The sequence below is a fragment of the Pseudomonas sp. ABFPK genome, assembly GCF_001586765.1.
GTDB lineage: Bacteria > Pseudomonadota > Gammaproteobacteria > Pseudomonadales > Pseudomonadaceae > Aquipseudomonas > Aquipseudomonas asiatica.
In genome coordinates, this window is record NZ_LQXW01000056.1 from 57672 (window position 1) to 115342 (window position 57671).

Genomic DNA, 57671 nt, shown 5'->3' on the forward strand with positions numbered 1-57671 from the left:
CAGGGAAAAATTGACGTACAGCTGGCTGATGTCGGCCAGGCTGGCGATGGTCTCACCGGCACTCAGGTACTGGCCCTGATGCACCCGGCGAATGCCGAGCTTGCCGGCAAACGGCGCGCGAATTGCCTTCTGCGCGATCAGCGCCTCGACATGCTGCAGCTCACCGCTGGCCACGTCCACGGCGGTGGCCGCATTGTCGAGCAGTTCCTGTGACACGGCGTTCACCGCGCGCAGCTTGCGGCTGCGCTGCAGCACCACTTCGGCATTGCGCAGCCTGGCGCGCAACTGCACGCGCTGGGCCTGCTCCGGGGCATCGTTCAGCTGTACCAGCAACTGCCCTGCACTCACCAATTGCCCCGACTCGAAAGCGATGCGGGTGATGCGCCCCGCAGTCTCGGCCGCCACCTGTACCTGGTTGACCGCCTCCAGCTCCCCCGAAGCAAAGTTCTGCCGTGCCAGTTGCACTTGCTCGGCCGTGGCCAGCGCCACCTTGGTCGCCGGCCATGCCGCCGCAGCCGGCGGCGCCGAGCCACTGCCGACCAATGCATAGGCAGCGGCCAGCACACCTGCAACAGCGCCAGCCCAGGCCAGTAACGTCCTTTTGTTCATGCAGTGCTCCGATCATCAGGGAAAGCGGTTGCGGGGAAGATCGGGCAGGACTATAAGAGCTCGAGTTAACTTGAGGTCAACAGGCATGGCAGCGGACAACACACGGATGCTAACGGTAGGGGAAGTGGCCAAACGCAGCGGCGTGGCGGTTTCTGCGCTGCACTTCTACGAGACCAAGGGGCTGATCGCCAGCGTCCGTACGGCGGGTAACCAGCGCCGCTATCCTTCACTGGTTCTGCGCACGCTGGCTATCATCAAGGTGGCGCAGCGCACGGGTATTCCGCTTGACGAGATCAAGCAGGCCTTCAGCCGCTATGCGCCCAACAGCAAGCTCACGGCAGCGCAATGGGGCGAGATGTCGACCGCCTGGCGCGAAGACCTGAACGCCCGCATCCGCACCCTGGAAGCGTTGCGCGACAGCCTGGACAACTGCATTGGTTGCGGCTGCCTGTCGCTGGAAGATTGCCCACTGCGCAACCCCGAGGATGTGCTGGGCAAGGAAGGTACCGGGCCGCGGATTCTGGAGAAGAAGGCCCGATAGCCCGTCACCGGGTTTATCCACGCATCGCGTACCCTGTAGGAGCGGCCTTGTGTCGCGAAAGGGCTGCAGAGCAGCCCCAGCAATTTATGCATTTCGGCTGAGGTCCTGGGGCTGCTCCGCAGCCCGTTCGCGACACAAGGCCGCTCCTACAAGGGACCGCCTGCCCCATAAAGTTCAGTCGCCTTTGCCCAACACATACCGGTCGAAATGCTCGATGTGCTCGTCCAGGTTGTCCTCGAGCATCATCCGGTATTGCTCGCAGAAATACTTCAACAGCTCCTCCCGCGCGGCAGCCAGTTCCGCACTGGTCTTGAAACTGCGGGCGCTCATCCAGGCATTGAAGCGCGAGGCGCCGAAGGTCAGTGAGGCGCTGACCTTGCCCAGGTCTTCGATTTTCTCGATCTGCTGGTTCGCCAGTTCGATATGCGCATCCGCGCGGTCATAAAAAGCCTGATCGGTAGCTTGTGTCATTGCGGTTTACCTTGCTGCAGCATTCAAGTTGAGTACCCGCGAAAAATTGTACCCCGTACGCGTGAACCTGTATTGAGCCGCACAGTCTTAGCCGAGCCCTTAATTCGGCCTTGCCGCCGCCATTCACCAGAGCCATTCACCCCATGCGCCACGCAGTCCGTCGCTCCCCCTTTGTCTCGCTCTGCCTCATTCCTTTTTTCCACCTGTTCGCCAACCCCGCCCATGCCAGCGGGGAAAGGCAACTGGTGGCAGCCATCAACGACTATCGCACCCAGCCACAGCGCTGCGAGCGGCGCATTATCCGGGGCTCGACGCCGCTGGTGCTGAAGCCGAAACTGGCGTTGCCGGTCGGCTACGGCGGGGCATTGCGGGAAGGATTGAAGGCTGCGGGTTATCAGGCCGTGAAGGTGCGGGCCATCCGCCTGGTCGGCGCGCAAGATGCCGAGGAGGCCTTCGACATGCTGCGCAGCGACTACTGCACGGCGCTGCTCGATAGCCAATATGCCGATATCGGTGTGAGTCGCTCACGCAACGAGTGGCGGGTGCTGCTGGCTCGGCCCCTGCTCGATGCCCAGCTTGGCGATGGGCGATCGGCAAGCAGAGCGTTGCTGGCACAGGTGAACGCTGCACGGGCGAAACCACGCCTGTGTGGTCGCAAGCGCTTTGCCGCTGCACGCCCGCTGGCCTGGAACACCGCCCTGGGAACGGCGGCGCAGCGCCACAGCCGGGCGATGGCCAACGACAATTTCTTTGCGCACCGCGACCTCGACGGTGATCTACCTGCGGATCGGGCATGGGATGCCGGCTACCGTGGGCGGCAGATCGGCGAGAACATTGCCGCCGGCCAAGGGTCACCGAGCAAGGCGATGGCAGGCTGGCTGGCCAGCCCCGGGCATTGCGCCAACCTGATGAACCCGATGTTTACCCAGGTGGGTGCGGCCTTTGCCGAGAACTCGCGTAGCGATAACGGCGTGTACTGGACGATGCTGTTCGGCGCGCCCTGACTGACTCAGGCTGCAGACCCCGAACGAGCCGCCGTTCAGACTTGCAGGCCACCCCGCGGCCAGCCGCAGACGCCGGGGCTGGCCTGATGGATGCCCTACAGCACTTCGAACAGCCCTGCCGCGCCCATCCCGCCGCCAACACACATGGTCACCACCACGTACTTCACCCCGCGCCGCCTGCCCTCCAGAAGCGCATGCCCGACCATCCGTGCACCGCTCATGCCGTAGGGGTGGCCGATGGCAATGGCACCGCCATTGACGTTCAGCTTCGCAGGGTCTATCTGCAAACGCTGGGCACAATACAGTACCTGGCAGGCGAACGCTTCGTTCAGCTCCCACAGACCGATGTCGTCCACGTTCAGGCCATGCTGGTGCAGCAACCTGGGCACCGCCAGCACCGGGCCGATACCCATTTCCTCAGGAGCCAGACCGGCCACGGCGATACCGCGATACAGCCCCAGCGGCGCCTTGCCCGACCTTGCGGCCAGTGCGCCTTCCATCAGCACGCAGGCACTGGCGCCATCAGACAGCTGGCTGGCATTGCCGGCCGTCACGCAGCCGCCTTCGACAACTGGCTTCAGCCCTTGCAGGTCTGCCAGGGTGGTCGCCGGCCGGTTACCTTCGTCCTGGCTGAGGCAGACTTCCTCATGGCTCACTGCACCGGACAGCTTGTCGACCACCTTCCTGCGTGCCGAGACGGGCACGATTTCATCGGCAAACAACCCCGCCGCCTGCGCCGCTGCAGTGCGTTGCTGCGACTGCAAGGCGTAGGCGTCCTGCGCTTCCCGGCTGATGCCATAGCGGCGGGCGACAAACTCGGCGGTTTGCAGCATCGGCATGTAGGCGTGTTCGCTCACTCGCAGAACGGCAGGGTCATAGGCCTCGCTGGCCAGCTGGTTGTGCACCTGCTGGACCAGGCTGATCTGCTCCTGGCCGGCGCCGATGGTCACCTGCATACCATCGACAATGATCTGCTTGGCCGCTGTAGCGATGGCCATCAGGCCCGACGCACACTGGCGGTCGAGGGTCTGCCCGCTGACCGATTGCGGCAAGCCGGCAGCCAGCGCCGACAGTCGGCCAGGGTTGATCGCGGCGGTACCACTCTGCATGGCGGTACCCAGCACCAGATCCTCCACCTGCGCCGGCTCGATACCAGCCCGCTCGACGGCTGCCCGAATGGCGACGGCAGTCATGCTGGGGGTTTTCAGGTCGTTGAAGGCGCCACGCATGGCTTTGCCGATGGGTGTGCGGGCAGTGGCTACGATCACGGCGTCTTTCATGGTCGAAATTCCTCGGGGAGTAAAGGCTGCAGTTCGCTCAACACCTGCCGCAAGCGGGCAGGCACCGGGACCGGGCGTCGGCCCTGCCGGTCGACGAATACATGGACGAAGCGTCCGGTGGCGCAAGCCAGGGATTGGCCCTGGATGAATACGGCCAACTGGTACTGCACCGAGGTGTTGCCCAGCCGGCTTACCGCCAAGCCCACCTCGATGCCCTGCGGAAACGCTACAGGCGACTGGTAGTCGCAGGCCGAACTGACCACCAGCGCAATCACCGCGCCATGGTGGATATCCAGTCCGCCCTGCTCGATCAGCAGGCGGTTCACGGCGCTGTCGAAAAAGCCGTAATAGACCACGTTGTTCACGTGCCCGTAGGCGTCATTGTCATGCCAGCGGGTGGCGATTGGCGTGTAGTGCCGGTAGTAGTCACGTTGCCGATGCACACTCATCAGTAGGCAGCCTCGTAGATGGCCAGTGCATCGGCCTGGGTGACTTCACGCGGGTTGTTGACCAGCAGGCGCTGCTGTTGCATGGCATCTTCTGCCAGTTGCGGCAGGCGATGGCGCGGAACATCGGCATCACGCAGCCGCCCAGGCAAACCGCAGCGGGCGCCCAGCGCGGCCAGTTCCTCGACGAACTGATCAGCCTGCCGGTACAGGTCGCCAGGCTGCAACCGTGCGCCCAACAGGGGCACCGCCAGCTGGGCATAGTCCGTCACCGTCACGGGCAGGTTGAAACGCAGCACATGCGGCAACACCAATGCATTGGACAGGCCATGGGGAATGTGGAAGTGCCCACCCAACGGATAAGCCAGCGCGTGCACCGCCGCCACCGGGGCATTGGCAAACGCCTGGCCGGCCAGGCAGGCGCCCAGCAGCATGGCCTGACGCGCATCCAGATTGCCGCCATTGTGCACGGCCTGATCCAGGTTTTCCGCCAGCAGCCGCAGCGCCTCGCGCGCCAGCAGGCTGGACAGCGGGTTGCGCTTGAGGCGGCTGGTATAGGCTTCGATGGCATGCACCATGGCATCGATACCGGTTGCGGCGGTTACTGCCGGGGGCAGGCCGAGCGTGCAGACGGCATCGAGTACCGCCAGGTCCGGCAGCAGCAGCGGCGAGACGATGCCCATCTTGCTGGTGGCGCCGGTGGTGACGATGGCGATCGGCGTCACCTCCGAACCGGTGCCGGCCGTGGTCGGCACCTGGATCAACGGCAGGCGTCGGCCCTTGGCCTTGTCCATGCCATAGAGTTCGGCAAGCGGCTGGTTGCAGTCGCGGTGGGCCAGCAGCGCGACCAGCTTGGCAACATCCATCGAACTGCCGCCGCCAAAGCCCACCACCAGGTCGGCACCGATATGCCGGGCCCGCTGGGTGGCTGCCAGTACACAAGCTTCGCTGGGGTCGGCGGTAACCTCGCTGAAGATCGCCACGCCGACCTTGGCCGTCGTGAATCCCGGTAGCAGATCATCGAGCATGCCCAGGCGGGCGATACCGGGGTCACTGACGATCAGCACGCGCCGTGCGCCGCGCTCGCGGCACAGAGTGGCAAGGCGCTGCACCGCGCCCGCTTCGCAGAGGATCTGCCCGGTAGTGGCAAAGCTGAAAGGCTGCATCTGGCTCTCCTTGTCGTCGTTGGCCCTGCGTCAGAAGGCGAAGTCACTCGCTGGCAGTGCCATGAGGCAATCTGCACCGCCCAGCAGGGCTTCGCGGTGCGCGGTGGCGCGGGGCAGGACGCGTCGCCAGTAGAACTGCGCCGCGTGCAGCTTGGCCCGGTAGAAATCCGTTTCGGCACTGCCGCCAGCCAGCGCCGTCTCGGCGCGCACGGCTGCCTGCAGCCAAAACGCTGCGAGCAGCACATAGGCCGAGTAGGCCAGGAAGTCCACCGAGACCGCGCCCATTTCCTGAGGGTCACGCTGGCAAGCCTCGACTACATGGCCTGCCAGCGCACGCCATTCCTCCAGGCGCTGCCCGACCGCTGTCGCCATGGCATGCAGACCACCACCGACACCAGCCGCCTCGACATGCAGGGCCAGTTCATCGACCAGCAAGTTCAGCTCGGCCCCGCCGTCGCCCAGCAGCTTGCGGCGCACCAGGTCGAGAGCCTGGATGCCGTTGGTGCCTTCATAGAGCTGGGTGATGCGGCTGTCGCGCATCAACTGCTCCATGCCCCACTCGCGGATATAACCGTGTCCGCCATATAGCTGCACGCCAAGGCTGGCGACCTCCTGCCCGACATCGGTGAAAAACGCCTTGACGATCGGGATCAGCAGTGCAGCCCGCCGGGTTGCGCCCATGCGTGCCTGATCGCTAGCCGCTGCGTGCTCCAGGTCGAGCTGCCGGGCGGTATAGATGGCCAGCATTCGGCAGCCCTCGGTGAGGGTTTTCTGGGTCAGCAGCATGCGTCGCACATCCGGGTGGACGATGATCGGATCGGCCGGCCTGTCCGCCGCCGCCGGGCCGGTCAGCGCGCGCGATTGCAAGCGCTCGCGTGCATAGGCCAGCCCCCCCTGGAAGGCCGCTTCGGCAATGCCCAGCCCTTGCAGGCCGACTTGGAAACGGGCGTCGTTCATCATGGTAAACATGCACGCCAGGCCTTGGTTGGCCTCGCCTACCAGCCATCCCTGGGCACCGTCGAAATTCATCACGCAAGTCGAGGCGCCCTTGATGCCCATCTTGTGCTCCAGCGCGCCACAGCCCAACGCGTTGCGTTCGCCGCCCGGCAGCAGCTTGGGCACCAGGAACAGGCTGATGCCCCGCACCCCGGCCGGCGCATCGGGCAGGCGTGCAAGTACCAGATGAACGATATTGTCGGTCAGGTCCTGTTCGCCGCCACTGATGAAGATCTTGCTGCCTGTGATGCGATAGGAACCGTCGACCTGCGGCTGGGCACGGGTGCGCAGCAAGGCCAGGTCGGTGCCGGCCTGCGGCTCGGTGAGGCACATGGTGCCGGCCCACTCGCCACTGACCATGCGCGCCAGATAGGACTGCTGCAGCGCCGGGCTGCCATGACGATGCAAAGCCAGCACGGCACCTTCGGTGAGGCCGGAGTAGATGCGGAACGACAACGACGCGGCCATCAGCATTTCGTGGAAACTGGCCGAGGCCATTTGCGGCAGGCCCTGCCCGCCGTAAGCCTGCGGCCCGGTCATGCTGGCCCAGCCATGGGCCACGTATTGCCGGTAGGCGTCGCGGAAACCATCGGGCGTGATGACCTCCCCATCAGCCAGCTGGCAGCCCTGCTCGTCACTGTTGCGGTTGAGCGGAGCGACTACCTCGCCGGTAAAGCGCGCGGCCTCTTCCAGTATGCCGTCGAGTGTGTCGCGGTCCAGTTCGATACCCAGCTGCTGACAATGGGCGGCAACGTCGAACAGCTCGTGCAGCACGAAGCGCATGTCGCGCAAGGGAGCCTGGTAGTTCATGCCTGAACCTCCGCCTGCTGCTCGAAACGCTTGCCGTTGGCCACCAGCGTGCAGAGCAGAGCGGCCGGGCGCCAGTGCTCGCCCAGTACGCTTTGCAGGTATTCCAGCCGAGCCAGGACGAATGCTGCACCCTGGTCATCGGCCCAGCGCATCGGGCCACCTGTGGCCGCAGGGAAGCCATAGCCGTGGAGCCACACCCGGTCGATGTCGGCGCTGCTGGCAGCGATGCCTTCCTGCAGAATCTTCGCGCCCTCGTTGACCAGCGCCAGTAGGCAGCGCTCGACGATTTCCTCGGCGCTGATGCCCCGGCGTCGGTAACCCAGGTCGTTGGAAATCTTGAGCACCAGGGCGTCGACCTCGGGGTCATGCTCGGCCTGGCGGCTGCCAGGTGCATAACGGTAATAGCCCTTCCCTGTCTTCTGACCCAGCCGGCCCAGATCACACAGCGCATTATCCACTTGCACCAGTGGATCGTGCATGCCCTGCCTGGCCAGCTGGCGGGCACGCCATTCCAGGTCGATACCGACCACGTCGTACATGCGGAACGGGCCCATGGCAAAACCGAACTGTTGCAGCACCGCATCCACCTGGTGCGGCAGCGCGCCTTCGAGCAGCAACTTGCGCGCTTCGGCCACATAACTGCGCAGCATGCGGTTGCCGATGAAACCGGGGCAGTTGCCGGCCACTACCGCCACCTTGCCCAGGCGCTCGCCCAGCGCCAGGGCGGTATGGAGCACCGCCTGGTCGGTGTGCGCGCCGCGCACTATCTCGAGCAGCTTCATGACATGCGCGGGGCTGAAGAAATGCAGGCCCAGTACGTGCGACGGTCGCCGGGTCACCGCCGCGATCGCGTCGATGTCCAGCGCCGAGGTATTGCTGGCCAGGATCGCCTCCGGTTTGAGGTGCTGGTCCAGGGCCCGGAAGATTTCCTGTTTCAGTTCAAGGCTTTCATACACTGCCTCGATCACCAGATCGGCCTGGGCCAGCGCGGCGTAGCCATCCACCGCCTGCACTCGCGCCAGGCAGGCTTCGGCCTCGGCCTGGGTGACACGCTGCTTCTCCACCTGCTGGGTCAAGGCCTGGCTGACCATGCTCAGGCCAGCGTCCAGGGCTGATGCGTTGCTGTCGAGCCACAGCACCGACAGCCCGGCACTGGCGAGGCTGATGACAATGCCGCGGCCCATGGTACCTGCGCCTATCACGGCCACCTGGTTGATCGGAAAGGGGGTATTCACGCGCAACGCTCCTGCTTGTTGTAGGTATGAGGACAGGCATCACCCTAAGCAGGCCGCAGGTATTTTTGAAATTTCAATTTCGTATGCCATATATTCTGCCCATGAATATTTCCAACTTCGATCTGAACCTGCTGCGGGTCTTCGACATGTTGCTGCGCGAGCAGAACGTCTCACGGGCGGCTGAACGCCTGGCCCTGACCCAGCCCACTGTCAGCAACGCCCTGGCGCGGTTGCGCGACCAGCTGGGCGACCCGCTGCTGGTTCGTGTGGGCCGGCGCATGCGCCCTACGCCACGGGCGTTGGCGCTGGAAGGGCCGATTCGAGCGGCGCTGCAACAAATCGAGCAGACCCTGGCCACTGGCGATGCCTTCGAGCCACAGCGCAGCCACCGTCAGTTGCGCATCGCCCTCACCGACTTCGTCGAACAGTTGTGCATGCCACCGCTGCTGGCACGCCTGCAGGTACTGGCCCCGCACTTGCGCATCGATGTGGTGCACCTGGCTCCCAACCTGCCGGCCGAAGCGCTGGACCGCGGCGACCTCGACCTGGTACTGGGGCGCTTCGATGAGGTGCCGGCACGTTTCAGCCGCCGCCCCTGGAGGCGTGAAACCCTGCAAGTCGCGCTGCGCCAGAAGCATCCGCAACTGGCGCCGGACCAGGCACTGGATCTTCAGGCGTTTCTTGGTTTGCGGCACATCTGGGTACACGGTGGCCAGACCCGCGGCATGGTCGACCAATGGCTGGCCGAACAAGGCCTGACCCGGAAAATTGCCTACACCACCCCCAACTACCTTCAAGCAGCGCATCTGGCCGCCGCCACCGAGATGTGCGTGGTGCTGCCGCGGCAACTTGCGCAGCAGTTCGCCAAGTTGCTGCCCTTGGCGGTGCATGAACTGCCCTTCGCCCTGGAGCCGTTCGAGCTGGAACTGGTGCACCTGACCCATCGTCGGCACGACCCCGCCCTGGCCTGGCTGGTGGAGCAGATCATGGAGCTTCCGCCTGCCTGAGGCCATCAGCAAATGCGATGGCAACCATGCCGCTCTGGTATTGGCTGGTGCCCGAACCCGTCCCCTACAGTGGTCCGCCACCATAACAACAAGGACACACCATGCGCTTCCCACTGTCGATGCTGACGCTCGCCCTGCTGGCGCCCCTCCCGAGCCTGGCCACTACGGCGGCAAAGGATGCCACCCCGGCCACCCAGGCCAGCAACCAGCAATGGTTGCAACGCCTGCCTTTCGATGACCACGGGGATTTCGAAGCGGCCCGGCGCGGGCTGCTTGAACGCTTCGACGGGCCGGTCGCGACCGCCGATGGCAAGACTGTGTGGGACCTGGGTCAGTATCGTTTTCTCGACCCGACGCAGGCCCCGGCCACGGTAAACCCGAGCCTGTGGCGCATCGCCCAGCTGAACACCATCGCCGGCCTGTTCAAGGTCACCGAAGGCATCTACCAGATCCGCGGCCTGGACTTGGCCAACATGACCATCGTTGAAGGCCAGGACGGGCTGATCGTGCTCGATCCGCTGCTGGCCGTCGAAACCGCAAAGGCCGGCCTTGAACTGTATTTTCGGCACCGCCCGCGCAAGCCGGTGACCACGCTGATCTACACCCACCCGCACATCGACCATTTCGGCGGCGCGCGCGGGGTGATCGACGAGGCGGACGTAAAGGCCGGCAAGGTCCAGGTCATTGCACCCGAAGGCTTCTTCGAGCATGCCATCGGCGAAAACGTGCTGGCCGGCCCGGCCATGAAACGCCGCGCCCAGTACATGTACGGTGCCCCGCTGCCCCGCGGGCCACGCGGCCAAGTGGATGCCGGCCTGGGCAAAGGGGTGCCGGCCAACGCCACCGTCAGCCTGATAGCGCCGACGCTGGAAATCAGCCAGCCGCTGCAACGCATGACCCTCAGCGGCGTGGAGGTAGAGTTCCAGTTGACCCCTGGCACCGAAGCGCCAGCGGAGATGAACATCTACTTCCCTGGGCTCAAGGCTCTGTGCATGGCCGAGAATGCCACCCACGTGCAGCACAATGTTCTGACCCTGCGCGGTGCGCTGGTACGCGACCCGAAAGTCTGGGCGCACTACCTGGACCAATCGCTGTTGCGTTACGGCGACCAGGCCGAGGTAGTGTTCGCCCAGCATCACTGGCCGACCTGGGGCGGGCCGGCAATCCGCGAGTACCTGGCCGACCAGCGCGACATGTATGTCTTCATCGATAGCCAGACCTTGCGCCTGATCAACCAGGGCCAGACACCAATGGAAATCGCCCAGAGCCTGGCCAGCCTTCCGCCGCGCCTGGCAAGCAAGTGGTACAGCCGCGACTACTATGGCTCGCTAAGCCATAACGTACGTGCGGTCTACCAACGCTACATGGGCTTTTACGATGGCAACCCGGCCAACCTCGACCCACTGCCGCCGCAAGCTGCCGGCAAGCGCTACGTGGCGGCAATGGGTGGCGCCGATCAGGTGCTGGCCCAGGCACGCCAAGCCTTTGCCGAAGGTGACTACCGCTGGGTCGCGCAGCTGGTGAACCATCTGGTGTTCGCCGAACCGGGCAATACCGCAGCGCGCGAACTGCAGGCCGATGCGCTGGAACAGCTGGGTTACCAGAGCGAGAACGCTACCTGGCGCAACGCCTACCTCAGCGGCGCCCAGGAGCTGCGCGGTGGAATAGCCGCCGCCACCGGCAGTGGCGGCAATGCCGACGACATGGTGCGGGCACTGACCCCAAGCCTGTTCTTCGATTACCTTGGGGTACGGGTGGATGCCTTCAAGGCGGCGGAGAGCGACCTGAGCATCAACTGGCGCTTCACCGACCTGGGTGAAGACTACGCCCTGACCCTGCGCAACGGCGTGCTCACCCATCGCGACCTGACTCGTCACGCCCAGGCCGATGTGCAGGTGAGCATGAGCAAACAGACATTGGACCGTATTGCCCTGAAGCAGACCGGGTTCCTCAAGGAGGCCACGCTGGGCGAGATCTCCATCGAAGGTGAACGGGTGAAATTCCTGCGTTTCATGGGCGGCCTAGAGAACGCCGATTCCCGTTTCAACATCGTGACCCCCTGAGCGCCGGCATCTTCGCCGGCAAGCCCGCTCTCACAGGTACCGCAATGGCGTCTGGATTCACATCGTATCTGTGGGAGGGGTTTCAGCCCCCGTTCGCCAACCGGTACAACCCTGCCAGCGCCATCAGGCACACCGCGCTACCCAGTGCCATTACCGGCAGAATCGCAGGCTGACCGCGCTCGGCCCGCAACATCGCCAGCCCCTCGCTGTAGCGCCGCCCCTGGCGGGTCAACAGCGTCAGCGTTGCGAAGCCGACTACTGCCGCCAGCGCCAGGTCGCCCTGTCGCAAAGCCAACCCCGCGACCGCCACCAGCGCCAACCAGGTACGCCGCCAAGCCAGTTCGGTGCGTTCGGCCTGCAAGCCCGGATCAGGCATGCCAGCGCGGCCACAACACGACAGCGGCCATCAACGCCGCGATCAGGCAACCCAGGGCCAACAGCGGCACCAGCGCCGGCAGCGGCAATGGCCGGAGCTGACGCAAGGCACGCTCCACTCGCAGCCAGCGCAGGCAGGCGCCAGCGCTCAGCAACATGCTCAGCAACATCAGGCTGCCGACAAGCCAGAGCCGAAGCGGCGCCTGCAGGGCCTGGCCGGCAAAGGTCTCGATGGCAATGCCACCTCCCAGCAACGCCAGCGCGGTACGGATCCAGGCCAGGAACGTGCGCTCGTTGGCCAAGGTGAAGCGAGGGTCGGGCGCCTCGCCCTGCCCCAGCAGACGCCGAGCCCAGTCCGGCCGTGGTTCAAAGGCGTCCATCAGCGCACGCCAAAGCTGCGCAGGGCGCCAGGAGAAAAATACGAAAGGCTGGTGCGAACATTGAAGTCGAACGGGCGACGTTGCTGGTTGATCAGCCCCGACGCATGGTAGCGGCCACTCTTGAGGTCATAGGTGACCTCCATTGCGTTGACCGCCACCTCGCCGCCTGGGTGGTAGAAGCTGTGGGCCTGTGATGTACGCCACAGATGGCCGCCAGCATCGTAGCTGTCGGTTTCGAGAATGGCCCAGGTGTCTTCGTCCACATAGAAGCGTCGCTTGGCGTAGATGTGCTGTGCGCCGGGCTTCAGCGTCGCCTCCACCACCCACACCCGGTGCAGCTCGTAGCGTGTGGGCGCCGGATTGACATGACCAGGCCTGATCAGCTCGGCATAGCGCAGCTCGGGCGATGCCAGGCGGTAGCTGTTGTACGGCACGTGCAGGGCCTGCTTGCCCAGCAGCTTCCACTGGTAACGGTCGGGGGCGCCATTGAACATGTCGCGGCTGTCGGCAGTACGCAGGCCTGCGGTGCCTGGCCCCGTGGTGTCGTAGGCGATGTTCGGCGCGCGCCGCACACGCCGCTGACTGGCACTGTAGACCCAGGACAAGCGGGGCTCGGCTACCTGGTCAAGGGTTTCGTGAACCACCATGGCATCACCGGCAAGCCGTGATGGTGCCGTCATGCGGTAGGTGAAGTAATACAACACATTGCTTGCACCCAGCCCACCCAGGCCTTCCGGGCGGGCTACATCCTGGCGCGCGCTCATCAGCACGAAGCGGCCGTTCTTGAACGGTGTGACGCTGTCGGACATCTGAATGTAACTGGCATTGCGGTGCCGGGTCAGATGGTTCCAGATCACTTCCAGCCCGTTGTCCGGCCGGGGAAACGCAATCACTCCATTGAACCCGCGCAGGCCGTTGCCCTGGTCATCCAGCTGCGCCTGCGCTGCATTGCGGGCGGCCGAGGCGGCGACGCCGGCAGGCACCGCGACACTGCGATGGGTGGGGTAGACCGGCAGTTCGAAGGTGTGCGGGAAGCGCTTGAGCAAGGCTACCTGGCCGTCGGAAAGCTGGCCCTGGTAACGCCGATAGTTGGCCGCCGTGATCCGGTACAGCGGCTGCTCGGCGGCATACGGATCCAGCGGCGTGCCGTTGTCACCCAGGCGCTGCTGGGCGACGCTCAACCCGCCTTGCCAGGCCGGGATACGGCCGTCCGGGCTGGCCGCGCGTTCGGCGCCCACAGGGGTCAGGTTGTCTGGCAGGCCTGTCGCAGCCAGCGCGCCGCTGGCCCAGAACAGGCCGATCATCACCATTCGCATATTCATCATCATGCCCTCAGAAGGTGACGCCCAGGCTCAGCGAGACAAAGTCCCGGTCACCACGGGTGCCATAGTCGCCATCGATAAAGTCGGTGTACGACAGGCTCAGGCTGTAGGTACTGGCAAGCGTCGCATCCAGCCCGACGCTCATGGCCTTGGAGCCTTCGCTGAAAGCCGAGCCTTCCACCGGGCCTGTACCGTGCACATCGTGTGACCAGGACAGGTTCGGCCGCAGGTCGAAGCCGGCGATCACGTTGGGGTAGGTCAAGGTCGCGCGTAACCGGTAGCCCCAGGAGAACGGGGTCATGAAGCCTTGGTCGTTACAGTGCTCTGGCGTCTTGGAAATCGCCCGGCAGACGCTGTTGTCCGCCAGCTCGCCACTGTTGAAGGTACCCGAGCGGCCGTAACGCGGGCCTCCGCCGCCCTCCAGCCCGCCGACGTAGGTGGCCCCGGCCTCGCCCACCAGTAGCATCTGGTTGGCCCCCAGCACCTGACTGAAGGCATGTACGGCGGTCACCTGAAGCTGGGTCACCTCCTTGCGCCGGTAGCCGTCGAACAGGGTGCTGGCGCTTTCTGGCCGCAGCCCGTCGCCCAGCAAAGGCGAACGCCCCTCGACGTTGAGCAGCGACTGGATGATGTCGGTACCGTTGAGTTGCATGGGCATATTCGGCCGGTAACTCAGCTCACCCTGCAGGGCCGTACCGCTGCGCAGGGTGGTGGCGAACGACAACCCGTACATGCGGATGTCCTCGGGGTACTGCACACGGTACTGGGAGGTACCCAGGCGCAATGCACCGACCAGCGACTGACCGGCAGCGGAGCCGAGGAACCCGGCGCAACCGGCCGGGCCGATACCCAGGTTGGCGCACAACTGGGGGGCGAAGCGGCTGTTGTCGAAATAAGGGCTGCTGACCGTCCCCAGATAAGGCGTGCGGCTGTGATAGTTGGCTGCGTAGGCACCGAACTCGGTATCCAGCGCCGCCACGTACCAGCGCAACGACACACCCCACTGCCCGCCGTCGCGGGCATCCTGGTCACTGCCCCGGGGTATGCGCACGCCTTCGCTGGTCAGGTTCACGCCAAACGGTGCAAGGCCGGCCACGGCAGCCGGGTTGCCAAGCAACCTGGCTCCCACGTCCAGGCCATCGCAACCATCGGGCAGGAAGTCGTTGTTGGAGAAGAACGTGCCACAGTTGTCGAGCTGGGTCTGGTCCCAGTCCAACTGGTAGAAGCCATCGACCGACAACGCCTCGGTCAGGTTCTGCGTGAAGTAGAACAGGTTCACCGGCACCAGCGCGTCCTTCACCTCGGAACCTGGGCGGCGCAGCGCCGCCAGGTTGAAGGGATTGATGACGTTCAGCCCGCCCTGGATGAAGGTGCTCTCGCCCCAGTTCACTACCTGCTTGCCCAGCCTTGCCGAGCCTGGCTGGCCATCGATGTCGTAGAGGTAGTAGCCAAAGGCGTCGAGCAGCTGGGTACCTGCGGTCTTGGCCGAGCGCTTGCGGTTGTTGTCCTCGACCTGCTTGAAGCGCTGGTCATGGTCGCGCAGCGCCGTGTCGTACCAGTAGGTGCCACGCAGGAACACACCCAGGTTGGCATGTTTGAGCTCCAGATCATGGGTACCTTTGAACACTGCCGAAAATACATCACCCGAGGCAAAGTTCAGGCGGCCGTCATCACTGTTTGCACTATTGTGCAAAGCCGGGTCCGGGTTGGCAGTGGAAATGCTGGTGCCAAACGAAAACGCTGAATCAAACTGTCCTTCAAACTCTCCCAGATTAAATTGAACAGCCAGGACAGGCACAGAAAAAAGTGCAGACGACGCAAGCAGCGACAATGGTCCCGAAAGACCAGAAGCACGAAATGCCATCACTCTTAACCTCTTATTGTGTTTATTCGAGAGTGAGTTGCGAGTTAGCGCCGAAACACGGCGCAAAGGCTTGTGTAAAAGGGGCTGGGTAAATAAGTGAAAGTTTCTGTTATCCTCGATCCGGTGTTCCCCGATACTAAGTAGGCCACTAGAGCTGAACAAATAACGTCTCTCGATAGTTGCCATACCACTTCGGCATAGCCTGAGAATTGCCATGACTTTGAAACAGCTGCGTTACCTGATTGCCATTGTCGAAGCCGGCAGCTTCTCCAACGCCGCGCGCCACGCGTTCATTGCCCAGCCAGCATTGAGCCGTCAGATAGGACTGCTGGAAAGCGAGCTGGAAATGCAGTTGCTGGCGCGCCAGCATGACGGCATCGAGCTGACCGATGCAGGGCGCCAGCTGTACGAAGTGGCACGCTCGGTGATACAGAAGCTTGATTCGGTCAAGGACGAACTCAAATCCAGCCGCGGCAACCCCAAGGGCCACGTGGCCATCTCGATTCCGGCCACGGCTTCGGCGCTGTTGTTGCCAGCCATCATCACCCAGGCGCAGGCGCGCTTTCCTGGTATCAAGCTCACCGTATGGGACGGCCTTAGCCGCGAAGGCGGCCAGGCGATCGAGCTGGGCAAGGTGGATTTCGGTGTGGTGCCCAATGCGGAGGAGCTGGCGCACATTGTCGCCGAGCCCGTGTTCTCCGAAGACCTGTACTGGGTCGGCCTGCCTGCGCATGGTCCGGACGACTCACCGATCACCCTGGCCGAGGCCGCGTCGAGCCGGCTGGTAATGCCGCCGCGCAGCCTGCACCTGCGCAGGCGCATCGAGCAGGCGGCCATGGAAACCGGCGTAGCCCTGGATTCAAGCTATGAACAGCAGTCTGCGCCCGGCATAGCCAGCCTGGTACGCGCCGGCCTGGCGGCGACCATCAGCAACTGGCCGCCATTGCTGGACCTGGCCGCCCCGGCCAGCGCGCGGCTGATCGTGGAGCCGCGCATCACTCGTACGATTGCCCTGGCCCATTCGCAACACAAGCCATTGTCGTTCGCCGCCGCCTGCATGCGCGACCTGGTGCGCGGGCTGCTCGTGGATGCGGTGCGCAGCGAGCGCTGGAAAGGCACCCTGATAGAGCGTGCCCCCCTCCCCCAGCAGAGCCTCTGAACGCAGCGCAGGTCAGGCCCGGGCCAGCGCAGCCGTGCCCACCTGAAGCAGCCGTTGGCGGGTTTTCTGAGGGTCCATCCATACCAACCCTGTCAACCCGGCAATGACCAGCACCGCCCCGCATACCAGGAAGCCCTGGCCATACCCTGCCGGGTGGTCGGCTCCGGCGCCCTGCACCAGAAACCCCGTGACTACGGGTGCCGCCAGCCCGGCCAGCGAAGCGATACCATTGCCGATAGCCAGGATGCCGCCACGCTGCCCGCTGGGCGTGAACTCCGCCAGCATGGCTGGCCCCACCGAGTACATGACCAGCGCCAGCCCGCCACTGAAAGTCAGGCTGATGATTCGCTCGACATTCCCCAGGCCCGGCAGGAACAATGCCGCCGACAACAACCCGCTGGCAATCAGGCACAGGGACACGAAGGCTCCGCGCGACCAGCGTGTCGCCACCCCGGCGCGCATCATGCGCTGCGACAGCCAGGCCATGAACAGGCTCAGCGGCGTGGTCACCACCACGAAAAGCACGAACACCCGACCGGTCATGATCGGGTCGATGCCCAACCCGGTTTCCAGATAACTCGGCACCCACGTCAAGGTCAGGGCCAGCGACCAATTGGCGGCGAAGTGGCACAGGTAATTGCCCAGCACGGTGCGGTCGCCGAGCAGACGGCGGTAGGCGATGTGCGCCTGTTCTTCCCTGGGCTGGCCGGGGCGGCTGCGGTCAAGAGTACCCTCGCGCCCCAATGCCCACCACAGCACGCACCACGCCGCACCGATCAAGGCCAGCACGATGAAGTTCATGCGCCAGCCATAGTGCACGCTGATCCATGGAATCATTGCGCCTGCCACCAGCAGCCCAAGTGCACTACCGGTATGCAACAGCGCCACCGGCAGGTTGCGCCGGTCGTTGGGGAACCACTTGTACAAGGCATGGGTTGCCACCGGTGACGCCGGCCCTTCGCCGATGCCCAGCAGCACCCGGCAAGCGACAATAGCCCACAGGGAGGTGACGAACAGCATGGGCAACTGGATCAGCGCCCAGAACGCGCCCATGCCCAACAGCAGGGTGCGGGTCGGCCGGCGGTTGGCCATGAAGCCACCGACCACTGCAGAGATGGCGAAGAACCAGTGCAGCGCGCCGCCCACCAGGCCGAACTCGGCCGGGGACAAACCCAGTTCCCTGGACATGGGTACCGCTACAAGGCCGATGACCACCTTGTCCAGGAAGTTCACCAGCATAAGCAGTGCCAGCAGTACCGCTATCATCCAGGCCGTGCCTGCACGCGCGCGGGAGTCAGTATGAGTCATGTCGATCTCTCTTATTGTTCTTGTGGGAGAGCCCGGCCACTCGAGGCCGGGCGTGCAGTTTTACTGCTCGGGCATGAGCACGCCCTTGGCAATGGTGTTGCGCTGGATTTCGCTGGTCCCGGTAAGAATGCGCATCATACGGGTCGCACGGAAGATCCACTCCACCGGGTTGCCCCGCAACAGCCCGGCACCCCCATGAATCTGCACCGCGCGGTCGGCGATACGGAAGGCCGTTTCCGATACGAACAGCTTGCACATCGGCGCCTGGGTGCGGATATCGCCACCGGCGTCATTCACCGCGGCAGTGGCATAGACCATGCTGCGTGCCGCATGCAGTTCGGTGGCCATGTCGGCGATCATGTGATTGATCGACTGGAACATCGCGATCGGCTGGCCAAACTGCTTGCGAGTGCGGGCGTAGTCGACCGTCAGGTTCAGCGCCAGGCCCGCCATGCCCAGCATGGTTGGGCAATGCAGCAGACGATTGAGAGTGATGCGCCCCATTGCCAGCTTGAAGCCCTGCCCCTCCTCGCCAATGCGGTTGGCCACCGGCACTCGTACCTCATCGAGAAGGATGTCGCCATGGGCGCCGCCACCGGACATGACCGAGTAATCGCTTTCCACCCGCACGCCCGGCGCATCCAGCTCGACAAAGAATGCCGAGATCCCCTGGGCGCCACGCCCGGGGCCGGTGACCGCGAGCAGTATTGCGATATCGGCATAAGGCGCCCCGGAAATGTAGCGCTTGGCCCCGCTCAGCACGTAATGCTCGCCGTCGCGCCGAGCGGTAGTCCTGATCGCCGTGGCATCGGACCCGGCTTCACTTTCGGTCAGCGCGAAGCACACGGCCTTTTCGGCTCGGCACACCGGCTGCAGGAAAGCCTCGACCTGGGCCGGGCTGGCCACCTTGAACAGGTGGCCGATACGCGGCGGCCCGGAAAGCTCGCCGAGAATGTGCGGCGCCAGCATAGAGCCCGTCAGCACCGTGGCCTCCTTCACCGCACACAGGTCGGACACGCTCAATCCTGCACCACCAATCGTTTCGGGCAGCATGATGTTGTAGAAGCCCTGCTCGCACGAGCGTTGCCACACCTGCTGCAGCACCTCACGCGGGTGCGGTTCGGCCCAGCTGAGGCCGGCGCGTTGCTCCAGGGGCAGGATTTCGTTGCGAACGAAGCCGCCGATGGCCTCGATGATCTGTTTGGCCTTTTCGCTTGGCTGGTACATGGCAATTCCTCAAGTCAGATGCGGCGTTCGCTGTTTTGCCAGTAGGCGTCTCGAATCAGGCGGCGCACCACCTTGCCGTTGGGGTTCTTCGGCAGCTCGCTGACGAAGTCCACACCGCGCGGTTTCTTGAACCCGGCAAGAGCCTGGGCGCAATGCTCGATCACCTCGTGCTCCTGCAGCTGCATGCCAGGCTTGAGCACGATCACTGCCCGCACCGCTTCGCCCCACAGTTCGTCGGGCACGCCTACCACGGCAGCCTCGAACACTTGCGGCAAGCTGTAGAGCACCTGCTCGACTTCGCTGGGGTAGATGTTGAAGCCACCGGAAATGATCATTTCCTTCTTGCGGTCGACGATGAACACGTAGCCCTGCTGGTCCACCGTGGCCAGGTCGCCGGTGAGGTAGTAGCCATCACGCATAACCTCGGCGGTGAGATGCGGTGCGCGCCAGTAGCCCTGCATGATGTCCGGTCCCTTGACCACGATCTCGCCCACCTCGCCTGGCTGGACATCGCGGAAATCGTCGTTCACCACACGCAGGTCGGTCTCGAAGTAGCATCGTCCGCACGAGGCCAGCCGGCGGTAGTCGCCGCCTTCGCACAGGTGGTCCTGCTCGGTCAGCACCGTCACCAGCGAGCAGGTTTCGCCAGCGCCGTAGCCCTGGGCCAGAATCGGCCCGAACACTTCGATAGCCCGCTTGACCAGCGCTGGCGCCATTGGCGCTGCGCCATACATCACCAGGCGCAGGCTGCTCAGGTCATAGCGCTCGACCCCGGGAAAATTGACCAGACGGTTGATCATGGCCGGCACCAGGAACAACCGGGTCACGCCCTCGCGCTGGATGGTCTCGAGCAGCAACTGGTCATCGTAGCGTTCCAGCAACAGGCTGCAGGCACCCACCGCCAGAAGCGGCATCAGCTGCATGCCGCTGGCATGGGTGATGGGGCCGACATGGGCCATGATGTCGCCTGGGCCGGCACGCCGGGTGGGGCTGGCGATGCTCTTGCGGATCAGCGCCTTGCGGTTGCCGACGCTGAGCATTGCTGCCTTGAGCACACCGGAACTGCCCGAGGTGTAGTGCAATACGGCCAGTGCATCGTCAGGCAGATCGCAACTGACCGGCTGGCTGCTGCCTTGGGCCAGCAGTGCGCCGTAGCCGATATCGCCGCCCTGCTCGCCAAGGGTAACGATCAGGCGTAGCGCAGGCACCTCCTGCCTGCGCGCCAGCAAGGCCTCGGCAGCTTGCGGGTCGGCGATCAGCGCGACGCTGCAGGCGTCATTCAGTACCTGGATCACTTCATCCAGCGCCAGGCGTGCATTGACCGGGACCTTGACCAGGCCGGCCTTGTAGAAAGCCACCTCAGCCTCCACCAGCTCGACCCGGTTGGGAGCCAGGATCGCGACATGTTCGCCGCTGGTGATGCCATGGGCCAACAAGGCCGAGGCCAACTGATTGGTCCGCTGTTCAAGCTGCGCGAAGGTGAGGCGAGTGTGGCGGTCGATCACCGCCAAGCGCTCAGGCCAGTATCTTGCACTTCGACTGGTTAGGGTTGCGAGGTTCACGTTGTTGTTCTCGTCGCGGTTTAAGACCCGGTCGATGCTAAACAGCGTGCGGTCGCAGCAAGTAATACCAGTTACGTATGCGGGCCATAACGGATTGCACTGGACCACATCGGATGAGCGGCAGTGGTGATGACACATCGCTTGCAAATGACACTTTGTGTCATTAATATCGATTTTGTGTTCTGATAGCGCTTCGCGCCAATCAGCCTTTATAGGCCCTTCATGCAGGTACAGCCCATGACGACCACCATGCACACCCCCAAGGATCAGCTCGTCAAACTCGCCCAGCAGCAGATGCTGACAGCGCTGGCCGACAACACCTACACTCCTCGCCAGAAACTCGCCCTTACCTGCCGCATCCTGTTCGACGGTGGCCACGATTCGGGCCTGGCCGGGCAGATCACCGCCCGCGCCGAGCAGCCTGGCACCTACTACACGCAACAACTCGGCCTGGGCTTCGACGAGATCGCCGCTTCCAACCTGCTGGTGGTCGACGAAGACCTCACCGTGCTGCAAGGCCGCGGCATGGCCAACCCGGCCAACCGCTTCCATAGCTGGCTGTACCGCGCACGCCCCGATGTCAACTGCATCATCCACACCCACCCACTGCACAGCGCCGCCCTGTCGATGCTGGAAGTGCCACTGGCGATCTCGCACATGGACCTGTGCCCGCTGTTCGACGACTGCGCGTTCCTCAAGGAATGGCCTGGCGTACCAGTGGGCAACGAAGAAGGTGAAATCATCTCCAGGGCGATCGGCGACAAGCGCGCGATCCTGCTTTCCCACCACGGTTTGCTGATCGCCGGCCGCTCGATCGAGGAAGCCTGCGTCCTTGCCATGCTGTTCGAGCGCGCGGCAAAGATGCAGCTGCTGGCCATGGGCGCCGGTGAAATTCGCCCCATCCCGGATGCCCTGGGCAAGGAAGCCCACGACTGGATCTCCACCCCCAAACGTCATGGTGCCGCGTTCAGCTATTACGCGCGCCGTGCCTTGCGTGCCCATGGCGACTGCCTGGGCTGACTGAAGCTGTACTCTTTCCCCAACAACGGCAAAGGTGCCTGGTTATGTCTACACCTGTAATTCGCGGCGTTATCGGCTACACCATCACTCCCTTCACGGCAGACGGCGCGCTCGACCTGGATGCCCTGGGCCTGTCCATCGACCGCCTGATAGAAGACGGCGTGCACGCCATCGCACCGCTGGGTAGCACCGGCGAAGGCGCCTACCTGTCCGACAGCGAATGGGAAACGGTGGTGCGCTTCAGCCAGGCACGCATCGCCGGCCGCGTGCCCAGCGTGGTCAGCGTCTCCGACCTGACTACCGCACGCACCGTGCAGCGCGCCCGCCTGGCACAGGCCTGCGGCGCCACGGCGGTGATGGTGCTGCCCATCTCCTACTGGAAGCTCACCGAAGCCGAAGTGGTCGCCCACTACAAGGCGGTGGGCGCGGCCATCGACATTCCGATCATGCTCTACAACAACCCGGGCACCAGCGGCACCGACCTGTCGGTGGAGCTGATCCTGCGCATCCTCGGCGAAGTGCCCAATGTGACCATGGTCAAGGAAAGCACCGGCGACATCCAGCGCATGCACCGCCTGTTCAAGGCCACCGATGGCCAGGTGGCCTTCTACAACGGTTGCAACCCGCTCACCCTGGAAGCCCTGGTGGCCGGCGCCACCGGCTGGTGCACCGCCGCGCCCAACCTGATCCCGGCGCTGAACCTGGCGCTGTGGGACGCGGTGCAGCAAGGCAACCTGGCCGAAGCTCGCGCGCTGTTCTACCGCCAGTACGAACTGCTGGAATACATCACCCGCCGTGGCCTGCCCACCACCATCAAGGCCGGTTTGAAGATGCTCGGCCAGGATGTCGGCGCTCCACGCCTGCCCCTGCAGCCGCTGGATGCGCAAGGCAGCGACTACCTGAAGAGCATGCTGGTAGAACTGGCCGACTGACCGTGACAACTGCCCGGCGGCGTCTTGCTGCCGGGCTTCATCCTGGCAACGTTGCTCGCCCTTGGCCAGACTCGACCTGGCGCAACACCTTCGCCAGTTTCGCCACGGCCATCGCCAGCTCGCCAGGGGTATGCGCCGCAAACCCCATCAGCAATCCCGCCTCCCCTTTCGCCGACGCATACAGGCCACTTAGCCCCAGCAGGTCTATGCCAGCGGCCTGCGCCGCCTTCACGACCTGCTCTTCAGGCATCGGCCTGGTGAAAACACAAGGCATCTGCATGCCGCCTGCGGGCACACGCGCGACAAGAAAGTCCGACAGCTGTGCCTGCACCAATGCCGCCAGGGCATCGCGGCGCTCCGCATAGATCGCCCGCATCAAGCGCACATGGGCGCCGAAGTGCCCGCCTTCGATGAACCTGGCCAAGGTCAGTTGTGCCAGCGAAGCCGTATGCCCGTCCTGCAAGGTTCGCGCAGCGGTCATCGGCTCGACCAGTTGCGGCGGCAAGACCATGTAGGCAATGCGCAAGCCGGCGAACAGGGACTTGGTAAACGTGCCGATGTAAACCGTACGGTCGTGGGCATCCAGGCCTTGCACGCACGCGGTGGGTTTGCCGGCATAGTGAAACTCGCTGTCGTAATCGTCCTCGATGATCCAGGCGCGTTGTTGCCGGGCCCACTCGATCACCGCCAGACGCCGGTCCAGGGACAGGGTCACACCAGTAGGGAACTGATGCGAAGGGGTCAGGAAAACAGCCCTGGCATGGGGAGCCAGCCGTGTTATCTGCGCGACCTGCATGCCGTCCGTGTCCACGGCCACGGCGATGCAATGCAGGCCAGCAGCACCCAGCGCCTTCCTGACCCCATGGTAGGCCGGGTCTTCGATAACCACCTGGTCGCCCGCGTCGGCCAATACGTGAGCACACAGGCTGAACGCCTGCTGTGAACTGGTAAGGATGAGCACGCGGTCAGCCGTGGCCTGTGCGCCACGTTCAAGATTGACGTAATCGGCAATAGCCCGCCGCAGTGGCTCGGTACCTTGCGCGCTACTGGGCTGCAATGCCTGGGAGCCATGTTCCTTGAACACCTGCCGTTGCAGCTTTTCCCAGGCCTGCAACGGGAAGTTGCGGGTTTCCGCCACCCCCGGCGCAAACGGCCGAGAAACGAAGAAATTGTGCACTCCGCCCTCCTGGCATAGCGCCTGGCCACGACGGCTGATTGCCGGCGGTTCGTCCGGGGCTTTCACCTTGCGGCCCCGGGGCTGGGCCGGCAGGTGCTGCGCACGGGGTGAAACGAAGCTGCCACTGCCCACCCGGCGCTCTATGAAGCCTTCGGCGTGCAGCTGGCCATATGCAGCCTCGACCGTATCCCGTGACACAGCCAGCGAGGCCGCCAGCGCACGGGAGGCGGGCAACGCCTTGCCCACGGGCAACGCCCCTTCGAGAACAAGCTGGCGTATCGCACGCTGGATTCTTACGTGCAAAGGCAGTGACGCGCGCTCTGGGTCGCCGATCCAGGCTTTCACCGACTCCAGTTGTGCATGCTTGAACATTGGTATGGCCATGTATGGAAAAGTGGTGGGGCTATACCGGCCATTCTAGCGCTATAAAAACCAGCCTTTCCAACCCTATGCGCCAGAACGACCGAGGCCTCGATGAACACGCCCGCACACACTGTTCCAACCCCGCTACGGCTGACAGACATCCTTCACCCCGTTGTGGCGGGGATCGTTTCGGTAATAGTCAATTATGGCGGCACCTTCATCCTGGTGTTCCAGGCCGCCAAGCTGGCCGGGCTGAGCCCGGCGCTGACCTCCTCGTGGGTCTGGTCAGTGTCGATCGGCGTCGGGCTCAGTGGCCTGGTCCTGTCCTGGTACAGCCGCGAGCCGGTGATCACCGCCTGGTCCACGCCGGCCGCTGCGTTCCTGGTCACAGCGCTGGCCAGCGTGCCCTACAGCGACGCCATCGGTGCCTACCTGCTGTCGGCAGCCGGCTTCGTGATGCTGGGAGTGACCGGTTACTTCGAGCGCCTGGTGCGGGCCATCCCGGGCGGAATTGCCGCCGGCCTGCTGGCGGGTATCCTGTTGCAATTCGGCATTGGTGCATTCGGCGGCCTGTCGGTCGACCCCGCCCTGGCCGGGCTGTTGATCGCGGCCTATGTAACATTCAAACGCTTTACCGCCCGCTATGCCGTAGTAGGCATTCTGCTGCTAGGCCTGGGCTACCTGCTACTGCAGGGCCAGGTGGACCTGACAGCGCTCAGGCTGGAATTCGCCACGCCGTTGTTCACCGCGCCCACCTTCTCCCTCAACGCCGCCCTGAGCGTGGCCCTGCCGTTGTTCCTGATCACCCTTACCGGTCAGTACATGCCAGGCATGCTGGTGCTGCGCAACGATGGCTTCAAGACCAGCGCCAATCCGATCGTGGCAGTCACGGGCCTGGGGTCGTTGCTGATGGCACCGTTCGGGTCGCACGCCTTCAACATCGCTGCCATCACCGCCGCCATCTGCACTGGCAAGGAAGCCCACGAAGACCCGGGCAAACGCTGGGTCGCGGGCATCGCTGCCGGTGTCTGCTACATCCTCGTAGGGGTATTCGGGGTCACCCTGGCCAGTGTGTTCATGGCCCTGCCGGCCACCTTCATCACCACGCTGGCCGGCCTTGCACTGCTGGGCACCATCGGCGCCAGCCTGGCCAACGCAATGGCAGATGCCCGTTCACGCGAAGCGGCACTGATCACATTCCTGGCCGCGGCAGCCAACATCAACCTGTTTGGCATTGGCGGGGCATTCTGGGGGCTGGTCATTGGCTTGCTGGCCTATGCGGTACTGAACGGCCGCCTACCCGGTTTCTGCCACTTCTCCCGGTAAGCGGGCTTTCCACCATCCTGCCGTGCGCCAGGTGCGCACGCCGTACAACAGGTATCGACATGCCCAAAGCTGGCCCCAGGCTTCTTACCCAAATTGCTGCCGTACACTTCGTCAGCCATGTGCACATCATGCTTATCCCGGCGCTGCTACCCGTGCTCCCCGACTTGCTGGGGGTAGGGTTCGTCGAACTCGGCGCAGCCCTGGCCGTGTTCAATATCGTCTCCGCCCTGGTGCAGGCACCGCTAGGCTATGCCGTCGACCACTACGGTGCGCGCAAGGTGCTCAAGGCGGGCTTGCTGCTGGGCAGCATCAGTTTCCTGCTGGTTGCTGTCAGCCCCAGCTACATCCTGCTGTTGGTGGCGATGGCCATGGCCGGCCTGGCCAATGGCGTGTACCACCCGGCCGACTACGCGCTGCTGGCCAACGGCATCGAACAAGGCCGCCTGGGGCGGGCGTTCTCGATCCATACCTTTGCCGGCTTCCTCGGCTCGGCGGTAACGCCAGCGATATTTCTAGGCATCGCTGCACTATTCGGCACGCAGGCTGCCCTGATGGCGGGCGCGGCTGCGGGGGTTGCCGCCTTGCTGTTGATATCGGTTCCAGGCAGTGGAATCCACCACGTTGCCAAGCCTGGCAAAGGCGGCTCTGGCCCCACTGCAGCAGGTCGCGCGCGACTGTTCACGCCCATGCTCGGGCTGCTGACGGTCCTGTTCATCTTGCTCAACCTGAGCACCAGTGCCATCGAGAAGTTCTCCGTGGCCGCCCTGGTCCAGGGCCAAGACCTGACCCTGGCCTGGGCCAACACGGCACTCACGGCCTTTCTGCTCAGCAGTGCTGCAGGTGTACTGTGCGGTGGGGCCTTGGCTGACCGGACCCGGCGTCACGGCCTGGTGGCGGCCTCGGCCTTTGCCCTGGCTGCCGCGTTGACAACGCTGGTGGCCCTCGGGCTGCTTCGGGGCTGGGGCTTGGTGGTGGTTCTCGGTGCCATTGGCTTGCTGACCGGGATCATCGCCCCGTCGAGGGACATGCTGGTGAAGGCGGCGGCACCGAGCGGCGCCGAGGGCAAAGCGTTCGGGCTGGTCTCGACCGGCTTCAGCATCGGCGGTGCCCTCGGGCCGGTGGCGTTTGGCTGGATGCTCGACCAACGCCTGCCTCATGGCATCTTCGTGGCATCGATCGTGTTCATGCTGCTGACGGTGCTGCTGACCTTGGCACAGGAAGCCTACCTGGCCAGGAAGCACCGACAGCCTGTCTAGCCCCAGGGCTGCTTTGCAGCCCTTTCGCAATGCAAGGCAGACCCTGCAGAACAGCACATGGCCATTGATTCATCTGCGCACTGGCTACTCAGGCGACCGGATTGGCATGCACCACCCGCCCACCTGCCCCCGGCCGATTGACGAACAACACATCCAGCACACTGCCGTGCAACCCCTTCAACGCATTCCAGTTCGCTGATGCATGCACGTACCTGTCTCGCAACAATCGCTGCTCATCCTCGGTCAACCCAGGCTGTTCGCATTCACCCAGGGCAAACGCATGCAACTTGCGGCTGATGCCCAGCAGTTCATCCGGCAGCCGGTGCTCGACCTGCCCGTCCAGTTGCGCAAACGGCACACCAGCGCGCACCGCCAGCTCCCGCATGATGCTCAGGTACACCCGCGACAGCTGCCCCGCCACTTCCCGTTCGCGGTACACCGCCGCATACACCTGTTTCTGCGCCTCGCTAGGCAGGCCACCGGCAATCGGAACCTCCCAGGCCAGCACACGCGGCCTGGGCGCGCCCATTTCGCCAAACGACGACGCCAGCAACGCACTGACTGTGGCATGCACACGCGTGTGCTCGGCGCGCATTCTCAGCGGCACCCGCTGAGAATGCGGTTTGCACAGCAGCACCTGCTCCTGCGTGGTATCCGGGTAACCACCGCCAATGTTCGAGTGCACGCCCGGCAACACGATGTCATGGCCGCTGCGTACCAGCGGGAAGTTGTGCCGCTGCTCGTCCCCCGCCACCAGTTGCACCATTTGCCGGGCAATGCCCGCGCCCAGGCCCAGGCGCAAGCCACCATGGCGGTCGTCGGCAGGATCGAAGTCGCCCTGCAGCGGCGCGATAATCGCAGCAACCGTGTCGAACAGGCCTATGAAGTTGATCACGATGCCACAGGGCACAGCCAACAGGCTGCTGCCGCCATCATGCAGCAGGTTGGCCAGATGACGCACAGCCGCAGCGCCGCGGCTGAAACCGAACAAGTCGAACTCGACCCGCTCGAGCCTTGCCTGTGGGTGCGCCTGGCACCAGTCCCGCAGTTGCCCGGCAATCCCCGCCAAGGCCTCGGTGACCCGCGCCTCGGCCCCTCTACGCCCACACCCGGTGGCCGAGGCATAGGCATGATCCGCCTCCCCCGCCAGGGTGCCCACGCCCTCGACATAGCGCTTCAGAAACGCCATGGTCCCATCAGCATTGGCCCCCTGCGTCGGGTACAGTGCATGCAACAGGGCCACATTGCTCAAGGCATTGGCATAACTGCCCCCCTTGTTCCCCGGTGCATCCACCGGCATCACATTGCTCAGGTTGTTACCGGTGCCATCGAAGAACACGCCAAAATGCAGGGTGACCGGCGTGATGCGTGCAGTGCTACAGCTGTTCAGGTCCATCGTCGTGCTTCCTGCTTGTACCAAAAGCACAAGCAGGCGCCAGCACGCTGCTGCGGAACATCAGCCAATGGCCAGCGATATACAGGACATTTCCGGACCTGCATGGCCCCCGGCAAGGATAAATTTCCCTACCGCCATTGGTCGCCACCCCCCCGGATGGATTAAAGTATCACCCCTTGCCAGGGCAGCTGCTTCCAGCCGCCTGCGGCCCCATACCAGGAACCGTCACCGATGGAACACCGTGAAGCGCTGATCGCGCTGCGCACCTTTCTTTCTTCCCAGATCCTAGGCCAGGAGAAACTGGTCGAGCGGCTGTTGATCGTGCTCCTGGCAGACGGCCACATGCTGGTCGAAGGCGCGCCGGGCCTGGCCAAGACCAAGGCCATCAAAGAGCTCGCCGAAGGCATCGAGGCGCAGTTCCATCGCATCCAGTTCACCCCCGACCTGCTCCCGGCCGACATCACCGGCACCGAAATCTACCGCCCGGAAACCGGCAGCTTCGTGTTCCAGCAGGGGCCGATCTTCCACAACCTGGTGCTGGCCGACGAAATCAACCGCGCCCCGGCCAAGGTGCAGTCCGCACTGCTCGAAGCCATGGCCGAACGCCAGGTCAGCGTGGGCCGCAGCACCTACGACCTGTCGCCGCTGTTCCTGGTCATGGCCACACAGAACCCGATCGAGCAGGAAGGCACCTACCCGCTGCCCGAAGCCCAGCTCGACCGCTTCCTGATGCACGTGAAAATCGGCTTCCCCGACGCTGCGGTAGAGCGGCGCATCCTGTTGCAGGCCCGTGGCGAAGCCCTGGGCGGCGAGACCAAGCCCGAGCGCCGGGTCAGCCAGCAGGCGATCTTCGCCGCCCGCAAGGAAATCCTCGGCCTGTACATGGCCGACGCGGTGGAGGAATACCTGGTGCAGCTGGTGATGGCCACCCGCACTCCGGCCAAGTTCGACGCCGAACTGGCCGACTGGATCGCCTACGGCGCCAGCCCGCGTGGTTCCATTTCGCTGGACCGCTGCGCGCGCGCCCACGCCTGGCTGGCCGGGCGCGATTTCGTCAGCCCCGAAGACATCCAGGCGGTGCTGTTCGACGTGCTGCGCCACCGCATCATCCTCTCGTTCGAGGCCGAGGCGGCAGGGATCGACCAGGACCGCGTGGTCCAGCGCATCCTCGACGTCGTCGCCGTTGCCTGAGCCCATGCCCACTGCATCGCTGGCCGAACCCGGCATCCGCATCGGCCTTGCCGAGCTGATCGACATGCGCCACCGCGTGCGCGAAATCCAGCTGTTTTCCCGGCCCGGCCAGCGCAGCCCGCTGGTGGGCCTGCACCACTCCAAGCTGCGCGGGCGCGGCGTGGACTTCGACCAGGTGCGCGTCTACCAGGCTGGCGACGATGTGCGCAACATCGACTGGCGGGTTACCGCGCGTACCCAGGAGCCGCATACCAAGCTGTTCCACGAAGAGCGCGAACGGCCCATCTTCATTCTTGTCGAGCAGAGCCAACGGCTGTTCTTCGGCTCGGGGCTGATGTTCAAGTCGGTGCTGGCCGCCCAGGCTGCAGCGCTGTTCGGCTGGGCCGCGCTGGGCCATAACGACCGCATTGGCGGGTTGGTGTTCGGCGACAACGAGCACCACGAAATCAAGCCCCGGCGCAGCAAGCAGAGCCTGCTGCAACTGCTCAACCGCCTGGCCAAGGTCAACCAGGCGCTGCACACCGAGGCCACGCCCGGTGCCGACAGCCTCGGCCTGGCCCTGCGCCGCGCCCGCGAAGTGCTGCGCCCCGGCAGCCTGGCCATCGTGATCTGCGATGAGCGCTCGCTCACTGCACAGGTGGAGCAGCACCTGGCCATGCTCTCGCGCCATTGCGACCTGCTGTTGATGCCGGTGTCCGACCCGCTCGACCATGCCCTGCCCGCCGCCGGCCTGCTGCGCTTCGCCCAGCGCAGCGCGCAGCTGGAGCTCGACACCCTGGACGCCAACCTGCGCCAGGCCTACCGCCAGCAGGCCGAAGCGCGTATCGAGCGCTGGGAGCTGATGGCGCAAAAGCTGCGCGTGCTGCTGATGCCACTGAGCACCCAAAGCGACATGATCGAGCAGTTGCGCGAATACCTGAACGCCCAGCGGCCACGGAGCGCGTCATGAAGAGCAGCGGCCAATGAACCCGCTTGATCAACTGCAGCCGCTGATCGCCCCTGCGCCGATCGGCCTTTGGCCACCGGCACCCGGCTGGTGGCTTCTGTTGGCCGTACTGCCGCTGCTGGCCTGGGGCCTGTGGCGGGTGCGCCACTGGCGCCCGGGCAAACGTCGTATCGTGCGTGCCGAACAACCCTTGGACCCGGTACGCGTGGAAGCACTGGCCGAACTGGCCCGCCTGCCGCGCCCCTACGATGGCGCGCCGGCCGGGGCGTGGCTGCAACAGATCAACGCCCTGCTCAAGCGCTTGTGCCGCAGCCACTACCCAGGCGCCAACAGCCATACCCTCAACGGCCGCCAGTGGCTGGCGTTTCTCGACAACCGCTGCCCGGCCGCCGGCCTGACCCGCTGGATGGTACTGGTAGAGGGCGCCTACAAACCCGAGTGCAAGCTCGACGACAAGGCCATCGCCGGGCTCAGCCAAGCCGTCGAAACCTGGATTCGCAAGCATGTTTGAACTGGCCTGGCCGTGGGTCTTCGCCCTGTTGCCGCTGCCGTGGCTGGCGCGCCTGGTGCTGCCGGCCGCCGACAGCGGCGAACCGGTGCTCAAGGTGGGCTTCCTCGACGAACTGGAAGGCCTGGCCGGGCGCCGCGCGCGGCTCAACCTGCCAACCTGGCGCCAGCAGGCGCCCTTCGTCGTCATCTGGCTGTTGCTGCTGTGCGCCGCCGCCCGCCCGCAATGGCTGGGCGAGCCAGTGCCAGTGGCTGCCAGCGGCCGCGACCTGCTGGTGGCGGTGGATGTGTCCGGGTCGATGGACTTCCCCGACATGCAGTGGCAGAACGAAGAAATCAGCCGCCTCGACCTGGTCAAGGCGCTGCTCGGCGACTTCCTGCAGGACCGCGAGGGCGACCGCGTGGGCCTGATCCTGTTCGGCAGCCAGGCCTACCTGCAGGCGCCGCTCACCTTCGACCGGCGCACGGTGCGTACCTTCCTCGACGAGGCGCAGATCGGCATCGCCGGCAAGAACACCGCCATCGGAGACGCCATTGGCCTGGCGGTCAAGCGCCTGCGTCAACGGCCGGCACAAAGCCGGGTGCTGGTGCTGATCACCGACGGCGCCAACAATGGCGGGCAGATCCACCCGTTGACCGCCGCCCGCCTGGCCGCCCAGGAAGGCGTGCGCATCTACACCATCGGCATCGGCGCCAACCCCGAAGCCAGTGGCACCCCCGGCCTGCTCGGCCTGAACCCGAGCCTGGACCTGGACGAAGCCTCGCTCAAGGAAATAGCCGACATCACCCACGGTACCTACTTCCGCGCCCATGACGGCGCCGAACTGGACGCCATCGGCGACACCCTCGACCAGCTCGAACCGGTGGCCCAGCAACCGACCCAGGCGCGCACGGCCAAGGCCCTGTATGCCTGGCCCCTGGCCCTGGCCTTGCTGCTGAGCGTGCTGCTGGTGCTGGCCGTGCAATGGCCCGACAACCTGCTGCATCGCCTGCTGCGCAAGCCGCGCTTCCTGCAACCGCACCCGGAATGGCGCCAGCGCCTGAAGCGCCTGCGCCTGAGGAGGCGGCGATGATCGAACTGTGGCCCGAATGGTTGCGCCCGCTCTGGCTGCTGGCCGTACCCCTGCTCGCCTGGCTGCTGTACAAACTGTGGCACCGGCGCAAACGCGCCGGGCGCTGGCAGATGATTCTGCCGCCGGCGTTCCATGGCGTCCTGCTCGGCGGTGGCAGCGGCAGCACCAGCAAGCTGCCGTGGGTGGCGCTGGGCCTGGCCTGGGTGCTGGTGATCCTGGCGCTGCTCGGGCCCAGTTGGCAGCGCGTGGAAGAAAGCCGCCAGCGACCGGCCGACCCATTGGTGATCCTGCTCGAACTGACCCCGCAGATGCTCGCCGAGGACAGCCCGCCCAACCGCCTGGAGCAGGCGCGGCGCAAAATCCTCGACCTGCTGGAGCACCGCCGCGACAGCCAGACCGCGCTGGTGGTCTACGCTGGCTCCGCACACACCCTGGTGCCGCTGTCCGATGACTTGGCCACCAGCCGCAACCTGCTCGAGGCGGTCGACCCATCGATCATGCCCAAGCCCGGCCAGCGCGCCGACCTGGCCGTGCAAAAAGGCCTCGCCCTGCTTGCCCAGAGCGGCCTGGGCCAGGGCCGCCTGCTGCTGATCGGCTCGTCGCTCAGCGCCCCGGAGCGCGAAGGCATCGCCCAGGCCCTCGGCCGCCAGGGCCCGAGCCTGCTGATGCTGGGCATCGGCAGCCGCGAAGGCGCACCGGTGCGCCAGGCCAATGGCGAATACCTCAAGGACGACCAGGGCGGCATCCTGTTGCCACGCCTGGACAGCGCCAGCCTCAAGGGCTTCATCAGCGGCACCGGCGGGCGCTACCGGCATGCCCGCATCGACGACCTCGACCTGCGTGGCCTGGGCCTGTTCGACAGCCCGCGCACCGGGCGCAATGATGGCCAGACCCTGCAACTGGACAGCTGGGCCGACCAGGGGTACTGGCTGCTGCTGCCGCTGTTGCTGCTGGCCGCCTGTGCCGGCCGACGCGGCTGGCTGTTCTGCCTGCCGCTGCTGCTGGCCCTGCCCCAGCCCAGCCAGGCCTTCGAGTTCAACGACCTGTGGCTGCGCCCCGACCAGCAAGGCCAGCGCCTGCTGGAGCAGAACCGCCCGGCCAGTGCCGCGCGCCATTTCCAGGACCCGCAATGGCGCGGCATGGCCCTGTACCAGGCCGGCGACTATGCCGGCGCTGCCGAAGCCTTTTCCCAAGGCGACACCGCCGCCGCACACTACAATCGAGGCAATGCCCTGGCCCGCGGCGGTGAGCTGGAAGCTGCGCTGGACGCCTACGAACAAGCCCTGGAACGCCAGCCCGACCTGCAAGCGGCGCTGGACAACCAGGCACTGGTGCAGCAACTGCTGCAACAGCGCGAGGCCACTGCCGAGGAACAACCGGCCAGCAGCGATACCCAAGGCACGCCCGGCAGCGAAACCGAAGGCAACAGCAGCTCGGCCAGCAGCCCGGCCCAGGGCAAGCCCGGCAACGACGAACAGGCCAGCGCCGAACAGCCCGGCGAAGGCAGCAGCAACAGCCAGGTAACGCCTGGCAACCAAGCGGGCGCGGACGACAGCGTCATCCAGCCGCCGCAGCGCCCGGTATCGACCAGCCTTGATACCGAACAGCGCCAGGCCTTGGAACAATGGCTGCGGGAGATCCCCGACAACCCGGCGGAGCTGCTGCGGCGCAAATTCTGGTATGAACAGCAATTGCATTAGGAAACCTCACGATGAGTCGCTTCGGCGTCTTTCTCCTCTGTCTGCTGTGGGCTGTACTGGCCCATGCCGAACCGTTGCTGCGGGCCAGCGTCGACCGTACCCGCCTGGAAGCCGGCGAAAGCCTGGAGCTGACTCTGGAAAGCCAGGACGTCACCCAGTTCGGCAAGCCCGACCTGCGCGCGCTGGAGGGTGACTTCGAAGTGCGCGGCACGCGCCAGCTGAACAGCCTGCACAGCCTCGACGGCGAAACCCGCGCCAGTACCCGCTGGATCATCACCCTGCTGCCGCGGCGCAGCGGCAGCCTGCGCATCCCCGAACTGCAACTGGGCCAGTCGCACAGCCAGGCCATCGAACTGCAAGTGCTGCAGGCCGATGCCAGCCGCCAGGACAGTGCCTCGCAGGTGTTCATCGAAGCCACGCTCGACAGCAGCGAGGTTTACGTCCAGGCCCAGGCCGTGCTCACCCTGCGCATCTACCATTCAGTGGCACTGTACGACGACAGCAGCCTCAGCCCGCTGCAACTGGAAAATGCCAAGGTCGAACCGCTGGGTGAATCGCGCACCTATGAAAAGGAAATCAACGGCGTCCGCCACGGCGTGATCGAAACCCGCTATGCCGTGTATGCCCAACAAAGCGGCACCCTCGACATCCCACCGTTGACTTTCACCGCCACCGCCGCCGCCAGCCAGGACGAGGCCCCGCAAGCCAACGGCACGGCCCGGGCCGGCCACCAGGTGCAGGTCAGCTCGTTGCCATTGCGCCTGGCCGTGCGGCCGATTCCGGCGGCCTGGCCTGCTGGCGTGCCCTGGCTACCGGCCCGCAGCCTGACACTTGAAGAGCACTGGAACCCCGACCCTGGCAACCAGCAGGTGCAGATTGGCGACTCGCTGACCCGCAACATCACCCTGCGTGCCGAAGGCTTGTCCAGCACCCAGCTGCCACCGCTGCCAGCCACCGAAATCACCGGCCTGCGCCGGTACCCCGACCAGCCATTGCTGCGCAACGAAATCAGCGAACGAGGGATGATTGCCAACCGCGAAGAGCGCGAAGCCTTGGTGCCGACCCACAGCGGCGCGCTGGCCCTGCCGGCGCTGGAAGTGGCCTGGTGGAATACCCGAGAAGACCACCTGGAGCACAGCAGCCTGCCGGCGCGCACGCTGAATGTGCAGGACAACCCGGCGCTGAGCGCCGACACCCCGGTCGGCGACAACAGCAGTGCCAGCAGCTTGCTGTGGCCCTGGCAGCTGGCCACCCTGGTGTTCGCCCTCACCACCTTGCTGGGCTTTGCCCTGTGGTGGCGCGCCCGCTCGCAGCCAGCGGTGCTGCGCGCCGCGCAGGCCGGGCCGAGCCCGCGTACCTTGCTGGATGATCTCAAGCGCGCGTGCCAGGCCAACGACCCACAGGCAACCCGCCAGGCGCTGGACGCCTGGGCCCGCCAGCAGCCGGAGACCCTGGCCGAGATGGCGGCGCGGTTCGTGCCGTTGTCGGATGCACTGGATGGGTTGAACGGGGCGCTGTATAGCGAGAGCGGGCAGTATTGGCAGGGTGAAGATTTGTGGCGGGCGATCGGTACGATTCCCCCGGCTGAGCAGGTATTGCTGCCGACCGGCGAGAACGGCAGCCTGCCGCCGCTATATCCCAAGTGATGTGCTGCCTGTGCAGGCCTCTTCGCGGGTAAACCCGCTCCCACAATGACCGCGCCGGCCTGTAGGAGCAGCCTTGTGCTGCGAAGAGGCCATGACTGCCACAGACAGTCTTTTGTCATACCGGCCTCTTCGCAGCACAAGGCTGCTCCTACAGTCATTGACTGCTTACACGACCCCTGTGGGAGCGGGCGTGCCCGCGAACACCGGCGCAGCCGGTGCCACCGTAAGATATTTCTGAACCTGCAACCCAATGCTTCAGGATCAACCCGCTTAGGAATTATCCTACGCGCGCTGCCGAACTATCGCTGTTGTCGGGGAAACACCTCACGGATAACGTTTCCGGGTCGCTTCGGTGACCGGGTGTGAGAACCCGACGATAAGCAAATTTCCGCCAGCTTTCATGGCGGCCGCGCGCGGGCAGACTTCGGTCTGGCCGAGTTTTCCTTTGCTTCCTCGGTTTCTCACCCCGCGCACGGCTGCCACCTAAACCCGTGAGAAGGTTGCGGTGGTGGCATTCTCTGATCAAGCAAAGGGTTTGAATCATGAAAAAGATCGTCCCCGATCCACCCGCAAAACTAACGGCTCGCCCCTTCTACACCATCAACCAGGACACCCCCTCGGTTGACGCCCTGATCCACACCCTCCAGCTGATGGCCGGCATCGAAGACTCGCTGGACGAATACATCTGCGCCAATGCCGGCGAGCCCGGCATCAACATGCTGGTCAACGCGGTGCATCACGTACAGATGACCAAGGCCCTGGCCGAGTTGCTGTTGCACCGGCAAACCGGGGATATCACCCGGCACTGATTACACAGCCCCAAGACATGCGCGGCCCCTGAGCGGCCTTGCGTCGCGAAAGGGGTGCGAAGCGCCCCCAGGATCTGCGCATCACCGCAAAATCGCCGGGGCCGCCTTGCGGCCCTTTCGCGACACAAGGCCGCTCCTACAAAGACCGTGATCGGAGAGAGGGCTTCATCAACCTGCGAGCACCGGTTGACCTGGCTGACGGCTCAGATGAACCGCTGCCCCTCGAACGGGTTCCAGCTCTGCTGCCCTTTGGTCTGCTTCAGGTAGTAGGCACGGTTGGTCAGGAAGCTGTACAGAAACGCAAACGCCATGCTGATGCCGTTATCCAACGGGCGCGGGATCTCGCTACCCGTCGCGATCTCGTAGTAGCTCAGGAGAACACCGATGGCGATCATGATGGCCAGCATAACCAGGTTCTTCTTCCACAGTCCCAGCACGAACCAGTAGATCGGGCCGAAGAAAAAGGCGATGAAGTTGTTGTTGATCAGCAGCTTCTTGCCAAATGGCAAGGCGCGGAAAGCGGCTTTGTAGGGCTCGGAGGTGGGTGCGCCGTACTGATCGAAGAAAGCGAAACGCTCCCGCCATTTTGGCTTGAGGTTATCTGGGGTGGATTGGGTTTGTGGGATGCCTTCCATTGGTGACTCCTGTGATCGTCGTCCGTGAGTGTCGAATAGCCATGATCATGGCCGGTTCGGAGGGTAAATCAGCATGCCTTTGAGGGCAAGCTTGATACCTCCCGCAAAGCGAGAGCCAAGTCACAGAACGCTCAAGGCTTCCAGATCGGCGCGATCAGAAATTCGTTGTTCACCACACGATTGATGTCGCTCAGGCGACCCAGCGGGTTGTCGTAGTGCAGGTGAATGCGGGTGCCGCTAAGGAACTTCGTATACCCCCTATTAGACTAACTATTGGACTGTCGCTCCACCTCATCATCAGCCGCACTCAATATACCCTCCACCAGACTTGAATCGATTTTCCAAATAGATAATTTGGGGTTCCCTACATATTGCTGACCATAGGGAATTTCGTAATAAGACGCATCTACTTTTTCCGCAGTTAGCACAGCACAAACTGATCGAATCATTTTTGCATGATCGTGGCAGTCGCCGTCAAAAATCTCCAACTCTAATACTGGCTCATGCGCCAGAATCGTTGATTTCAACTGCAACAATGGGACACCAAGTACACGATGGAGCTTCATAAGGGCTGAAGCTGAGACCCCAGCCCCCTCCATGACAATCGCAATGACAGACATTGTTCTATAGTTAACCTTGGATCATCCCTATAAACCTTCTCGCCATCTGCACTCATTACTTTACCGCCACTTTGCCACTCTATTATTCATTAGAGTCGGAGTTCTCCAAAAAAATAGACATCCACGAATCCATCACATCCCATAATTCGATTCCTTCTGTCGGGTTTTCTGGTTTCTCATGCCACCAGATAAAAGCCTGACCCTTGTGTGAGCCATTCCCCAAAGCCAAATAATCACCAGCGCCGCTAGAAAATACCGCCACCATATCAGGGAGTGCTGGATAATCTTCATCGCACAGTTCCTTGACAGCAACAAAGTCCTCCAACCTCGACGGCCCCATAGTGCAACCAATATAGAATCCAAAACCATTATGCAATCTTGAATAAAACTGCCGGAAGCTCGCAGGAAAACTAGGATAACCATCGAAACCTGACCCTTCAACGCCTAGTGGAGCCCCGCCCATATAGAAGCATAAATCACCACCTTCACTATATGCATACATGAGGTATGGGCGATCACTCACAGCCAAAACCGTTCCTAACACACATTTTTCTAGCCACGCGCTTACCCAAGGCAAAAGTTCGGAAAACTCAGCCCATTCCGCAGGAATATGTTTTTTCCCACTATCTGTAAAGCCAAATCCACGCCACTGTTTGGGGAAATCGATATCCACAGGGACATCGCCAGGTGAGAAATACACATCATAACCTTTAAGCTCGGTTACAATACGCTGCTTTAAAGATTCAGGCCAATTCATTTTCATACACCTCAGCTCCGAAGGCACAGGGTTGAATGGACTTCCCGGTACTGGCTATAGAAATACCGACAGTTGCATACAACTTCCTAAAAGCAAAAGAAAACTAAATTAGAGGGCAAAAATCAGCCGTCTAAATCAAACCTATATTTTAAAGAACCAGAAAGCCACAGCAAAGATTACGAAAAAGCACTCAATGTCTACCAATCTCCTCGCCATGACTCAAGATAGAAGCTTTCTCCGCCATCCAAATATTGCAACTGACTCCAAAAAATTTTTCGCACTGATGCATCTCATATTAGATGCCCGACATTTTTATTGCGATGGCCGCTGGATACCAGGAAACAAGAATTCTTTCGACGGATCCCAGTTCACTCCAGTTTCCCGATAGTTTTTAATTCGCGAAACAATTTTCTCGGGATCGCCTACCATCCCACAAAGTTCATAGCGACGAATTAACTCCAGGCCTCCATCAGGTGAAAGGAAGTCTTTGATTATTTTGCCACCAATATTTGAATACCCCTCCGACAACTCTATGAGCTTTGCACCAGTGTTTCCGGGAGTACCAAATATTGCTGAAAGCATACGACGCTCAACAGGTCGTTTATTTGGCGCAACCAGTTCGCTAGATACTACACGCGAAAAAATTTTCTTGATATTTTTTATCGAAACAAAAATCGTGAACAGTAAATCGATATTGTTTAAATCCACACCCACCCAATCATCATTGCTAGAAAAAATGTCAAAAACCTCCAAAAGATGGTTGTTTCTCATTTGCGAAATAGCGTAATAACCCTCTTCCACCTTTATACTTACAACCAAACCTTCCTGCCACTTCAAAGACTTCAACATGATGCAGCCCCCTTTACCTTTCTGCTAGTTTTTGCCTTTCCACTCGAAGTTCTATGCTCATCAGCAGCCGCGAGATAACGATCTCTACTTGGATTATTCACCCCCACCGGATTTCGTTTATTAGATGTTCCTTTCAGGCCGCCTCCATCCTCAAACACCCTCTGTTCCAATCCCCTCGCAATATCTTTTCCAGCTTGGCCATCACCGACAAAGAATGGCTCAGGCGCCACATCAAAGTGCGCAGTGCTTGAATATCGATAGCCCAGTACATCTTGGGCTGAATGACCTAGTCCTGGCTTGCTTGCGTAACCAATATAAGGCTTACCATCCTTTACACCTTCGTATGCGATATGCGTAGCATTAGCAGGGTTTCCAGCCCATCCTAGTGGATCTAACCAACCGAGTGGATTGACAGCATATTGGTAAAGGTTGATTCCTCCAAGAAGTCCAATTGGATCCTGAGTGGCAAAACGCCCGATCTCGGGATCGTAGTAACGGAAGGTACTGTAGTGCAGTCCCGTCTCGTCATCAAAGTACTGGCCTTGGAAGCGCAGATTCTGCTCGATCTCATTGATGGGCAGACTCTCTATTGCCCCCCAAGAACGATAAGTCGCCTGCCAAACGATCTTGCCGTCACTGTTCGTCAGCTCCAGCGGCGTACCAATCTGGTCCGTATGGAAGTAATAAAGCTTCTGGTCCTCCCCTTCCACCTGATCAACCCGCACCAACGGCGCATAGCTACCCGGCTCGTACAGGTACAAGATGCTCTGCCCCGGCGTCTCCTCACGCAGCATCCTCAGCCCCCTGGACTTGGCAAATTGCCGGGCATTGAAATCCAGGCGGTTGCCCGCAGGGTCGTAACGAAACTCTTCGCTGCCAACCAGCGAGCCCGTATCGCGGCTGCGCAACTGGCCGTTCGCTTCGTACTCGTACTTGATCTCGCCACGCAGCTTGTCGAGCGTACGCACCAGTTCACCTGCCGGGTCGTACTGATAACGGCGGTGAATCGGGTTGTACGCATGCTCCACCAGCAATGAGGTATTGATACCGGTGTTGTGCACCTGCGAGAGCTTGTCTGCCGGCAAGTTCGAGGCAAACTGCCACGCCTTGCGCCCCATCGCGTCATAACCGAAGCAACTGGTGAGCTTGCCTTGGGTCCGGTACACCTCCCGGTGCAGGTCGTCACGCTCCATGTCGCTGATCACCTGGCCATCGAGGTTCAGCTGGTGCAGGTGCCCGCTGCCGTAGTACAGGTGGTTGGCCTTGCGGCCATCCGGCAGGGTCAGCGTAGTCAGGTTGCCGAGCGGATCGTACTCGTAGCCGAGCGTGCCGTCGGGGGTGATTTCTTTGGTCAGCCGCCCCAGCAGATCGTAGGCGTACTCCAGCTTCTCTTCCGTGATCCCAAGCTGCTTGCCGATCCCGGTCGGCTGCCGCTCGATGCTCAGCAACCGGTCGCCGTCGTCGTACGCGAAGGTCTGGCTCGCATCGCGGTTGATCTTGGCGACCAACCGGCCAATGGTGTCACGCTCGAACAGCGTATGCCGCTCCGGGCGCTCGGCATTTTCGCCATAGCCGATCTCATCCAGTCGGGTGAGATGGCCACCCGCGTTGTAGCTGAAGCGCCGGGTCAGATTATCGATCCGCACCTCTTCAATCAGCCGATCCGAGGCGTCATAGGCAAAGCTGTACGTGGCGTTGTTCTCGTTTACCAACCCGGTCAGGCGCCAAGCCTTGTCGTACTCGTAACGAACCACACCTCCTTTCGGGTCCCGGCGGTTACTCGGCAAACCACGGGAAGTGCGTAGCAGGCGGGTGATCTGGCCTTTGCCATCGGTGTGGTCGAGCACCTGACCAAGGTCGTTGTAGGTGAAAGTTTCCGCCGTGTTGTCGGGATGGCTGATGCGCAGCACCTCACCGTCGGGCTTGCGCTCCAGCGTGGTGGTCTGGTTCAGCGCATCGGTTACCGCGACGAGGTGCTGGCGTTCGTCGTAGCGGTACCAGGTGTTCTTGCCCGAACAATCCTGGTAACGCTCGACCTGGGCCAGGGTGTTCCACCACAGGTACTTGGACTTGTAGGTCGCGTCGATGATGGTGTGCGGCAGGCCGTCATCGCTGTTCAGGTATTCGGTCATTTGACCCAGGGCATCGAATTCGGCGAGCAGGTTGCCCTTTTCGTCGTAGCGCGCCCGCCAGGTGCTGCCATCCGGGTAACTGACCTGGGTCACCAGCGTGGTCAGGTGGTGATATTCGTAGGTGGTCTTGCGGCCCAGCGGGTCGGTCTCTTCGAGCAGACGGGAGAATTCGTCGTACTTGAATTGCAGGCAGCTACCGTCCGCCAAGGTCAGGTCGACCATGTTGCCATTGTCGTCCAGCTCGGTGGCATAGCGTTCGCCGCCGTAGTCGCGGCTGGCGATCACCCGGTGGTCGGGGTTGTACTGCACTTCCAGCTCGCGGCCGAGCACGTCGGTGGCCCAGCTGGTACGGGCGCCGATCAGCTGCCGCCCCCGTAAAACTAAATTAAAATCACTTAAATCGAGATAGATCAACAGGAAGACGATCAGGATCAAGCGTATTTATCTCTTGATCAGACAACAAATCGTCAAAAACATTGCCTCCGAATTTCTCGATGAAAGCACGCTCATCTTCATAAATCGCTATGCACTGCAACCAATTTATTTTTAGCGAGTTAAATTCAAGCTGTGGAAAATGAGCATCGTTCCACATGAAAGGAATTGTCAAATACATATGAGGCTTTTTTGGAGCCTTTAGGTAATCATTGAACACATCAACAATTACATCACCCGGCATTACATAACGTTGGCTTTTTCGGATAAAGAAAGCTGCGGAAGCTATTGCATTTTCCCAGTAGGTCTCTTCAGTCAAAGCCCCGGCACAGAGCTCTACACGAGTAGAAAATTCCTCGCCATCACCAGCAAATAGTGGAACTTCCGACAACCCTATCGTACCTAAAGACTTCACCCCCCACATGCAAAGAGTCCAGGGTAGTCAGTACATCTACCGAAATACTTCTAAAGTCATCATAATAAGCTTGAACCTTGAGCTCACCCCCAAAAACCTTCAAAGCATGCCTAGCTACTGCCTTGCACTGTTCGCTTGGAATAGTCATTTACGGACCCAAATATAGATGGCGAACACTTCGGTGACCACTTCCTCGACCGTGGTGCCCTGGAAGATCCGCGTGTCGAAGCAGTTCTTGAGCATCGCGAACCACGGGTTGAAGGTGGCGGTGTAACGGGCCATGCTGCTGATGCTGGCAAAGCGCGTCAGGTATATAGCGCGGGCGCCTTCGGCCAACTCGATTTCGATGCTGACGTGCTGGCCCATCATCGACTTCAGCGGTACGCCGGAGTCTTCGGCAATCTCGCCAGGGCCAGTGTTAAAATAGAAAGCAAAACATCCGACCGCCTCAACGCCAGCAGTCGTCACCTAAAATTTGCATTTTAAAGACCGCCAATCCCAGAAACTTCTGCCTAGCAAACGCCATCATCCAGCAAAAATAAAACCGTTCAAAACCTCGACCAATTGAGAATGCGTGAACACTTCTTCATCTTTCCGGTTACGAACTAGAGTAAACACCTCTTTTTTTGGAGATAGGACTTCCACCACTTCGCCCTTATAGTTTGTAATCTCAATAAATCCACTAACTACACCATTGAGATTCTCTATCTCTGATAATAGTGCAGGATACTTCATCAACACGCCAGACTCATCGGTGCCGGCTTCAGTCCCCGGATTATCAAAATACACTTTAATTTTAGGACAAGCGCTCCTATTCCAACGAAAGACAGGAATCATACGCTGAATCATTTCTTTAAATTCACCCTCAGATTCGTCTCCCGAAAATTCACACCGATGTATAGGAATACAAAGATACAAGTTCCCTCGCTTACCGTCCAGCCGTCCTTTCAAGCTGCCGTGATAAGTATTGGGCACAACCAACACATGAGTAAAACCATACTTATTCGGCGCAATATCGAATATTATAGTCTTATCCTGACTCAAGGAGTCAGGCGCCTGCTCAACAACCTCCACAGAAAACACCCTGTCACTTACGCCCTCAGATATAACCAGCAAATCTTTCCTATCTGTACTTTTCAAACAATATTCATATACCACTTTTGGAAGCTTGTGCTGAAAAAAATAGCAACCGGCGTATTCTTCCACGCAAGCAAAGGACTGCAATAAGTCATCTTTAGAGAACATACCAACCTCATTCATAATCAGGCCCTACGTCCTGCCTATACCTCACGCCATCCGCAGCCATTTTAGCGCCACCGGAACTGTTAGCAGAACGCAATCGAATACTCATATTATCTACTTCATTGTAAAAATCATTCCGTGCAGCGCGAGTAGAATTATAGCCTTGTCCGTTCCAGTGTTCAACGACTGGCTTGTTGTGTTCAATTGTGATTCGGGGATCGTTCCTATGGACAACATCCATATCAGCTGTAAGAATTTTCCCTGCATCTGGTCCATCTTGGATAGTATTAGCATCCAAGACCTTATCTTTAACACCCGCACGATAACCACTTGGATATTGGGATTTTCGATTATACTGAACAGGGTTCTCACTGGTCTTAACAAACCTACCATCCGCCCCCCGCAATGGCGGACTAGCATCAGGGCTATCCACGGGTACTTTCTTCGGCACTGCCTTAACGTTTCCAAGGTTAGAACCAAAACCTTGCACTTTAATTTCGTAACGGGCATCAAAGGCTTTGCCACCCTTTGCGCCAATACCCCCTCCAAGCAAAGCCCCACCAAATGCCATCAGTTTCTGGCCATCAGAACCTTCACCAAATAGCTCACCGCCAGCCCAATGCCCAGCCATTCCGCCCGCAATACCACCAGCCAACCCCGCCATCACCAACACTGGACTTGCCAGTACAAAAGCACTAGCCAGCCCCAACGCCATCACCGCACGCTCAAGCCAAACAGGAACTTCCGGGTCAATTGCATCAGTCGTCGCTGTTCCCCCTCCTATACACACATTAGGGGAGCCAGCACTTATTTTTGCATCACAAACTGTCCGGTCACCGACTCGAGCCGCAGGCTGACCATTGATATAAACCGAGTCACTACCCTGGGCCAATATCTTAGGTCCCCCTGGATGATCCGAACACTCGGCATTATCCAGATGAGCCCTCGCAGCAGGCTTCCCATTTATATAAACGTTACTTGAGCCTGATCGTATTTGCCCTGTTTCACTACAAGCGAAAGATAGGCTACCAATCAGTTGACCGATTCCAGCGCCAGTGGCTGCTCCCGCTCCAACCATCGCGGCTAGCGCTACAGCCCCAAGCCCGCCGGTCCCGATAACGGCAATACCTATGAGTACCGCGCCTGCACCAATTGCTAAGCCAGCAAGCAATCCACCTAAAGCGCTGGAGTGCTCGATTGGATCATCTAGTCTCGCAGCAGCCGCAGTCATGCTGATTCGGCCTGTTCAGCATCCCCCTCGTTCACAGGCAGATAGCGCAGTTGAAGACTTTCAACCAACCTATCGAAAGCACTACGCTCCTCCGCCGTCATGCCTTTGGGACTGTTGCTCGTACCGGTAATTTGCATGAGCAAAGGCCGCTTGTACTCATCCTGATGCAGAAAAATTAGCTGTACTTGATGAACCGGTTGGCCTTGTTGTCGCCAACGGAACTCGACACGTCGGGCCTCTAATCCAGCTACCTCTACCGGGGAAACCAGTTCGATCCACTGAACATGGGACAACGTCTTTTTCAACTCACCAAGCAGTTGTTGCGCAAGCGTCTCCAAGTCCGTATCCGGCTCCACCGGCGAACGCCCCACGACGAACGAGAACGGGCTAGGTCCGATGTCCGTCAGAGTAAAGACGTGAAATGTCTTGTCTTTTAAATTCTCTGGACGAATGAAACTCAACTCATTTGTAAGAAAACGCTCTGGTGGAGGGGGCTCTGCATTGCGAGCCTCCTCTTCTAGACGCTCACGCTCAAGGCGCTCTTCGCGTTCACGCCGTTCAGATAATCGATCGTAGATGTTTCTACGCATGGGACTTTTCCTTGTCGCTAATCAAGACTTGTTCAAATTGATTATTTTGCTGCCTGCAACGTCCACGGAGATGCCTGACAGTGTAATCGTGCCATCCGAGTTCATTACAAGCGTGCTTTTTCCCACCTCCAAGGTGATTGACTTTGCCGCTTTTATTTTTACCTCACCCTGGTCCACCGTCACAAAATACGAGCCCTCCTCCACCGCAATACTGGTTTCCAGCTTAATGGTTTCGGAATGTCTGCCCTCGACAGTGATAGTTCTATTCCCGCCCACCTTGAGACTGTCATCTGCCTCAACCTCAGTATCCAGATTGCGCTCGGCGTGCATGATGATCTGCTCAGCACCAGCCTTGTCTTCGAAACGGAAGAAGTTCGCGTTCGACCCTTTACCTTTAGTAGAGCGGGTCAGGAAACCACTCTGGGTCTTGTTCGCCGGCAGCGACCATGGCGGGGTGTTGGTGCTGTTGTACAGGCTGCCCATGATCAGCGGGCGGTCGGGGTTTCCGTCGAGGAACACCACGACCACTTCGTCGCCCACACGCGGGATCTGGATGCTGCCGAAGCCGCCGCTGGCACCGGATTGGGCGACGCGCACCCAGCACGAACTGTGGTCGTTGTACTTGCCATTACGGTCCCAGTGGAACTGGATCTTCACCCGGCCCAGTTCGTCGGTGAAGATCTCCTCACCCGGTGGGCCGACGATGATCGCGGTCTGCGGGCCGGCGATGGTCGGCTTGGGCGTGCTTAGTTGCGGGCGGAACGGGATCTTCTTGCGCACGCAGCTGAAGGTGTTGAAGTAGCTGGCCTGCTGGCCGGTAAGGTAGTTGTTGTGGCCTTCGCTTTCCACGCTCATCAGCAGGAACTGGCGGTCTTCGACGGCACCCTGGTCGTGGGCGTAGTGCTGCAGCAGCTCGAAGGCGTATCCGGGCTTCATGGCGCGGCAGTTACTGGCGCCTTCGAACTGCTTGCCGCGCAGTTCCAGTGCTTCGATGCGTCGCCGTAACAACGCCTCGCCTTCGTCATATGTGCTGTGCGTGTACTGGCCGGGGTCGTAGACCTCGAAGCGCTGCACGGCGCCCTGCTCGTTCAGGCTGCGCATGGCCACCGGCAGGCGGTTGCGCGGTTGGCGGTAGTCGAAGGTCTGCGCGGCCATGCTGCCGGCCTGCAACTGGCGATGACCGCACCACTGGGTGATCGAGTCGGCGGTTTCGGTGACCGAGGCGCTGTGGAAGCGGATTTGCGCTTGCTCGGGGAGCACGTCGAGCAAGGTGGAGTCGTCGCAGATGATCAGCGTGTGGGCTTCAGCACTGTGCTCGAAGAAGTAAAACAGCCCTGCTTCATCCAGCAGGCGCTGGACGAAGTTGAGGTCGCTTTCGCGGTATTGGGTGATGTAGGTGTAGCGCTTGTGCACACGACTCAAGCGCAGCGCATAGGCAACGTAGCGTGGATACAGGGCGAAAACGTCAGCGAGCACCTCTGCGACCGTGCAGTTCTGGAAGATGCGCGTGTCGGTGCGGTGAGTGAGCATCGTCAGCCAAGGGCTCAGGATCGCACTGTAGCGGTCCAGGGCGCCATCGCTACCCAGACTGGCAAAGCGGGTGAGGTAGCCGTTGATGAAGCGCGGCGCGGCATCGGCCAGTTCGATCTCGATGCTCACCTGCTGGCCGATCATCGACTTGAGCGCTAGGTGCGGCCCGTCGCAGATCAACAGCAGCTCGTAGGCGAACGGCTGCGAAAGGCCTTCGGCGCCCTTGAAACATTCCAGCAGCAGAGGCTGGTCGAGGTCAGCCAAATGATGAAACTTGAACAGTCGGCGATGCTGCGGCGTAAGGCGCTCGGCCAAGTCCATGATCATTGCATTGTCCTTGAATGCTCGAAGCGCTCGGAGGTTAGGGCAATGATCGAGGGGCTAACAATGAACGATATGTTGAGGGAAATGTGCGTTTGTAGGACCGAGAAACCGGGTGATTTCTCGCTTTCCTACACAGCACGCAAGTACCCATCGTCGAGATGGAACGCTAACTCAGCAACGGCGCCACTTTGCGGCAAAATATGCGCCTGGCAAGGGCTTTGCCCTTGGTCGAGGGTGAACCCGCTCCCACAGGGCCCCGCAGAATCAGGGAGTTACAAAATAACCGGCACTCGCACTTACCTGCGGGCAGCAACTGCCCTGCCGTACTGCCTTGGGTTACCATACCCGGCTCCGCGAAGCCCATCATTCACGCCAAGCCCCCGCTTGCTCGACTCGACACCAACAGGTCATCCATGCGTCTGTTTCATACCTCCGACTGGCACCTGGGCCAAAGCCTGCACGGCCAGGAACGCGACTTCGAACACGCCTGCTTCCTCGACTGGCTGCTCGGCCAGCTGCGCCTGCGCCAGCCGGATGCGCTGCTGATCGCCGGGGATATCTTCGACACGGTCAACCCGCCGGTCAAAGCCCAGGAACGTCTCTACGACTTCATCGTCCAGGCCCACGAGCAACAGCCGAAGCTGGACATCGTGATGATCGCCGGCAACCACGACTCCGGCTCGCGCATCGAGCTGCCCGCGGCGCTGATGCGCCGCCTGCGCACCCATGCCCTGGGCCGTGTGCATTGGCTGGACGAGGGCCAGCTGGACGCCGAGCGCCTGCTGATTCCGCTGACCAACGGCCGTGGCAAGGTCGCCGCCTGGTGCCTGGCCCTGCCCTTCCTGCGCCCGGCCGAGGTGACCGGCCCGCAATTGGGCGACGACTACCTGCAAGGCATCACCCAGGTGCACCAGCAGCTGATCGCCGCCGCGCAAAAGAAGCGCAAGAAGGACCAGGCGCTGATCGCCATCAGCCACGCGCACATGGCCGGTGGCGCGGTGTCGGAGGACTCCGAGCGCAGCCTGATCATCGGCAACGCCGAGGCGCTGCCGGCCAAGCTGTTCGACAAGGCCATCAGCTACGTCGCCCTGGGCCACCTGCACAAGCCGCAGAAGGTCAACCGCGAAGAACGCATCCGCTACAGCGGCTCGCCGATCCCGCTGTCGTTCGCCGAAATCAACTACCCGCACCAAGTGCTGGAAGTGGAGCTGGACGGCACTGACCTGGTCAGCGTCGAACCGCGCCCAGTACCGCGCGCCGTAGCCCTGCAACGGGTCGGTCCGGCACCACTGGGCGAACTACTGGAACAGTTGGCCGACCTGCCAGTGATCGACCTGCTCGAAGACCCCAACCGCCAGCCCTGGCTGGAGGTGCGGGTGATACTGGACGAGCCGCAACCCGACCTGCGCCAGCAGATCGAAACCGCACTGCAAGGCAAGGCCGTGCGCTTGATCCGCATCAGCGCCGAATACGCCGGCCGCAACAATGCCGAAGACGATGACCTGGCCTTTGTCGAACTGGCCCAGATGACCCCGCAGGACCTGTTCAGCCGCGCCTGGGAGCAGGCCTATGGCAACCCCGCCGACGAACAGGCGCTGGCCGACTTCGCCCTGCTGTTGCAGGACGTGCAGCAGGAAGAGGAACAGCCATGAAGATTCTCGCCATCCGCCTGAAGAACCTGGCATCCCTGGCCGGCCCGGTCGATATCGATTTCACCGCCGAACCGCTGGCCAGCGCCGGCCTGTTCGCCATCACCGGGCCTACCGGGGCGGGCAAGAGTACCCTGCTCGACGCCCTGTGCCTGGCGTTGTTCGGCACCGTGCCACGGCTGAACGACATTGGCCGCGAGGCCAAGGTGCCGGATGCAGACGGCGAGATCCCTACCTCCGACCCGCGCAACCTGCTGCGCCGCGGCACCGGCAGCGGCTTTGCCGAAGTCGATTTCGTCGGCATCGATGGCCGCCGCTACCGCGCCCGCTGGGAAGCCAACCGCGCCCGCGACAAGGCCAACGGCAAGCTGCAGCACAGCCGCCAGAGCTTCTATGACCTGGACAGCGAGCAGGTGCTGGGCAGCGGCAAGAACGAATACAAGCAACTGGTCGAAGCCCGCCTGGGCCTGAACTTCGAACAGTTCACCCGCGCGGTGATGCTGGCCCAGAGCGAATTCGGCGCCTTCCTCAAGGCCGACGACAAAGAACGCAGCGAGCTGCTGGAAAAGCTCACCAACACCGCCATCTACACCCGCCTGGGCCAGCGGGCCTTCAGCAAGGCACGCGAAGCCGGCGAGGCCCACAATGCCCTGAAGGACCGTGCCAGCCACCTGCTGCCGATGGCCGCCGAAGCACGCGCCGAGCTCGACCAGCGCCTGGAACAGGCGCAGCAGCAATTCAAGGCCGACCAGGCCGGCGAGCGCCAGCTGGAACAGCAACGCAACTGGCTGAACGAGCAGCGCCAGCTGCAGGCCCAGCACGCCGAAGCCGGTACCGCGCTGCAGGCCGCCGAACAGGACTGGCAACAACTGGCTGACCAGCGCCTGGACCTCGTGCGCCTGGAGCGCCTGGCCCCGCAGCGCCACCAGTTCCACCGCCAGCAGACACTGACCGCGCAACTGGCACCGCTGGCAGCGAAGATCGCCGAGCAACAGCAGCAGCAAGCCGAGCTGCAAGTGCGCACCAGCGAGCTCGAACAGGCGCTGGGCACCGCGCGTCAGGCGCTTGCCGATAGCCAGGCCCAACACAGCGAGAACGCCCCTCGCCTGCGCCAGGCCTTTGCCGCCCAGGACAACCTGGCCCGCCTGGACCAGGAGCTGGCAGCACAGCGCAGTGCCAGCCAGCAGGCCGAGCAGCAGGTCGCCGAAGGCCAGCAGCACCTGCAGCAGCTGGAAGACAACCAGCAGCGCAGCCTGCAGCAACTGGCGCAGATCGACACCGCGCTCGCCGACAGCCAGCACCTGGCGGGCCTGGCCAACGCCTGGCACGCCTACCTGCCGCAACTGAAGCAAGTGATGCTGATCGGTGGCCGCCTGGCCAAAGGCCGTGAAGAGCTGCCCGGCCTACAGGCCCAGGCCAGTCAGGCCAATGCGCACTTGCAGGCCGAGCGCGATGCCTTCGAGCTGCTGTTCCGCGAAGCCAAGGCCGAACCCCAGGCCCTGGCAGAACAGATCGACCTGCTGGGTGGCATGCTGCAGGACAACCGCAAGCAGCAGCGCGCCGTGGAAGAACTGTCACGCCTGCATGGCCGTGAACTGGAACTGCGCCAGCAGCTGGAGGCCGTGCGCGTGCGTCAGCAGCAGGCCATGCAGCAGCGCCAGCAACTGATTACCGAAGGCACCGCCGCCAAGGCCGAGCTGGAAGCCGCCGAGCAAGCGCTCAACCTCACCCGCCAGTTGCTGGAACGCCAGCGCCTGGCACGCAACACCAGCGTCGAAGAGTTGCGCGGCCAGTTGCGCGACGGCGAACCCTGCCCGGTGTGCGGCAGCGCCGAGCACCCGTTCCACCAGCCTGAAGCGCTGCTGCAAAGCCTGGGTCGCCATGACCAGGCCGAAGAAGATGCCGCGCAGAAGCAGGTCGAAACCCTCAACAGCAAGCTGGTGGATATGCGCACCCAGCTGGGCGTGGTCAACGCCCAGCTCAAGGACTTCCAGCAGCAGCAGCAGCAATTGGACGAACAGCTGCAACCGCTGGTGGCCCAGGTGCAGGCGCACAGCCTGTGGCCGGCCCTGGCCCCGCAGGACGACAAGGCCCGCAGTGCATGGCTCGACAGCCAGCTGCGGCGCCTGGACGAAGAAATCGGCCAGGACGAGAAACGCCAAAGCGCCCTGCTCGCCCTGCAAAAAGATGCCGCCCGTCTCAACCAGCAACTGCAGGCCGCCCAGCAGGCGCAACAGCAGGCCCAGCGCCACCTGGAGCAACAGCACCAAGCCCTGGCCAGCGACGAGCAGCAGTTGCAGCAAGGCCTTGAGGACCTTGCCGGCGTATTGCCCGAAGAGGCCCTCAAGGCCTTGAACGACGACCCGGCCAATGCCTTCCTCGCCCTGGACCAGCAGATCGCCCAACGCCTGCAGCAACTGGAGCAGCGCAAGGACGAGCAGGAAGAACAGCAAGCCCGCCAGGCCCAGCTGGACAAGCTGCGCGACCAGCAGCAGGCACGCGTGCAGACCCAGCAGCAGCTGCAGCAGAAACTTGCCGCCCTCGACGAGCAGCGCCAACAGGCCCAGGCTTCGCTTGGCGAACTGCTTGGCGGGCACGCCAGCGCCGAAGCCTGGCAACTGCATATGGACGCCGCGCTGGAGCAGGCCCGCGCCCTCGATGCCGACACTGCCCAGCGCCTGCAGGACTTGCGTACCCAAGGCGTGCAACTGGCCAGCGAACTCAAGGCCAACACCCAGCAGCAGCAGGCGCTGGACGCCGAGTGCCAGCAGTTGCAGGGCCAGATCGCCCAGTGGCGCGCAGAACACCCGGAACTGGACGACGCCGGCCTGGATCGCCTGCTGGCCATGGAGGACGCGCAGGTAAATGAACTGCGCCAGCGCCTGCAAGGCGCCGAAAAGGCCATCGAACAGGGCCGCGTGCTGCTGCACGAACGTGAACAACGCCTGCAGCAACATGCCGCGCAAATGACTGTGGACACCTCGGCCGACGCCCTGGAACAGGCCCTGACCGAACTGCGCGAACGCCTGGCCGGCCATGAGCAGCAATGCGCCGAACTGCGTGCACAGCAGGCCGATGACCAGCGTCGCCAACAGGCGCACCAGGCGCTGGCGGCGGAAATCGAACAGGCCCACCAGCAGTGGCAACGCTGGGCTCGCCTGAACGCCCTGATCGGCTCGGCCTCGGGCGATGTGTTCCGCAAGATCGCCCAGGGCTACAACCTCGACCTGCTGCTGCACCACGCCAACGCCCAGCTGCGCCAGTTGGCCCGCCGCTACCGCCTCAAGCGCGGCGGCAGCGCCCTCGGCCTGCTGGTGCTGGACACCGAGATGGGTGACGAATTGCGTTCGGTGCACTCGCTGTCTGGCGGGGAAACCTTCCTGGTGTCGCTGGCCCTGGCTCTGGGCCTGGCCTCGATGGCCTCCAGCACGCTGCGCATCGAATCGCTGTTCATCGACGAAGGCTTCGGCAGCCTCGACCCCGAGTCGCTGCAACTGGCCATGGACGCCCTCGACGGCTTGCAGGCCCAGGGCCGCAAGGTGGCGGTGATTTCCCACGTGCAGGAAATGCACGAACGCATCCCGGTGCAGATCCAGGTGCGCCGCCAAGGCAATGGCCTGAGTGACGTGGAGGTGTGCGGGTGATCCTCTACTCGTTCCGCCGCTGCCCCTGGGCCATGCGCGCGCGCCTGGCCCTGCGCTATGCGGGATGCGAGGTGGAGATTCGCGAGGTAGCGATGAAGAACAAGCCGGCAGAACTGCTGGCCTTGTCACCCAAGGGCACGGTGCCGGTACTGGATACCGGTGCCGGGGTGCTCGAAGAAAGCCTGGACATCATGCGCTGGGCGCTGGCGCAAAACGACCCGCAGGACTGGCGGCTGCAGGCCGACCCTGCGGCGGCGCAGCAGGCTGAAACACTGATTGCGCGCAACGACAGCACGTTCAAGGCGCAGGTGAACCTGTACAAGTATGCCGAGCGCTACCCCGAGCATACCCGCGAGCATTACCGCCAGCAGGCCGAGGCCTGGCTGGCGGAGCTCGAAGGCCTGCTGGCGGGCAGGCCCTACTTGCTGGCCACGCACCCGAGCATTGCCGATGCCGCGTTGCTGCCCCTGATGCGCCAGTTTGCCGGGGTCGAACCGCAGTGGTTCGCCGAGGCGGCTTATCCGCGGGTGCGGAGCTGGCTGGAGGGGTGGTTGGCTTCGGAGCTGTTCAGGTCAGTCATGGCCAGGTAGCTTCGCGCGATCCCTTGTAGGAGCGGCCTTGTGTCGCGATAGGGGCGCGCAGCGGCCCCAGGTTTTTGCGTCACAGCAGAAATTGCCGGGGCCGCTCTGCGGCCCTTTCGCGACACAAGGCCGCTCCTACAGGGGACCGAGTCAGGTTCAGTGGTTGTGCTTGCCACTCAATGCCGCATGGAAATTGGCACTCTGGCGCAGGTACTGTTCGGTGTAGCTATGGGTAGCGGACGCCTTGCCGCTGCTGTCGGCATGAGCATGCGCTGGCAATACGACCGAAGCGGAAATGGCGGATGCGGCAATGACCGGGAAGAGATTGAAGTTCATCTGGGCTGACCTCGACGGCGGTGGTTTGACGTTGGCCCGTTTGGGCCTTGGGTCAAACTTACGCCGCCGAAGCCGCAGGCAAAAATTCATTGCGCCAGTATCGACTATCACGCCGATCGATATCACTCGATGAACTTCAGGTCCGACGGCGCATCCTGCTTCAGCGTCTGCACCGTCTCCAACAGCTTCCCGCTGCGCGGATCGCGGCGTATCACCACGATCTGGTTGCTCTTCTGGTTGGCCACCAGCAAGAAGTTGTCGCTCGGGTCGAGGGCGAACTCGCGGGGATGATCCCCCTCCACCGAACGGCGCTGCAGGAACGTCAGCTGGCCATCCTGCTTGCCCACGCTGAACGCCACGATCTCGTTGGCCGTGCCTCGGTTGCTCACATACAGGAAGCGCCCGTCTGCCGACAAGTGCAAGCCACCTGCCGCTTTCGCCGCAGCTTCCTTGCTCTCGGTCAGGGGCAGGCGCTGGCGTTCGACCAGGTTGCCCTCCTGCACGTCGAACATCACCACTTCGGCACTCATTTCCAGGGTCAGGTAGGCGTGCCGACCCTTGGCGTCGAACAACAGGTGGCGCGGCCCGCTGCCCGGCGGCAGATCCACCGACGCGGGGATCGCCGGCGTCAACGGGTGGTCTGCGCTGGCACCGTCGTAACGGTAGATGAACACCTTGTCGGCACCCAGGTCGCTGGCATACAGGTGGCGGCCGTCCGGTGACAGCACCAGCGAATGCACATGGGCGCTAGCCTGGCGCTCGGGGTTGACCCCGCTCGCCTTGTGCCGGGCCTGTTGCACCACCGGCTTGAGCTTGCCGTCCTTGGCCACCGGGACTACCACCAGGCTGCCGCCGGGATCGGGCTTGACCGCGTAGTTGGCGACGAACAGATAACGCTGGTCCTGGCTGAGGCTGGCGTGGGTAGGCTCGTCACCTTGGCTGGGCACCTGGTTGATGGGCTTGATTTCGCCTTTTGCACTGACGCTGAAGCTGCTGGCATGGCCGTTCGGGGTTTCATTGACCGCGAACAGCTGGCGTTGATCGGCCGACAATACCAGCCACGAAGGGCTGACACTCTCCACCACCTGCTGCGGCGACGGGTCGATATGACCGGTCTTTTCGTCGAACCCGTAGCGGTAGATGCCCTGGCTGGCGCCATCGGTGTAACTGCCCACCAGCAAGGTGGCGGCGTGGGCATGGATGGTCAGGCTCATCAGGCTAGCGGTCAGCAGGCTCGTCCAGATCCGATTCATCTTCGTCATCATCCGGGGCGCGAAAGGCACTCATACAGACTAGCCGATGCGCGCCGTCGGCATCGTCGAGTTGCCACTCGTCACCCACGGCGATGGCAGCAGTGATCTGCTCAGGGGTGAAGGACCAGCGGCGGAGCTGGCGGCCGTCCATGCATTCGATGGTGAGGCCGGATTCATCGGAGGTGAAGTCGAAGGCGTGCAGGCCGTCGATCAGGAGCATGTCGCAGGACTGCAGGGCGGTGGCGAGGGGGGACATGGGGGTACCAATCTGAAATGAGTTGGCATTATAGCCTTGGGGCTGCCTTGCAGCCCATTCGCAGCACAAGGCTGCTCCTACAAGGGGACCGCGAACCTTCTGTAGGAGCAGCCTTGTGCTGCGAATGGGCCGCAAAGCGGCCCCCGGCAATTCAATGAGCGAAAATGGAGCCCCCCTCCTTGCCCACCATCTTCTCAGGCTTGATCAGGAACCTTGCCAGCGCCGGCAGCAGCCACAGCGCACCGAACATGTTCCACAGCAGCATGAAGGTCAGCATCAGCCCCATGTCCGCCTGGAACTTGATCGCCGAGAAGATCCAGGTGCACACGCCGATGGCCAGGCACAAGCCGGTGAACAGCACTGCCTTGCCGGTCGAGCGCAGGGTCTCGTAATACGCCTCCTGCAACGGCAACCCGGCGCGCAGGAAGCTTTCCAGCCGGCTGTAGATGTAGATGCCATAGTCCACGCCAATGCCCACACCCAGCGCCACCACCGGCAAGGTCGCCACCTTGACCCCGATGCCCATGTAGGCCATCAGCGCGTTGCCCAGCACCGAGGTCAGCACCAGCGGCAGGACGATGCACAGGGTGGCGGCGAACGAGCGGAAGGTAATCAGGCACATCACTGCCACGCAGATGTACACCAGGATCAGGATGGTCAGTTCGGCCGACTTGATCACCTCGTTGGTCGCCGCTTCGATCCCGGCATTGCCCGCCGCCAGCAGGAACTGCAGGCCTTCCTTGTTGTGGCTGTCGGCAAACGCCTTGGCCACGGCAGTGACCCGCTCCAGGGTTTCGGCCTTGTGGTCGTTGAGGAACACCAGCACCGGCGCCAGCGAGCAGTCGCCGTTGTACAGGCCATCAGCGCGGGCGATGGAGTTGTTGAGGATATCCGGGTTGCGCGACAGGGTTTCCCATTTCAGGCTGCCCTCGTTCATGCCCTTGATCACCTGCTTGGACACGGTCACGAGGGAAATTGCCGACTGCACGCCCGGGGTGTTCTGCATGGTCCACATCAGCTCGTCGATCGGCGCCATGGTCGAGTGGATCGAGCAGCTTTCCGGCGGGGTCTTGACCATGATCACCAGCACGTCGGAACTGGTCGAGTAGTTGCTGATGATGAAGTTGTTGTCCTGGTTGTAGCGCGAGTCGGGGCGCAGCTCCGGCGCGCCCTGGTCGAGGTCGCCGATCTTCAGGTTCTGGCTGTACCACAGGCCACCGGCGAAGGCGACCAGCGCCAGGGCCACCGACACCGGCGCCACCTTGGCACTGGCGAAGTTCGACAACAGGCGCCAGAACGGGTGCTCGCGGGTGGCGTCCTGCTTGCTGCGCTCGACGGCCTTCTTGCTGATGCCGACGTACGAGATCGCTACCGGCAGCAGGATGAGGTTGGTGAACACGATCACCGCCACACCGATGGAAGCACCGATGGCCAGTTCACGAATCACGCCGATGTCGATAATCAGCAGGGTGATGAAGCCCACGGCGTCGGCGAGAATGGCGATCATCCCCGGCAGGAACAGCTGGCGGAAGGTGCGCCGGGCAGCGGTCAGGGCGTTGTCGGCGTCACTCGACTGCAGGGCGATACCGTTGATCTTCTGCACCCCGTGGGAAATGCCGATGGCGAAGATCAGGAACGGCACCAGCATCGAGTACGGGTCCAGGCCAAAGCCCACTGCATGCATCAGGCCCAACTGCCAGACCACTGCCACCAGGGTGGTGATGAGCACGGCGATGGTGCTGCGGATGCACCAGGTGAACCAGTACAGCAGCACCCAGGTGATGGCCAGGGCGACGCCAAAGAACATCGCCACCATCACCAGGCCGTCGATCAGGTCGCCGACCTTCTTGGCGAAGCCGACGATGTGAACCTTCACATTGGGGTTCTGCGCCTGGAACTTGTCGCGGATCTTTTCTTCAAGCTGGTGCGAGAACTGCTGGTAGTCCAGCTTCACCTGCTTGCCTGGGTCCTGCGGGTCGGGGTAGCTCTCCAGCAGTGGCACATCGACGATGCTGGACTTGAAGTTGTTGCCCACCAGTCGCCCCACCTGGCCAGACTTGAGCACGTTGTCGCGCAGGGTGTCGAGGCTGTCCTGCGAGCCGTTGTAGGTGTTGGGGATCACCTCGCCACCCGAGAAGCCTTCCTCGGTGACCTCGCTCCAGCGCACGCTGGGGCTCCACAGCGACTTTAGCCCGGCACGGTCGACGCCAGGGATGTAGAACACTTCGTCATGGATCTGCCGCAGGGTCTCCATGTAGTCCTTGTCGAAGATGTCGCCATTCACGGCCTCCACCGAAATGCGCACGGTGTTGCCGAGGTTGGCCAGGTCGTTGCGGTGCTCCATCATCTGCTCGATGAACGGGTGCTGCAGCGGGATCATCTTCTCGAAGCTGGTGGACGGGCGAATCTGCGTGGCCTGCCAGAACAGGAAGATGCTGACCAGCACGCACAGGGCGATGACCACGGGGCGATTGTTGAAGATCAGGCGTTCGAGCAACGTGGCCTTGTCCTGGTGATGCGGGTGCATGGTGATGCTCTCCCTGCTGGTCATGGATGCACCTCCTGGTCAGCACCCTGCGGGTCAGCCAGGTGCACGCCACCCTGCCCTACCAGCAGCAGGCCCCCATCGGCCAGGCCGCCGACGCCGGCCAGGGCAATTCGGTCGGCGCGGTTGTAGACACTGAAGGTCTGGCCGTCATCGGTACTGCGCAGCACGCTGCCGCCATTGCCGACCAGCACCAGGCTACCGTCCTCGACAAGCGTAGCGCCTGCCAGGCCGAATTCGAGGGTGCCACGTGCGGCCTTGAGCTCGATCGGTTGCCAGCTGTCACCGAAATCGGTGGAGCGGAACAGGTTGCCGCGCAGGCCGTAGGCCAGCAATGTGCGCGGCTGTGCAGTGCCTATCACGCCGAACAGCGAGCCCTCGTAGGGGCCTTGAACCTTGGCCCAGGTCTGGCCGTTGTCGGCCGAGCGGAACATGCCGCCCTGCTCGCCGACAATGAACAGGCCCGCGTCACGCACCTGGGCG

The 57671-nt window shown here is 62.6% G+C and carries 49 protein-coding genes and 2 pseudogenes (2 of these 51 cut by a window edge); 19 read left to right on the forward strand and 32 right to left on the reverse strand.

Translation table 11 applies throughout. The annotated features are described in order from the left end of the window. Positions 1-609 carry the 5' portion of an efflux RND transporter periplasmic adaptor subunit gene (locus tag WM94_RS24335; protein ID WP_061552303.1) on the reverse strand. Its footprint begins 489 nt before the window's first position, so only the first 609 of its 1098 coding nucleotides appear in the window; the start codon lies at positions 607-609; its stop codon lies off the left edge, out of view. A gap of 85 nt (positions 610-694) precedes the next feature. Here WM94_RS24335 and soxR point away from each other — a divergent pair, with 85 nt between their 5' ends. Continuing rightward, on the forward strand, positions 695-1150 hold the full coding sequence (gene soxR / locus WM94_RS24340; RefSeq protein ID WP_039614512.1) for a redox-sensitive transcriptional activator SoxR: 456 nt from the start codon (positions 695-697) through the stop codon (positions 1148-1150). Positions 1151-1324: 174 nt separating this feature from the next. On the opposite strand, the gene WM94_RS24345 is transcribed toward soxR, so the two are convergent. Then, the gene (locus WM94_RS24345) at positions 1325-1621 is read right to left on the reverse strand and encodes a DUF3144 domain-containing protein (protein WP_015269483.1); all 297 of its coding nucleotides are present in this window, start codon (positions 1619-1621) and stop codon (positions 1325-1327) included. A 143-nt stretch (positions 1622-1764) separates the two neighbouring features. Here WM94_RS24345 and WM94_RS24350 point away from each other — a divergent pair, with 143 nt between their 5' ends. Further along, a complete protein-coding gene (locus WM94_RS24350) occupies positions 1765-2625 on the forward strand; it encodes a CAP domain-containing protein (protein ID WP_061552304.1) in 861 nt (286 codons plus the stop codon). 95 nt (positions 2626-2720) lie between these two features. On the opposite strand, the gene WM94_RS24355 is transcribed toward WM94_RS24350, so the two are convergent. The 5 genes from WM94_RS24355 to WM94_RS24375 are packed head-to-tail and all read right to left on the reverse strand — an operon-like array spanning position 2721 to position 8558. Beyond that, entirely contained in the window at positions 2721-3905 is a 1185-nt protein-coding gene (locus WM94_RS24355) for an acetyl-CoA C-acyltransferase (protein ID WP_061552305.1), read from the reverse strand. Beyond that, positions 3902-4354, reverse strand: coding sequence for a thioesterase family protein (locus WM94_RS24360; protein ID WP_003260181.1), 453 nt, complete (start codon positions 4352-4354; stop codon positions 3902-3904). The genes WM94_RS24355 and WM94_RS24360 overlap by 4 nt, the downstream gene beginning before the upstream one ends. After that, positions 4354-5517, reverse strand: a complete 1164-nt coding sequence (locus WM94_RS24365) for an iron-containing alcohol dehydrogenase (RefSeq protein WP_031325707.1) — start codon at positions 5515-5517, stop codon at positions 4354-4356. Before WM94_RS24365 ends, WM94_RS24360 begins: the two co-directional genes overlap by 1 nt. A 30-nt stretch (positions 5518-5547) precedes the next feature. Further along, positions 5548-7323 (reverse strand): acyl-CoA dehydrogenase C-terminal domain-containing protein, encoded by a 1776-nt coding sequence (locus WM94_RS24370; RefSeq protein WP_039614520.1) that lies wholly within the window; start codon positions 7321-7323, stop codon positions 5548-5550. Beyond that, positions 7320-8558 carry a 3-hydroxyacyl-CoA dehydrogenase gene (locus tag WM94_RS24375; RefSeq protein ID WP_061552306.1) on the reverse strand — a complete coding sequence of 413 codons (1239 nt, stop codon included), beginning with the start codon at positions 8556-8558 and terminating at the stop codon, positions 7320-7322. Before WM94_RS24375 ends, WM94_RS24370 begins: the two co-directional genes overlap by 4 nt. 83 nt (positions 8559-8641) lie before the next feature. On the opposite strand from WM94_RS24375, the gene WM94_RS24380 reads away from it, so the two are divergent. Both WM94_RS24380 and WM94_RS24385 read left to right on the forward strand, forming a co-directional pair. Next, positions 8642-9565, forward strand: a complete 924-nt coding sequence (locus WM94_RS24380) for a LysR family transcriptional regulator (protein WP_061552307.1) — start codon at positions 8642-8644, stop codon at positions 9563-9565. 101 nt (positions 9566-9666) lie between these two features. Next, positions 9667-11628 carry an alkyl/aryl-sulfatase gene (locus WM94_RS24385; protein ID WP_061552308.1) on the forward strand — a complete coding sequence of 654 codons (1962 nt, stop codon included), beginning with the start codon at positions 9667-9669 and terminating at the stop codon, positions 11626-11628. Between the two features lie 82 nt (positions 11629-11710). Here WM94_RS24385 and WM94_RS24390 read toward each other — a convergent pair whose 3' ends face one another. Genes WM94_RS24390 through WM94_RS24405 form a run of 4 tightly spaced genes read right to left on the reverse strand, consistent with a single transcriptional unit; the run spans position 11711 to position 15569 of the window. Next, entirely contained in the window at positions 11711-12004 is a 294-nt protein-coding gene (locus WM94_RS24390; RefSeq protein WP_039614524.1) for a DUF202 domain-containing protein, read from the reverse strand. After that, entirely contained in the window at positions 11997-12383 is a 387-nt protein-coding gene (locus WM94_RS24395; RefSeq protein WP_061305941.1) for a YidH family protein, read from the reverse strand. The genes WM94_RS24390 and WM94_RS24395 overlap by 8 nt, the downstream gene beginning before the upstream one ends. Next, positions 12383-13693, reverse strand: a complete 1311-nt coding sequence (locus tag WM94_RS24400; RefSeq protein ID WP_082810638.1) for a DUF1329 domain-containing protein — start codon at positions 13691-13693, stop codon at positions 12383-12385. Before WM94_RS24400 ends, WM94_RS24395 begins: the two co-directional genes overlap by 1 nt. Positions 13694-13715: 22 nt before the next feature. Next, positions 13716-15569 (reverse strand): DUF1302 domain-containing protein, encoded by a 1854-nt coding sequence (locus WM94_RS24405; protein ID WP_061552310.1) that lies wholly within the window; start codon positions 15567-15569, stop codon positions 13716-13718. 214 nt (positions 15570-15783) lie between these two features. On the opposite strand from WM94_RS24405, the gene WM94_RS24410 reads away from it, so the two are divergent. After that, positions 15784-16728 (forward strand): LysR family transcriptional regulator, encoded by a 945-nt coding sequence (locus WM94_RS24410; RefSeq protein WP_023663061.1) that lies wholly within the window; start codon positions 15784-15786, stop codon positions 16726-16728. A 12-nt stretch (positions 16729-16740) separates the two neighbouring features. On the opposite strand, the gene WM94_RS24415 is transcribed toward WM94_RS24410, so the two are convergent. The 3 genes from WM94_RS24415 to WM94_RS24425 all read right to left on the reverse strand — a co-directional run bounded on the left by WM94_RS24415 (position 16741) and on the right by WM94_RS24425 (position 20825). Then, entirely contained in the window at positions 16741-17994 is a 1254-nt protein-coding gene (locus WM94_RS24415) for an MFS transporter (RefSeq protein ID WP_039614528.1), read from the reverse strand. A 102-nt stretch (positions 17995-18096) separates the two neighbouring features. After that, complete coding sequence (locus WM94_RS24420; protein WP_039614529.1) at positions 18097-19263, reverse strand: acyl-CoA dehydrogenase family protein; 1167 nt, start codon at positions 19261-19263, stop codon at positions 18097-18099. Between the two features lie 14 nt (positions 19264-19277). Continuing rightward, positions 19278-20825 carry an AMP-binding protein gene (locus WM94_RS24425; RefSeq protein WP_061552311.1) on the reverse strand — a complete coding sequence of 516 codons (1548 nt, stop codon included), beginning with the start codon at positions 20823-20825 and terminating at the stop codon, positions 19278-19280. A 237-nt stretch (positions 20826-21062) separates the two neighbouring features. Here WM94_RS24425 and WM94_RS24430 point away from each other — a divergent pair, with 237 nt between their 5' ends. After that, positions 21063-21845, forward strand: a complete 783-nt coding sequence (locus tag WM94_RS24430; protein ID WP_061552312.1) for an aldolase — start codon at positions 21063-21065, stop codon at positions 21843-21845. A gap of 44 nt (positions 21846-21889) precedes the next feature. Further along, the gene (locus WM94_RS24435) at positions 21890-22777 is read left to right on the forward strand and encodes a dihydrodipicolinate synthase family protein (protein WP_061552313.1); all 888 of its coding nucleotides are present in this window, start codon (positions 21890-21892) and stop codon (positions 22775-22777) included. 37 nt (positions 22778-22814) lie between these two features. On the opposite strand, the gene WM94_RS24440 is transcribed toward WM94_RS24435, so the two are convergent. Further along, complete coding sequence (locus WM94_RS24440) at positions 22815-24326, reverse strand: PLP-dependent aminotransferase family protein (RefSeq protein WP_061552314.1); 1512 nt, start codon at positions 24324-24326, stop codon at positions 22815-22817. Between the two features lie 102 nt (positions 24327-24428). Between WM94_RS24440 and WM94_RS24445 the strand changes: the two genes are divergently transcribed. Both WM94_RS24445 and WM94_RS24450 read left to right on the forward strand, forming a co-directional pair. Beyond that, complete coding sequence (locus tag WM94_RS24445; protein ID WP_024086547.1) at positions 24429-25643, forward strand: benzoate/H(+) symporter BenE family transporter; 1215 nt, start codon at positions 24429-24431, stop codon at positions 25641-25643. A gap of 59 nt (positions 25644-25702) precedes the next feature. Next, positions 25703-26899: an MFS transporter gene (locus WM94_RS24450; protein ID WP_047595247.1), complete on the forward strand. Its 1197-nt coding sequence runs from the start codon at positions 25703-25705 to the stop codon at positions 26897-26899. Between the two features lie 88 nt (positions 26900-26987). Here the strand turns inward: WM94_RS24450 and WM94_RS24455 are convergent, their stop codons facing one another. Beyond that, complete coding sequence (locus tag WM94_RS24455) at positions 26988-28295, reverse strand: DUF2235 domain-containing protein (RefSeq protein WP_061552315.1); 1308 nt, start codon at positions 28293-28295, stop codon at positions 26988-26990. Between the two features lie 231 nt (positions 28296-28526). Here WM94_RS24455 and WM94_RS24460 point away from each other — a divergent pair, with 231 nt between their 5' ends. The 7 genes from WM94_RS24460 to WM94_RS24490 all read left to right on the forward strand — a co-directional run bounded on the left by WM94_RS24460 (position 28527) and on the right by WM94_RS24490 (position 36167). Beyond that, positions 28527-29486 (forward strand): MoxR family ATPase, encoded by a 960-nt coding sequence (locus tag WM94_RS24460; RefSeq protein ID WP_013971644.1) that lies wholly within the window; start codon positions 28527-28529, stop codon positions 29484-29486. Positions 29487-29490: 4 nt separating this feature from the next. Next, on the forward strand, positions 29491-30435 hold the full coding sequence (locus tag WM94_RS24465) for a DUF58 domain-containing protein (RefSeq protein WP_013971643.1): 945 nt from the start codon (positions 29491-29493) through the stop codon (positions 30433-30435). A gap of 13 nt (positions 30436-30448) precedes the next feature. Then, complete coding sequence (locus WM94_RS24470) at positions 30449-30943, forward strand: DUF4381 domain-containing protein (protein WP_015269461.1); 495 nt, start codon at positions 30449-30451, stop codon at positions 30941-30943. Further along, positions 30936-32012, forward strand: a complete 1077-nt coding sequence (locus WM94_RS24475) for a VWA domain-containing protein (protein ID WP_015269460.1) — start codon at positions 30936-30938, stop codon at positions 32010-32012. Before WM94_RS24470 ends, WM94_RS24475 begins: the two co-directional genes overlap by 8 nt. Further along, positions 32009-33712, forward strand: coding sequence for a tetratricopeptide repeat protein (locus WM94_RS24480; protein ID WP_061552316.1), 1704 nt, complete (start codon positions 32009-32011; stop codon positions 33710-33712). Before WM94_RS24475 ends, WM94_RS24480 begins: the two co-directional genes overlap by 4 nt. An 11-nt stretch (positions 33713-33723) precedes the next feature. Further along, entirely contained in the window at positions 33724-35358 is a 1635-nt protein-coding gene (locus WM94_RS24485; RefSeq protein ID WP_061552317.1) for a BatD family protein, read from the forward strand. A 542-nt stretch (positions 35359-35900) separates the two neighbouring features. Continuing rightward, on the forward strand, positions 35901-36167 hold the full coding sequence (locus WM94_RS24490) for a hypothetical protein (RefSeq protein ID WP_061552318.1): 267 nt from the start codon (positions 35901-35903) through the stop codon (positions 36165-36167). A gap of 203 nt (positions 36168-36370) precedes the next feature. On the opposite strand, the gene WM94_RS24495 is transcribed toward WM94_RS24490, so the two are convergent. The 11 genes and pseudogenes from WM94_RS24495 to tssI all read right to left on the reverse strand — a co-directional run bounded on the left by WM94_RS24495 (position 36371) and on the right by tssI (position 46927). Further along, positions 36371-36802, reverse strand: coding sequence for a DUF2628 domain-containing protein (locus WM94_RS24495; protein WP_013971637.1), 432 nt, complete (start codon positions 36800-36802; stop codon positions 36371-36373). A gap of 266 nt (positions 36803-37068) precedes the next feature. Then, a complete protein-coding gene (locus WM94_RS29775) occupies positions 37069-37422 on the reverse strand; it encodes a hypothetical protein (RefSeq protein ID WP_082810639.1) in 354 nt (117 codons plus the stop codon). A gap of 82 nt (positions 37423-37504) precedes the next feature. After that, positions 37505-38179 carry an SMI1/KNR4 family protein gene (locus tag WM94_RS30305; RefSeq protein WP_156486007.1) on the reverse strand — a complete coding sequence of 225 codons (675 nt, stop codon included), beginning with the start codon at positions 38177-38179 and terminating at the stop codon, positions 37505-37507. A gap of 312 nt (positions 38180-38491) precedes the next feature. Beyond that, positions 38492-39028: a hypothetical protein gene (locus WM94_RS30310; RefSeq protein ID WP_156486008.1), complete on the reverse strand. Its 537-nt coding sequence runs from the start codon at positions 39026-39028 to the stop codon at positions 38492-38494. A gap of 368 nt (positions 39029-39396) precedes the next feature. After that, a pseudogene (locus tag WM94_RS24500) lies at positions 39397-41520 on the reverse strand (RHS repeat-associated core domain-containing protein); the annotation flags it as partial. A 31-nt stretch (positions 41521-41551) separates the two neighbouring features. Next, on the reverse strand, positions 41552-42016 hold the full coding sequence (locus WM94_RS29780; protein ID WP_218188729.1) for a suppressor of fused domain protein: 465 nt from the start codon (positions 42014-42016) through the stop codon (positions 41552-41554). A 156-nt stretch (positions 42017-42172) separates the two neighbouring features. After that, positions 42173-42409, reverse strand: a pseudogene (locus tag WM94_RS24505) (contractile injection system protein, VgrG/Pvc8 family); the annotation flags it as partial. A gap of 123 nt (positions 42410-42532) precedes the next feature. Beyond that, positions 42533-43252, reverse strand: a complete 720-nt coding sequence (locus WM94_RS24510) for a hypothetical protein (RefSeq protein WP_061552320.1) — start codon at positions 43250-43252, stop codon at positions 42533-42535. Positions 43253-43259: 7 nt separating this feature from the next. Next, positions 43260-44480 carry a PAAR domain-containing protein gene (locus tag WM94_RS29785; RefSeq protein WP_082810641.1) on the reverse strand — a complete coding sequence of 407 codons (1221 nt, stop codon included), beginning with the start codon at positions 44478-44480 and terminating at the stop codon, positions 43260-43262. Then, on the reverse strand, positions 44477-45070 hold the full coding sequence (locus WM94_RS24520; protein ID WP_061552322.1) for a DcrB-related protein: 594 nt from the start codon (positions 45068-45070) through the stop codon (positions 44477-44479). Before WM94_RS24520 ends, WM94_RS29785 begins: the two co-directional genes overlap by 4 nt. A 21-nt stretch (positions 45071-45091) precedes the next feature. After that, complete coding sequence (gene tssI, locus WM94_RS24525; RefSeq protein WP_061552323.1) at positions 45092-46927, reverse strand: type VI secretion system tip protein TssI/VgrG; 1836 nt, start codon at positions 46925-46927, stop codon at positions 45092-45094. A 410-nt stretch (positions 46928-47337) separates the two neighbouring features. On the opposite strand from tssI, the gene WM94_RS24530 reads away from it, so the two are divergent. The 3 genes from WM94_RS24530 to WM94_RS24540 are packed head-to-tail and all read left to right on the forward strand — an operon-like array spanning position 47338 to position 52807. Then, entirely contained in the window at positions 47338-48576 is a 1239-nt protein-coding gene (locus WM94_RS24530; RefSeq protein WP_061552324.1) for an exonuclease SbcCD subunit D C-terminal domain-containing protein, read from the forward strand. Then, the gene (locus WM94_RS24535; RefSeq protein WP_061552325.1) at positions 48573-52217 is read left to right on the forward strand and encodes an AAA family ATPase; all 3645 of its coding nucleotides are present in this window, start codon (positions 48573-48575) and stop codon (positions 52215-52217) included. Before WM94_RS24530 ends, WM94_RS24535 begins: the two co-directional genes overlap by 4 nt. After that, the gene (locus tag WM94_RS24540) at positions 52214-52807 is read left to right on the forward strand and encodes a glutathione S-transferase (protein ID WP_061552326.1); all 594 of its coding nucleotides are present in this window, start codon (positions 52214-52216) and stop codon (positions 52805-52807) included. Before WM94_RS24535 ends, WM94_RS24540 begins: the two co-directional genes overlap by 4 nt. Before the next feature lie 147 nt (positions 52808-52954). Here the strand turns inward: WM94_RS24540 and WM94_RS24545 are convergent, their stop codons facing one another. The 5 genes from WM94_RS24545 to WM94_RS24565 all read right to left on the reverse strand — a co-directional run. Next, positions 52955-53134, reverse strand: a complete 180-nt coding sequence (locus tag WM94_RS24545; RefSeq protein ID WP_012271225.1) for a hypothetical protein — start codon at positions 53132-53134, stop codon at positions 52955-52957. A gap of 122 nt (positions 53135-53256) precedes the next feature. Next, entirely contained in the window at positions 53257-54387 is a 1131-nt protein-coding gene (locus WM94_RS24550; RefSeq protein WP_256207050.1) for a lactonase family protein, read from the reverse strand. Next, complete coding sequence (locus WM94_RS24555) at positions 54353-54643, reverse strand: DUF5629 family protein (protein WP_015269450.1); 291 nt, start codon at positions 54641-54643, stop codon at positions 54353-54355. The genes WM94_RS24550 and WM94_RS24555 overlap by 35 nt, the downstream gene beginning before the upstream one ends. A 151-nt stretch (positions 54644-54794) precedes the next feature. After that, complete coding sequence (locus WM94_RS24560; protein ID WP_024086538.1) at positions 54795-57170, reverse strand: RND family transporter; 2376 nt, start codon at positions 57168-57170, stop codon at positions 54795-54797. A 20-nt stretch (positions 57171-57190) separates the two neighbouring features. Continuing rightward, positions 57191-57671: the end of a YCF48-related protein gene (locus tag WM94_RS24565; protein ID WP_061552328.1), read on the reverse strand. 539 nt of this gene lie beyond the right edge of the window; 481 of the gene's 1020 nt are visible here — the last part of the coding sequence; the start codon falls outside the window, past its right edge; the stop codon is at positions 57191-57193.

Bases quoted from the DNA above. Each gene is read 5' to 3' on its own strand.
- soxR (WP_039614512.1), top strand. From the start codon at position 695: ATGGCAGCGGACAACACACGGATGCTAACGGTAGGGGAAGTGGCCAAA.
- WM94_RS24345 (WP_015269483.1), bottom strand. From the start codon at position 1,621: ATGACACAAGCTACCGATCAGGCTTTTTATGACCGCGCGGATGCGCAT.
- WM94_RS24350 (WP_061552304.1), top strand. From the start codon at position 1,765: ATGCGCCACGCAGTCCGTCGCTCCCCCTTTGTCTCGCTCTGCCTCATT.
- WM94_RS24355 (WP_061552305.1), bottom strand. From the start codon at position 3,905: ATGAAAGACGCCGTGATCGTAGCCACTGCCCGCACACCCATCGGCAAA.
- WM94_RS24360 (WP_003260181.1), bottom strand. From the start codon at position 4,354: ATGAGTGTGCATCGGCAACGTGACTACTACCGGCACTACACGCCAATC.
- WM94_RS24365 (WP_031325707.1), bottom strand. From the start codon at position 5,517: ATGCAGCCTTTCAGCTTTGCCACTACCGGGCAGATCCTCTGCGAAGCG.
- WM94_RS24370 (WP_039614520.1), bottom strand. From the start codon at position 7,323: ATGAACTACCAGGCTCCCTTGCGCGACATGCGCTTCGTGCTGCACGAG.
- WM94_RS24380 (WP_061552307.1), top strand. From the start codon at position 8,642: ATGCCATATATTCTGCCCATGAATATTTCCAACTTCGATCTGAACCTG.
- WM94_RS24385 (WP_061552308.1), top strand. From the start codon at position 9,667: ATGCGCTTCCCACTGTCGATGCTGACGCTCGCCCTGCTGGCGCCCCTC.
- WM94_RS24390 (WP_039614524.1), bottom strand. From the start codon at position 12,004: ATGCCTGATCCGGGCTTGCAGGCCGAACGCACCGAACTGGCTTGGCGG.
- WM94_RS24395 (WP_061305941.1), bottom strand. From the start codon at position 12,383: ATGGACGCCTTTGAACCACGGCCGGACTGGGCTCGGCGTCTGCTGGGG.
- WM94_RS24400 (WP_082810638.1), bottom strand. From the start codon at position 13,693: ATGGTGATGATCGGCCTGTTCTGGGCCAGCGGCGCGCTGGCTGCGACA.
- WM94_RS24405 (WP_061552310.1), bottom strand. From the start codon at position 15,569: ATGGCATTTCGTGCTTCTGGTCTTTCGGGACCATTGTCGCTGCTTGCG.
- WM94_RS24410 (WP_023663061.1), top strand. From the start codon at position 15,784: ATGACTTTGAAACAGCTGCGTTACCTGATTGCCATTGTCGAAGCCGGC.
- WM94_RS24415 (WP_039614528.1), bottom strand. From the start codon at position 17,994: ATGATAGCGGTACTGCTGGCACTGCTTATGCTGGTGAACTTCCTGGAC.
- WM94_RS24420 (WP_039614529.1), bottom strand. From the start codon at position 19,263: ATGTACCAGCCAAGCGAAAAGGCCAAACAGATCATCGAGGCCATCGGC.
- WM94_RS24430 (WP_061552312.1), top strand. From the start codon at position 21,063: ATGACGACCACCATGCACACCCCCAAGGATCAGCTCGTCAAACTCGCC.
- WM94_RS24435 (WP_061552313.1), top strand. From the start codon at position 21,890: ATGTCTACACCTGTAATTCGCGGCGTTATCGGCTACACCATCACTCCC.
- WM94_RS24440 (WP_061552314.1), bottom strand. From the start codon at position 24,326: ATGTTCAAGCATGCACAACTGGAGTCGGTGAAAGCCTGGATCGGCGAC.
- WM94_RS24445 (WP_024086547.1), top strand. From the start codon at position 24,429: ATGAACACGCCCGCACACACTGTTCCAACCCCGCTACGGCTGACAGAC.
- WM94_RS24450 (WP_047595247.1), top strand. From the start codon at position 25,703: ATGCCCAAAGCTGGCCCCAGGCTTCTTACCCAAATTGCTGCCGTACAC.
- WM94_RS24455 (WP_061552315.1), bottom strand. From the start codon at position 28,295: ATGGACCTGAACAGCTGTAGCACTGCACGCATCACGCCGGTCACCCTG.
- WM94_RS24460 (WP_013971644.1), top strand. From the start codon at position 28,527: ATGGAACACCGTGAAGCGCTGATCGCGCTGCGCACCTTTCTTTCTTCC.
- WM94_RS24465 (WP_013971643.1), top strand. From the start codon at position 29,491: ATGCCCACTGCATCGCTGGCCGAACCCGGCATCCGCATCGGCCTTGCC.
- WM94_RS24470 (WP_015269461.1), top strand. From the start codon at position 30,449: ATGAACCCGCTTGATCAACTGCAGCCGCTGATCGCCCCTGCGCCGATC.
- WM94_RS24475 (WP_015269460.1), top strand. From the start codon at position 30,936: ATGTTTGAACTGGCCTGGCCGTGGGTCTTCGCCCTGTTGCCGCTGCCG.
- WM94_RS24480 (WP_061552316.1), top strand. From the start codon at position 32,009: ATGATCGAACTGTGGCCCGAATGGTTGCGCCCGCTCTGGCTGCTGGCC.
- WM94_RS24485 (WP_061552317.1), top strand. From the start codon at position 33,724: ATGAGTCGCTTCGGCGTCTTTCTCCTCTGTCTGCTGTGGGCTGTACTG.
- WM94_RS24490 (WP_061552318.1), top strand. From the start codon at position 35,901: ATGAAAAAGATCGTCCCCGATCCACCCGCAAAACTAACGGCTCGCCCC.
- WM94_RS24495 (WP_013971637.1), bottom strand. From the start codon at position 36,802: ATGGAAGGCATCCCACAAACCCAATCCACCCCAGATAACCTCAAGCCA.
- WM94_RS29775 (WP_082810639.1), bottom strand. From the start codon at position 37,422: ATGTCTGTCATTGCGATTGTCATGGAGGGGGCTGGGGTCTCAGCTTCA.
- WM94_RS30305 (WP_156486007.1), bottom strand. From the start codon at position 38,179: ATGAATTGGCCTGAATCTTTAAAGCAGCGTATTGTAACCGAGCTTAAA.
- WM94_RS30310 (WP_156486008.1), bottom strand. From the start codon at position 39,028: ATGTTGAAGTCTTTGAAGTGGCAGGAAGGTTTGGTTGTAAGTATAAAG.
- WM94_RS29780 (WP_218188729.1), bottom strand. From the start codon at position 42,016: ATGTGGGGGGTGAAGTCTTTAGGTACGATAGGGTTGTCGGAAGTTCCA.
- WM94_RS24510 (WP_061552320.1), bottom strand. From the start codon at position 43,252: ATGTTCTCTAAAGATGACTTATTGCAGTCCTTTGCTTGCGTGGAAGAA.
- WM94_RS29785 (WP_082810641.1), bottom strand. From the start codon at position 44,480: ATGACTGCGGCTGCTGCGAGACTAGATGATCCAATCGAGCACTCCAGC.
- WM94_RS24520 (WP_061552322.1), bottom strand. From the start codon at position 45,070: ATGCGTAGAAACATCTACGATCGATTATCTGAACGGCGTGAACGCGAA.
- tssI (WP_061552323.1), bottom strand. From the start codon at position 46,927: ATGATCATGGACTTGGCCGAGCGCCTTACGCCGCAGCATCGCCGACTG.
- WM94_RS24530 (WP_061552324.1), top strand. From the start codon at position 47,338: ATGCGTCTGTTTCATACCTCCGACTGGCACCTGGGCCAAAGCCTGCAC.
- WM94_RS24535 (WP_061552325.1), top strand. From the start codon at position 48,573: ATGAAGATTCTCGCCATCCGCCTGAAGAACCTGGCATCCCTGGCCGGC.
- WM94_RS24545 (WP_012271225.1), bottom strand. From the start codon at position 53,134: ATGAACTTCAATCTCTTCCCGGTCATTGCCGCATCCGCCATTTCCGCT.
- WM94_RS24550 (WP_256207050.1), bottom strand. From the start codon at position 54,387: ATGAATCGGATCTGGACGAGCCTGCTGACCGCTAGCCTGATGAGCCTG.
- WM94_RS24555 (WP_015269450.1), bottom strand. From the start codon at position 54,643: ATGTCCCCCCTCGCCACCGCCCTGCAGTCCTGCGACATGCTCCTGATC.
- WM94_RS24560 (WP_024086538.1), bottom strand. From the start codon at position 57,170: ATGCACCCGCATCACCAGGACAAGGCCACGTTGCTCGAACGCCTGATC.